Source organism: Ktedonobacter sp. SOSP1-52 (genome assembly GCF_016587395.1).
In genome coordinates this window covers 1-57538 of sequence record NZ_BNJH01000004.1, presented here as the reverse complement: position 1 = coordinate 57538, position 57538 = coordinate 1, and the positions used below count along the sequence as shown (strand labels likewise).

The 57538-nt window shown below is 54.7% G+C and carries 46 protein-coding genes, 1 tRNA gene and 2 pseudogenes (1 of these 49 cut by a window edge); 25 read left to right on the top strand and 24 right to left on the bottom strand.

All coding sequences use genetic code 11. The features are described 5' to 3' along the window. Nucleotides 1-990: the 3' end of an ABC transporter substrate-binding protein gene (locus JMJ16_RS35420; RefSeq protein ID WP_201389354.1), read on the top strand. Its footprint begins 1767 nt before the window's first position; 990 of the gene's 2757 nt are visible here — the last part of the coding sequence; the start codon falls outside the window, past its left edge; its stop codon occupies nt 988-990. Nucleotides 991-1216: 226 nt separating this feature from the next. Then, nucleotides 1217-4003, top strand: coding sequence for an ABC transporter substrate-binding protein (locus JMJ16_RS35415; RefSeq protein WP_201389353.1), 2787 nt, complete (start codon nt 1217-1219; stop codon nt 4001-4003). Between the two features lie 82 nt (nt 4004-4085). On the opposite strand, the gene JMJ16_RS35410 is transcribed toward JMJ16_RS35415, so the two are convergent. From JMJ16_RS35410 to JMJ16_RS35385, 6 genes are all read right to left on the bottom strand, one after another. Continuing rightward, nucleotides 4086-4358, bottom strand: coding sequence for a DUF167 domain-containing protein (locus JMJ16_RS35410; RefSeq protein ID WP_201389352.1), 273 nt, complete (start codon nt 4356-4358; stop codon nt 4086-4088). 26 nt (nt 4359-4384) lie between these two features. Next, nucleotides 4385-4657, bottom strand: a complete 273-nt coding sequence (locus JMJ16_RS35405) for a YggT family protein (RefSeq protein ID WP_007907793.1) — start codon at nt 4655-4657, stop codon at nt 4385-4387. Between the two features lie 7 nt (nt 4658-4664). Beyond that, a complete protein-coding gene (locus tag JMJ16_RS35400) occupies nt 4665-5159 on the bottom strand; it encodes a DUF6391 domain-containing protein (RefSeq protein ID WP_007907791.1) in 495 nt (164 codons plus the stop codon). Nucleotides 5160-5171: 12 nt separating this feature from the next. After that, the gene (locus tag JMJ16_RS35395) at nt 5172-5912 is read right to left on the bottom strand and encodes a YggS family pyridoxal phosphate-dependent enzyme (RefSeq protein ID WP_201389350.1); all 741 of its coding nucleotides are present in this window, start codon (nt 5910-5912) and stop codon (nt 5172-5174) included. A gap of 140 nt (nt 5913-6052) precedes the next feature. Further along, nucleotides 6053-6958: a peptidoglycan editing factor PgeF gene (gene pgeF / locus JMJ16_RS35390; RefSeq protein WP_201389348.1), complete on the bottom strand. Its 906-nt coding sequence runs from the start codon at nt 6956-6958 to the stop codon at nt 6053-6055. A 254-nt stretch (nt 6959-7212) separates the two neighbouring features. Beyond that, entirely contained in the window at nt 7213-8628 is a 1416-nt protein-coding gene (locus JMJ16_RS35385) for an LCP family protein (RefSeq protein ID WP_201389346.1), read from the bottom strand. A gap of 234 nt (nt 8629-8862) precedes the next feature. Here JMJ16_RS35385 and JMJ16_RS35380 point away from each other — a divergent pair, with 234 nt between their 5' ends. The 3 genes from JMJ16_RS35380 (at nt 8863) to JMJ16_RS35370 (ending at nt 11927) form a co-directional block, all read left to right on the top strand. Beyond that, nucleotides 8863-10050 carry a Xaa-Pro peptidase family protein gene (locus JMJ16_RS35380; RefSeq protein ID WP_201389344.1) on the top strand — a complete coding sequence of 396 codons (1188 nt, stop codon included), beginning with the start codon at nt 8863-8865 and terminating at the stop codon, nt 10048-10050. A 264-nt stretch (nt 10051-10314) separates the two neighbouring features. Continuing rightward, a complete protein-coding gene (locus JMJ16_RS35375; RefSeq protein ID WP_201389342.1) occupies nt 10315-11472 on the top strand; it encodes a hypothetical protein in 1158 nt (385 codons plus the stop codon). Then, a complete protein-coding gene (locus JMJ16_RS35370) occupies nt 11469-11927 on the top strand; it encodes a hypothetical protein (RefSeq protein WP_201389340.1) in 459 nt (152 codons plus the stop codon). Before JMJ16_RS35375 ends, JMJ16_RS35370 begins: the two co-directional genes overlap by 4 nt. Nucleotides 11928-12003: 76 nt before the next feature. On the opposite strand, the gene hisS is transcribed toward JMJ16_RS35370, so the two are convergent. Next, nucleotides 12004-13320: a histidine--tRNA ligase gene (gene hisS, locus JMJ16_RS35365; RefSeq protein WP_201389338.1), complete on the bottom strand. Its 1317-nt coding sequence runs from the start codon at nt 13318-13320 to the stop codon at nt 12004-12006. 193 nt (nt 13321-13513) lie between these two features. Then, complete coding sequence (locus JMJ16_RS35360; protein ID WP_201389336.1) at nt 13514-14785, bottom strand: mannosyltransferase family protein; 1272 nt, start codon at nt 14783-14785, stop codon at nt 13514-13516. Nucleotides 14786-15217: 432 nt separating this feature from the next. Between JMJ16_RS35360 and JMJ16_RS35355 the strand changes: the two genes are divergently transcribed. The 3 genes from JMJ16_RS35355 (at nt 15218) to JMJ16_RS35345 (ending at nt 18206) form a co-directional block, all read left to right on the top strand. Continuing rightward, on the top strand, nt 15218-16882 hold the full coding sequence (locus JMJ16_RS35355; protein WP_201389334.1) for a glycosyltransferase family 39 protein: 1665 nt from the start codon (nt 15218-15220) through the stop codon (nt 16880-16882). 68 nt (nt 16883-16950) lie between these two features. Next, nucleotides 16951-17709, top strand: coding sequence for a glycosyltransferase family 2 protein (locus tag JMJ16_RS35350; protein ID WP_201389333.1), 759 nt, complete (start codon nt 16951-16953; stop codon nt 17707-17709). 113 nt (nt 17710-17822) lie between these two features. Next, a complete protein-coding gene (locus JMJ16_RS35345; RefSeq protein ID WP_201389331.1) occupies nt 17823-18206 on the top strand; it encodes a hypothetical protein in 384 nt (127 codons plus the stop codon). Between the two features lie 72 nt (nt 18207-18278). Here the strand turns inward: JMJ16_RS35345 and gyrA are convergent, their stop codons facing one another. Continuing rightward, complete coding sequence (gene gyrA, locus JMJ16_RS35340; protein ID WP_201389329.1) at nt 18279-20837, bottom strand: DNA gyrase subunit A; 2559 nt, start codon at nt 20835-20837, stop codon at nt 18279-18281. A 388-nt stretch (nt 20838-21225) separates the two neighbouring features. Here gyrA and JMJ16_RS35335 point away from each other — a divergent pair, with 388 nt between their 5' ends. Beyond that, complete coding sequence (locus JMJ16_RS35335; RefSeq protein ID WP_201389327.1) at nt 21226-21801, top strand: CvpA family protein; 576 nt, start codon at nt 21226-21228, stop codon at nt 21799-21801. Nucleotides 21802-22032: 231 nt separating this feature from the next. Further along, the gene (locus JMJ16_RS35330; RefSeq protein ID WP_201389325.1) at nt 22033-23661 is read left to right on the top strand and encodes a PH domain-containing protein; all 1629 of its coding nucleotides are present in this window, start codon (nt 22033-22035) and stop codon (nt 23659-23661) included. 55 nt (nt 23662-23716) lie between these two features. On the opposite strand, the gene rlmD is transcribed toward JMJ16_RS35330, so the two are convergent. The 6 genes from rlmD to JMJ16_RS35300 all read right to left on the bottom strand — a co-directional run bounded on the left by rlmD (nt 23717) and on the right by JMJ16_RS35300 (nt 30918). Continuing rightward, nucleotides 23717-25090 (bottom strand): 23S rRNA (uracil(1939)-C(5))-methyltransferase RlmD, encoded by a 1374-nt coding sequence (gene rlmD, locus JMJ16_RS35325; protein ID WP_201389315.1) that lies wholly within the window; start codon nt 25088-25090, stop codon nt 23717-23719. Between the two features lie 430 nt (nt 25091-25520). Then, nucleotides 25521-26522 carry a polymer-forming cytoskeletal protein gene (locus JMJ16_RS35320; protein ID WP_201389313.1) on the bottom strand — a complete coding sequence of 334 codons (1002 nt, stop codon included), beginning with the start codon at nt 26520-26522 and terminating at the stop codon, nt 25521-25523. Between the two features lie 61 nt (nt 26523-26583). Continuing rightward, a complete protein-coding gene (locus JMJ16_RS35315) occupies nt 26584-27144 on the bottom strand; it encodes a hypothetical protein (protein ID WP_201389311.1) in 561 nt (186 codons plus the stop codon). After that, nucleotides 27125-27889 carry a sigma-70 family RNA polymerase sigma factor gene (locus JMJ16_RS35310; RefSeq protein WP_201389309.1) on the bottom strand — a complete coding sequence of 255 codons (765 nt, stop codon included), beginning with the start codon at nt 27887-27889 and terminating at the stop codon, nt 27125-27127. The genes JMJ16_RS35315 and JMJ16_RS35310 overlap by 20 nt, the downstream gene beginning before the upstream one ends. 489 nt (nt 27890-28378) lie before the next feature. Further along, the gene (locus JMJ16_RS35305) at nt 28379-29896 is read right to left on the bottom strand and encodes a hypothetical protein (protein ID WP_201389307.1); all 1518 of its coding nucleotides are present in this window, start codon (nt 29894-29896) and stop codon (nt 28379-28381) included. Nucleotides 29897-29982: 86 nt separating this feature from the next. Next, complete coding sequence (locus tag JMJ16_RS35300) at nt 29983-30918, bottom strand: EamA family transporter (protein ID WP_201389305.1); 936 nt, start codon at nt 30916-30918, stop codon at nt 29983-29985. Between the two features lie 1042 nt (nt 30919-31960). Between JMJ16_RS35300 and JMJ16_RS57485 the strand changes: the two are divergent. From JMJ16_RS57485 to JMJ16_RS35290, 3 genes and pseudogenes are all read left to right on the top strand, one after another. Then, nucleotides 31961-32065, top strand: a pseudogene (locus JMJ16_RS57485) (oxidoreductase); the annotation flags it as partial. 123 nt (nt 32066-32188) lie between these two features. After that, on the top strand, nt 32189-32626 hold the full coding sequence (locus tag JMJ16_RS35295; RefSeq protein ID WP_201389303.1) for a DUF1269 domain-containing protein: 438 nt from the start codon (nt 32189-32191) through the stop codon (nt 32624-32626). 481 nt (nt 32627-33107) lie between these two features. Then, nucleotides 33108-33440 (top strand): hypothetical protein, encoded by a 333-nt coding sequence (locus JMJ16_RS35290; protein ID WP_201389301.1) that lies wholly within the window; start codon nt 33108-33110, stop codon nt 33438-33440. A 5-nt stretch (nt 33441-33445) separates the two neighbouring features. Here the strand turns inward: JMJ16_RS35290 and JMJ16_RS35285 are convergent. Then, nucleotides 33446-33528 (bottom strand) — tRNA-Leu (locus tag JMJ16_RS35285). 225 nt (nt 33529-33753) lie between these two features. Here JMJ16_RS35285 and mnmG point away from each other — a divergent pair. From mnmG to JMJ16_RS35270, 3 genes and pseudogenes are all read left to right on the top strand, one after another. Further along, nucleotides 33754-35813, top strand: a pseudogene (gene mnmG, locus JMJ16_RS57480) (tRNA uridine-5-carboxymethylaminomethyl(34) synthesis enzyme MnmG). A gap of 333 nt (nt 35814-36146) precedes the next feature. Further along, nucleotides 36147-36830: a response regulator transcription factor gene (locus tag JMJ16_RS35275; protein ID WP_040442483.1), complete on the top strand. Its 684-nt coding sequence runs from the start codon at nt 36147-36149 to the stop codon at nt 36828-36830. A gap of 122 nt (nt 36831-36952) precedes the next feature. Next, on the top strand, nt 36953-38164 hold the full coding sequence (locus JMJ16_RS35270; RefSeq protein WP_201389299.1) for a HAMP domain-containing sensor histidine kinase: 1212 nt from the start codon (nt 36953-36955) through the stop codon (nt 38162-38164). Between the two features lie 9 nt (nt 38165-38173). Here JMJ16_RS35270 and nfi read toward each other — a convergent pair whose 3' ends face one another. The 3 genes from nfi to JMJ16_RS35255 all read right to left on the bottom strand — a co-directional run bounded on the left by nfi (nt 38174) and on the right by JMJ16_RS35255 (nt 40492). After that, nucleotides 38174-38881: a deoxyribonuclease V gene (nfi, locus tag JMJ16_RS35265; protein ID WP_201389298.1), complete on the bottom strand. Its 708-nt coding sequence runs from the start codon at nt 38879-38881 to the stop codon at nt 38174-38176. 36 nt (nt 38882-38917) lie between these two features. Then, nucleotides 38918-39676 (bottom strand): bifunctional 2-polyprenyl-6-hydroxyphenol methylase/3-demethylubiquinol 3-O-methyltransferase UbiG, encoded by a 759-nt coding sequence (locus JMJ16_RS35260; protein WP_201389296.1) that lies wholly within the window; start codon nt 39674-39676, stop codon nt 38918-38920. A 141-nt stretch (nt 39677-39817) separates the two neighbouring features. Continuing rightward, a complete protein-coding gene (locus JMJ16_RS35255) occupies nt 39818-40492 on the bottom strand; it encodes a nuclear transport factor 2 family protein (RefSeq protein WP_201389294.1) in 675 nt (224 codons plus the stop codon). Between the two features lie 351 nt (nt 40493-40843). Between JMJ16_RS35255 and JMJ16_RS35250 the strand changes: the two genes are divergently transcribed. After that, complete coding sequence (locus tag JMJ16_RS35250) at nt 40844-41845, top strand: alcohol dehydrogenase catalytic domain-containing protein (protein WP_201389292.1); 1002 nt, start codon at nt 40844-40846, stop codon at nt 41843-41845. 95 nt (nt 41846-41940) lie between these two features. On the opposite strand, the gene JMJ16_RS35245 is transcribed toward JMJ16_RS35250, so the two are convergent. Beyond that, complete coding sequence (locus tag JMJ16_RS35245) at nt 41941-42723, bottom strand: SDR family NAD(P)-dependent oxidoreductase (protein ID WP_201389290.1); 783 nt, start codon at nt 42721-42723, stop codon at nt 41941-41943. Between the two features lie 736 nt (nt 42724-43459). On the opposite strand from JMJ16_RS35245, the gene JMJ16_RS35240 reads away from it, so the two are divergent. Together JMJ16_RS35240 and JMJ16_RS35235 are read left to right on the top strand one after the other, a co-directional pair. Then, nucleotides 43460-45112 (top strand): sodium:solute symporter family protein, encoded by a 1653-nt coding sequence (locus JMJ16_RS35240; protein WP_201389288.1) that lies wholly within the window; start codon nt 43460-43462, stop codon nt 45110-45112. 22 nt (nt 45113-45134) lie between these two features. Then, the gene (locus JMJ16_RS35235) at nt 45135-45389 is read left to right on the top strand and encodes a hypothetical protein (protein WP_201389285.1); all 255 of its coding nucleotides are present in this window, start codon (nt 45135-45137) and stop codon (nt 45387-45389) included. 65 nt (nt 45390-45454) lie between these two features. Here the strand turns inward: JMJ16_RS35235 and ppdK are convergent, their stop codons facing one another. Both ppdK and JMJ16_RS35225 read right to left on the bottom strand, forming a co-directional pair. Then, nucleotides 45455-48235, bottom strand: coding sequence for a pyruvate, phosphate dikinase (gene ppdK, locus JMJ16_RS35230; RefSeq protein WP_201390806.1), 2781 nt, complete (start codon nt 48233-48235; stop codon nt 45455-45457). Nucleotides 48236-48439: 204 nt separating this feature from the next. Then, the gene (locus JMJ16_RS35225) at nt 48440-49024 is read right to left on the bottom strand and encodes a HEPN domain-containing protein (RefSeq protein WP_201380683.1); all 585 of its coding nucleotides are present in this window, start codon (nt 49022-49024) and stop codon (nt 48440-48442) included. A 373-nt stretch (nt 49025-49397) separates the two neighbouring features. On the opposite strand from JMJ16_RS35225, the gene JMJ16_RS35220 reads away from it, so the two are divergent. Further along, entirely contained in the window at nt 49398-50075 is a 678-nt protein-coding gene (locus JMJ16_RS35220; protein ID WP_201389283.1) for a hypothetical protein, read from the top strand. Between the two features lie 54 nt (nt 50076-50129). Here the strand turns inward: JMJ16_RS35220 and JMJ16_RS35215 are convergent, their stop codons facing one another. Continuing rightward, the gene (locus JMJ16_RS35215) at nt 50130-50669 is read right to left on the bottom strand and encodes a DNA-3-methyladenine glycosylase I (RefSeq protein WP_201389281.1); all 540 of its coding nucleotides are present in this window, start codon (nt 50667-50669) and stop codon (nt 50130-50132) included. 318 nt (nt 50670-50987) lie between these two features. Between JMJ16_RS35215 and JMJ16_RS35210 the strand changes: the two genes are divergently transcribed. From JMJ16_RS35210 to JMJ16_RS35190, 5 genes are all read left to right on the top strand, one after another. Beyond that, complete coding sequence (locus tag JMJ16_RS35210) at nt 50988-51644, top strand: hypothetical protein (RefSeq protein WP_201389278.1); 657 nt, start codon at nt 50988-50990, stop codon at nt 51642-51644. Between the two features lie 201 nt (nt 51645-51845). Next, entirely contained in the window at nt 51846-52547 is a 702-nt protein-coding gene (locus JMJ16_RS35205; RefSeq protein WP_201389276.1) for an RNA polymerase sigma factor, read from the top strand. Beyond that, complete coding sequence (locus tag JMJ16_RS35200) at nt 52544-53527, top strand: zf-HC2 domain-containing protein (RefSeq protein WP_201389273.1); 984 nt, start codon at nt 52544-52546, stop codon at nt 53525-53527. The genes JMJ16_RS35205 and JMJ16_RS35200 overlap by 4 nt, the downstream gene beginning before the upstream one ends. A 101-nt stretch (nt 53528-53628) precedes the next feature. Next, entirely contained in the window at nt 53629-54450 is an 822-nt protein-coding gene (locus tag JMJ16_RS35195; protein ID WP_201389271.1) for an alpha/beta fold hydrolase, read from the top strand. Between the two features lie 143 nt (nt 54451-54593). Beyond that, on the top strand, nt 54594-55778 hold the full coding sequence (locus JMJ16_RS35190) for an acetyl-CoA C-acetyltransferase (protein WP_201389269.1): 1185 nt from the start codon (nt 54594-54596) through the stop codon (nt 55776-55778). 63 nt (nt 55779-55841) lie between these two features. On the opposite strand, the gene JMJ16_RS35185 is transcribed toward JMJ16_RS35190, so the two are convergent. Then, nucleotides 55842-57101 (bottom strand): MFS transporter, encoded by a 1260-nt coding sequence (locus JMJ16_RS35185; RefSeq protein ID WP_201389267.1) that lies wholly within the window; start codon nt 57099-57101, stop codon nt 55842-55844. Nucleotides 57102-57538: the final 437 nt, after the last annotated feature.

The following is a 57538-nucleotide window of genomic DNA, read 5'->3' as shown; positions in this document are numbered from 1 at the left end:
AATCAGGTAATCGAGCGTATCAAGAACATCGTGGCAAGCGACAAGACGGTGGTTGGAGTCATGGGCTGGCCCTTTAGCTCGCGCGCGGTCGGCGGTGCGCAGCTATTGGGTGAGGCGCATATCCCTCTCCTCTCACCGACGGCAACCAGTGACCAGCTCACCGGGATCTCGCCCTATTTCTTTCGCGTTGCCCCGACGAACAAGGCGGAGGCTATCGCGGGTGCAAGGTATGTAGCGAACACGCTGCACGCGAAGAGCGTGGCGGTGTTTGTAGATGTGGCTGAATCCTATAGTCAGAGCCTGGCACAAGACTTTGAGCGCCAGTGGCAAAGTGATGGCAATAAACTTGCTACCGAGGCACGGTATACTACTGGCGACGGAGCATCGATCATAAAGGCTTTGCCAGGGGTGCTGGCGACACATCCCGATGTGATCTACTTCGCGGGACACTCGGCTGATGTGAACGTTCTCCTGCTGAATCTGCCTGCGGGAAATATCCAGGTTATGGGTGGCGATGCGCTCTATGAGCTTAATGGCTATACCTCTAGCGCGCGTGCTGGCTTTAACCGGCTGCGCTTTACCGCGCTGGCCTACCCGGATGAGTGGTCGGTGCTTGGCAAGGGAGATCAGGCCCCAGGCTTCTTCGCGGCTTATAGCGCGACGTATAATCCCAGCCGCAATCCCCCACCGTCAGTCTATGGGTATACACGTCCAACCAGCGATGTTATGCTCTCATATGATGCGATGACGGCGCTGCTGAAGGGGGCGGAGAATATCTTGAAGACGGGCAAGACGCAGATCACGCCAGCTGACCTGAAGAATGGCCTGGCCCAGATCAGTGGCTCTCATGCCTTTCAAGGCGTAAGTGGACAGATCAGCTTTGGCCCTAGCGGTGATCCGGTGGATAAGGCCGTTGTGATTTTGCATGTTTCAAATGATGGTTATATTCAGATGGAGAGTGGAGTCGAGGGGCGTTTCTCTCTTCAATAGGAGAGAGGAGCCTCTCTGCCCTTAAGCAGTGATAAGGCCTCTTCATTTGACGCTGAGGGCAAGTTTGCGTGTATTATGTATATATTATCGTTCCAGGTCGTGGTGATGCGGAGGAGAAGATATTTCAAGATTGTATTCAAGCAAGATCATCACAGGACGTTCTTATTACAGCTCGCGGGAGCAGTAAATGCCCCGCGTTCATTTGCAAAGTGGTAGGCAGAATTCCATGAAATGTCCTTTTTGTGGTACGGATAATGTTCCCGGCGAAAGTTTTTGTAGCAATTGTGGCGGCTACCTCGACTCCTCCGCACCCAGTTCTGTGAGTAGTGGAGGGATGTCGAACACCGCGACGATTGTCAGTACTGCCCCTACGACAGGTGGCGGTCTGGCAAGCTCTGGTTCCCTCATCCCCAACGCGAGGCTCCAGAATGGCCGCTATGTCGTCGAGCAGGTTCTGGGGAGTGGTGGTATGGGGACCGCTGTCCTGGCGAAAGATATACGCGTCTCTAATAAGCGTGTCGTCATCAAAGAGCTGGTCTCCGATAGTAAAGACCCGGTGCAATTCCAGGAAGATGTACGCAACTTTGAGCGTGAAGTAGATACCCTGGCCAATCTCGACCATCCATTGATCCCCACCGTGACAGATAGCTTTCAGGAGGGGACGCGCTACTTCATGGTTCAGGAGTATGCGCCTGGCGAGAATCTAGAGACGCATATCGACCGACTGGGCAAGGCCATACCTGAACGCGAGGTTCTGACCTATGCCGTGCAGGTGTTGGATATTCTGGATTACCTGGGGCAGCAGACGCCGCCAATTGTGCATCGCGATATCAAGCCCGCCAATATCATTATTGGCAGCAAGGATAAGCGCGCCCACCTGGTGGACTTTGGTATTGCGCGCGCCGACGCGGCGAAAAACGCGAAAAAACAAACCGCGGCCCTGGGAACGCCGGGATATGCTCCACCTGAGCAGTATCAGGGGAAAGCCGATGCGCGCTCAGACCTCTATGCCCTGGCGGCGACCATGCACCATCTCTTAACGAACCGCGATCCGCGCAATTATGGCCCCTTTAGCTATCCGCTTGCGCGGTCGGTCAACCCGCAGGTCTCGCCCGAGACGGAGCAGTTGCTAACAAAGGCCTTGATAATTGATCCGTCCAAGCGTTTTCAGAGCGCTGCCGAGATGCGCCAGCACATTGAGCAAATCTTGCGCGACCGCTTTAACATGACGCCTGACACGAGCATGTATATGTTCTCGACGTCGGGTTCGATGACCATGCCCGCGGTGAGCACGACGCCCGCGCCTGCAACACCTCCGCCACCTCCTGTCCAAAATCGTGGACAGCAGCAGGGGGCGCAGCCTACGTTTCCACCGCCCAGGGCGGTGCCTCCTCCTCCACGGCGTCGCTCTGGAAGTGGCTTGGGGCGTGGGATGGCTATCCTGGTTGGAGTGGTGGTCTTGATTCTGCTGGTCATCTTTATCACGCCCTTTCTCTTTAAAGGGAGTTCACCCAACACGTCAACGAATAGCCCCGCAGCTTCGCCAGTCGCGACACAGCCTGCTAATATCCAGTCCAATGGCATCGGTGTGCAGCAAATTAACAACGAACTTATCGGCTTAAGCGATGGCACGGTGGCCTTCGATACCAACCGACCCGATGGTAATTTGAAAGTAGAGGCCGCCCAGAAACTGAAGAGTGGGGACTCATCGACGGCCCAGTCATTGCTGCATTCGGCACTGGCTCAGGACACCAATGATGCCGAGGCCTTGATCTACCTGGAGAACCAGCACGTTGTAACCTCGGGCGCGCCCTATGTGACGCTCGTGATTGGCGCGACCCTGACGGGGCAGAATAAAGATGCCGTCCAGGCTGGTCGTGACGCCTTGCAGGGCGCGTATGTGGCACAGAAGGAGTTTAACGCCAATAATGGCGCGAAACTCAATGGGACGTTGGTGCGCGTGTTGATCGCCAACGCAGGCTCCTCCTCAACGAATGTCGCTCAGGCGGCCAGGCAAATTGTGCAATTCTCGCAAACGGATAAGACCCTGATCGGGGTCATGGGATGGCCCTACAGCGGTTACGCTCAGAACGCGATTGGCGTCTTGAGCACAGCAAAAATTCCCATGCTCTCGTCCACCGCTTCGAGCAATGACCTGACGGGGGCATCGCCCTACTTCTTCCGCGTCGCTCCACCCGATAGTGTGCAGGGACAGGTGGGAGCGCAGTATGCGCTGAATAAGTTGCAGGCGAAGAATGTGGCGGTCTTCGAGGACCAGGGCGATGCCTATAGCCGTAGTCTCGCCGATGCCTTCACACAAGCATACCAGAAGCTCAATGGCAACGTGATGGGTCCCTATCAGTATACCAAAGGCGACCAGGCATCAGTGACCTCGCAACTCCAGAAACTAGCCAATGAGTCGACGGTACCTGATGTGATCTACTTCTCAGGCTACTCAGGCGACGTGGCCTTGCTGATGAACCAGATCGCGGCTAATAGTAAATTTGCCAATACCAAGATCCTGGGTGGAGATGCCCTCTATAACCTGGGAGGATACTCCAGTAGCAGTCGCGCTGGCTTTAACCGCCTGCGTTTTACGGCCTTTGCCTATCCCGATGAGTGGGATGTGCTAGGCTATGGTGGACAGAAGCCAGGCTTCTTTAACGAGTATGGCGCTGATTTCGACCCAAATCAACAGCATAAGGGATCGCCCTACGGCTTTACACGCCCATCGTATAACGTTATGCTGGGCTATGATGCGACGCTCGCATTGATCAAGGCGGCAGGGAATGTAGTAAGTACGGGTAAGAAAACCTTCTCTGGCGATGATATACGCCAGGCATTGCTCAACATCAATGATGGCAACGCTGTCCAGGGCGTGAGCGGACAAGTTTCACTGGGCCAGGATGGTAACCCGGTCGACAAGGTGGTGCTGATCCTCTATGTCGATGAGCAAGGCTATATCCACATGGAAAACCAGCCTGGGGCGGGCAAGTTCCTGGCAAATTCATAGTAGAGCCTCTATAAAAAAGTAGCGTTACGCGGTACGGGCATTCGTCCGTACCGCGTAACGCTACTTTTTTATTTAAGTGAGCTTATCGCTTTTTCTGCAAAGAGGCTGAGAGGCGTTGGATGATCTCTGCCTGCTCCAGGCCTTCAATCTCAACAATCTTTTGCCGCCCGGTTGCTCCGCGTATAAGCGTGATGGCGCGTTTGGGCAGCGATAGTGTCTCTGCAAGCAGTGCGATCAAGGCGGCATTGGCTGCCCCATCCACCGGGGGAGCGGTGAGACGCGCCTTGATCGCTCCCTCTTCCCATTCAAGTGTATTTCTGTTGCTGCGGGGAATAACCCGAACTGGCACCTGCATAGAGTGGACCTTCCCGACCGTCGCGCTTACCAGTTGGGGGGAAGCGCCTGTAGCAACAGGATTTGGATGATATAGAGCAAGAACCAGGCCAGGATGAACGAGATGTCGAACATCCCAATAGGTTTGACATAGCGGCGAATAGGCACAATAAAGGGATCGGTCACCTTGACGAAGAAGCGGATGAAGGCGTTGCGCTCATCGAGGCCGAACCACGAGGCGACAGCGCGTATCAGCATCGAGAGGAGCAGAAAGCCGATGCCATATTGGACGATGATGTTAAGAATGGGAAAAGGTAACATATACTATTTACTCCTGAACTGTACGAACATCGATCAGCGTGAAGCCCATTACCTGGCGACGAGTAATGCTTGTCACACGCACACCCTGTAACTCGGGTAGCGTTGTGAAGTGGCGTTGGACATATTCACCAACCGGACGGGCGGCGGCCCAGCCAGCAAGTGAGGAGACCGCGGCGGTTGCCAGGCGCGTGCGGCGTTCGCTGGCGGCCATACCAAGCAGGGTTCCCAGGGTGACCAGCGAGATGCCTACAGAGAGATTGGTTCCGCAATTGGGATGGATTGCTAACTCTTTCTCGCCCGCTTGCAGGCGATGCAGGGCCTCATCAGCCGCGCGGCGAAGCTCTCCAAGGTCGACATCACCAAAGACGATGAAGCCATTAGGATTGGAATGGGCGGCCACGTTTAGCTCAGGAATGCGCTGGCTCAGGATGGTAATAGTCGCATGCTCAAGGGCATGATTCTGGCGTGTACGACGACTAAACAATATACTCTCAAAGTTCACTGCGAGCCTCCTTTACGTGTATGCTCGGGCGCCAAAGATTGCCCGCCCAATGCGAACAATGGTGGCTCCTTCCTCTATTGCGATGACATAGTCATTGGTCATGCCCATAGAGAGTTCAGTACAGGTTGGACCCAGAATCTCGTCGCGCAGATGATCGCGTGCCTCGCGTAAGGCGCGGAAGAAGGGGCGAACCTCTTCTAGGTCCTCGACCTGTGGCGCGACTGTCATCAGGCCACGTACCTCCAGGTGCGGCAAGGTTGCGACCTGGCGCGCCAGGTCAGGGATATCAGTGAGCGTGACTCCGGTCTTGCTCGCCTCACTCGCCACGTTGACCTCTAGCAAGATCGGCAGACGACCCGCTTTACGTGGTGTTGCCTCCTCTGCCAGCAGGCGGTCAAGCGCCCTGGCGAGATGCAGGCTATCTACACTCTGTACAATATCAAATGTACTCACGACTTTGCGCGCTTTATTCGTTTGCAGGTGTCCAATCATATGCCAGACCAGGTCTGCTGGATGAAAGACTTCTATTTTGCTTAGGGCCTCCTGCACACGATTCTCGCCAAAATGCCTTATACCTAGATTATATGCTATCTGTATCATTTCTAGAGGCTTCGTTTTGGAGACCGCCACCAGGGTAACCTCTGAGGGCTCGCGCTGAGCGGTGTGTGCCGCTTCCGCGATCCTTTCACGCACATGCTTGATGTTGGCGCTCATCTCTGCTATTTGTTGATCGGATGCTTGATGCTCTATCACGATGACCGCTTTCAGCCTTTCCTCTTGAAATGTCTAGTGTATATATGTCAATTACGTTTGAGTTGTACCCCTGGTTCTATCAGAAAGATTTTTCTTGCGTAAGGTGTCAGCAATACGCGCTCGCCCGCATTGCTGACACCTTACTCTCCTTGAAGCGCGATGAAGACCGCGAAGCGCCCCGTTTTCCCCTGCTCCTTGCGGTGTGAGAAAAAGCGCTCAGCATGGCAACTGGTACAGAGGTTTGTCGCCTCAATATGCTCCTCAAGCAGGCCAGCCAGGAGTAACTGGCGGCGGTGCGTCTCTTGCAAATCGAGACGCAGGCTCTCGCGACCCTGTATATCGATTGTGCTAAAGGTCGCTGACTCGCGGACAAGCTCACGATATTGGGGAGCTGTAGGTGCAACGTCGAATAGTTCGCGACCCATAAAAATTGCGCGTACCTGTTCAGAGACCTCGTAGCAGCATGCGCCAATCGTGGGTCCGATACCCGCGAGGATGTCTTCTGGCTGGCAGCTAAAGCGCTCGCGCATCGCCTCAATCGTCGCGGGTCCGATTCCTCGTGCTGTGCCGCGCCAGCCCCCGTGCGCGATGCCAGTGACCTGTTTGACGGGATCATAGAAGACAAGAGGTGTGCAGTCCGCGAACGACATGGCCAGGCCAACACCTTGTTCATGGGTAATGATGCCATCGCCCTTGCGAATCGTCTCAGGCGCCCAGCCTGGTTGATAGTAGGAGATCTGGCCCCAGTCGGTACGCCAGGGGTCCTGGTAGGTAAACGTATGAATATCTGCTTCGTGGACCTGCCAGAGCGTCACACAGGGCCGGCCCTCCATATTCATTGCTTGCAAGACTAGTTGGCGATTCTGGATAACGCTCTCTACAGAGTCGCGTAGTATGCTGAGAACTGGTGTGGAGGTGTTGAGTCCGGTAAAGGGGGCCTCACTTACGCCGCCCGCGCGCGTAAAAACTCCATGGATTAGATTGGGATAGGGGGTAAAAAGTTCAAATTGCAGGTAGTGTAGGTCGCCAAACTGCTGCTCAATCAAGGCTCTATCCTTTATGCTCTAACAAGAGAAGGGCTGGTCTGTTCCTCGCTATATGTGTGGCGCGCTTCTCTTATTTCATATTCGGTCTCTGCTTTATGCTTCTTCATTCTAGCACATCCATCGGGTGTCTCAATCTTTCGCGCCTGCGGCGCTTATGAGTTAAGTCAGTGAAGGACGGGCGCGGGCATTCGCCCGTCCTTCACTGACTTAACTGGTGAGTGCTAGAAGCGTTGTAGGGTCCAAGCTGGCTTGGACTATGGTCCATCAGGAGGTTGGGAGGGCTGTGTGGGGAGAGGCATGATGGTTGACGTTGCGTCAGACTCGGAGGGACCTGTCGGCAGAGGCGTGATGGTTGATGTTGCGTCAGGCTCGGAGGGGCTTGGTGGCGGAGGTGGGTATTCGGTGTCAGGATTGCGATCCTGGACGTTACAGCTATGGGCACTGGTATCCAGCGCAAAGACGCGATTGAGGAGTGGCTGGAGCGCCGCGCATTCTGGGAGTATCACCGCCTGTGTGGTATCAGTTGTGGCGTCATAGACCTCTTGTGCTATGCCATAGTCTTGCTCATTCTGCCCTGGCCCAAGCGTGATATGCTCAATCGTGTGTGTATCGAGGGTGCGCGCGAAATTGGCCAGGTCGAGTAGTTCGCTTGTGTCCAGGTCAGTATAGGTGTCGCCCTGCATATCATTGAGAAGGCTGGAGAAATGTGTAATGACATTGGTCAGGGTCAACTTCTGGCGTAATGCCTCAAGCACCTGCTGCTGGCGTTGATTGCGGCCAAAATCTCCAACCAGGTCGCCATGCCGTGAGCGTACATACTTGAGCGCCTCGGCTCCCGAGAGATGTTGTGGCCCGGGTGGCAGGTAGAGGCGAGTGTAATTGTAAGCATTGTTGTCGGCCTTGTCTGAATCGGCCTGCTGTCTGGTGTCATCGGGATAGGCATCATCCACAATGGGGTGACGCACCTCGATATCGATTCCTCCCATGGTATTGATGAGTTTAGCAAAGCCATCTAGACCGATCCAGGCGTAGCGATCAATTTTGATACCATAGTCTTCCGCAAGCGTTTTCTCTGTCAGAAGGACACCATCTTCGAAGCGATTGGCATGCTGTGTACCCAGGTAGAAGGCCTGGTCAAGCTTATACATCCCATTGGCTTCAGGAACCCAGACCCAGGAGTCACGTGGGAGTGAGAGCATCGTAACATGATTGTGTATGGGATCCACACGTACGACTATTACAACTTGCGTTAGTACCTGGGGGAAAGTGTATTTGGCATCATTATCGCTCCCCAGGAGGAGAAAGTTCCAGGCATGGCCCTCAATACTCGTCGCCTTGTTGACGGGACGGAGAAATTTTGCCAGCTGAGTCTGTAACGGGTTGCTAAGCTGAAAATAGCCAGCCACGCTGATGAGTACAGCAAGCAGAAAGAAGGTTAAAAAGACATATGAGCCGATATGGGGCTTTTTATATCGTCTGGAGACTTGCTTTTGTGGAGGCGTAAGCTCAAAATTAAACGCTGAAGGGTGTTTGAACTGGTGAGGCTGTGTTTGCCTACTGATAGCTTGTATATGAGGCTGTGTTTGCCTACTGAGTGCTTGTATATGAGGCCGTGGTGTCTGCTGTAGTTGTGAGCTGAATTGCATATGATCCGAAGGATACTGCTTCATAAACACTTCTCAGTTCTAGCTTAGAGTAATACGGCCCGAGGGTAGCCCTGGCTCGACAAACGCCTATGTCATCAGGTATTTTTTACGCCCATCCAGCCGCAACGCACTGTACGCGAAGAAGCGGAACAGCTCTGGCGTCATGGACGCTTCTTGACGAAAACTTGCCCATATTTATAGTATAGTGAAGGGGAGTATTGATATTCTCCGGGGTACTACGAGGAGGAATGTTGAGATATGGATTTAGCACAGATACAACAGGCATTACATGCAGAAGGATTGGCGGGGTGGCTCTTTTATGATTTTCGCGGCTCCAATCCGATTGCCTATAAGGTGCTCTCGCTCTCCACTCGCGAGTTCTACTCGCGACGCTGGTTCTATTTTATTCCTGCGCAGGGCGAACCCACGGCCTGCGTCAGCTCTGTGGAGTCGCATGTGCTGCGCTCACTGCCGGGAAAGCGGCTTGTGTTTCGGACCTGGCAGGAGCTAGAGATGCACCTGGGAGCACTTCTGCCAAAGGGAGGGCGTATCGCGATGGAGTATTCCCCGCGCAACGCCATCCCTTACATCTCGCGTGTCGATGCTGGAACGATTGAACTGGTGCGCGCCTGCGGCGTCGAGGTGGTCAGTTCGGCGGACCTGGCGCAGTACTTTGTGGCGCGCCTGACGGAGGCGCAGGTGCGTGGACATCGCGAGGCGGGTCGCCGCCTGATCGCCGCCAAAGATCAGCTCCTCGCCGAGTTGGGTCAGGATCTACGCGCCGGTCGCGAGTTGCATGAGTATGGGGTGCAGCAGCGCTTTGTCGCCTTGATGCGTTCCATGGGCATCCAGTTCAGTGGTGGTTATCCCATCGTCGCCGTGAATGGCAATGCCAGCAATCCGCATTATGCGCCAGGTGAAGAGCACAGCAGCCCTATCCGCCGTGGTGACCTGCTCTTGCTGGACTTCTGGGGCACGCTAGAGGGCGAAGAGGATGCTGTCTTTGGTGATTACACCTGGATGGCCTTTGCTGGGAGCGAGGACGAGATTCCCCAGAAGCAGCGCGAGGTCTTTGAGGTCGTGCGCCAGGCACGTGACTCCGCCATAGCCTTTATTCGTGAGCGCCTGGTAGCGGGGACGCGTGTCGAGGGGCGCGAGGTCGACGATGTTGCGCGCAACGTCATCGCGAAGGCAGGCTATGGTGACTACTTTGTGCATCGCACTGGCCACAGCATTACTACCATGGACCATGGCGATGGCGCCAACAACGACAACTTCGAGAGCATGGACTCACGTGCCCTGCTCGCCGGCACCTGCTGCTCCATTGAGCCCGGAATCTACCTCCCCGAGTTCGGCGTCAGAAGCGAGGTCGATCTCCTCATTCACGAACACGATGTCGAAGTAACCGGCGTGCCCGCGCAGGAGCGCCTGACCCCCCTTTTGTAGTCGATGGAGAAAGCGTATAGGGGCGAACTGGCATTGCCAGTTCGCCCCTATACGCTTTCTCCATCGACTATTGAGATTACAACCCTCCTTACATTGGGGCGTATAAGATAGTGATGACCGCAATGCAATAATCATTGATCCCGTTCGACAAGAATGTTTGCGTATAGAGCGAGATGTATTGCTATAACTGGTCGTGGATAAGCTCAGAAGCAGCTACAACGATCCTCTACAATGTGAGCACAGCCAGACTGGAGGCTTCGACCCATGGGCGACGAATATCGCGAAAACGACAACTATAACTACGATCCGCATACCCACGAACAAAAGGATGGGTTTCAGGGATCTTCCGATGATTTAGATAAGCGCATTGAGGATATCAAGCGCCTGGTGGTGCAGGGGGCAAACGAGGCTCAGCAGCGTATCAAGCGCGTTGTTGACCGGGCCGGTGGCTACTGGCAGCAGTCACAGACGGCACCTATGCCTCATCAACCCTCAAGCGTTGAAGAGCACCGCATTCGTCAACTTGCTAATATGTGGAGCAACCAGAACTGGCGCGTCGCGCGCGAACTGGGCACCTATATGGAGGTGCGTTCCCTGCGCATCGACGAGGTCTGGGAAGTCACGCTGGAGACGCGCTGGGAGACCCGCACCATGGAGATTATCAACGAGCCATATCAGGGACGCAACGTTGGTATGCCGCGGCCCTTGCTGCCAGTCTGGGACTACCAGTTGGCAGATGTGGTGGGCTTAAAAGCCCCGCTGACACGCACACGCTTGAACGATCTCGACGAGGTGGTCTCCTGTACCAACTGCAATAGTACAGGGCATGTGCTCTGCTCGAACTGTAATGGGCGCGGCTGGATCGTCTGTCCCGAGTGTAAGGGCCGTACCAAGAAGCGTTGCACAACCTGCCGTGGGCGCGGTTATATCTCTGATGTCGCACCTGGCGGCGAGAAAAAGCCCTTCTTCCAGCGCCAGGCCGATACGCTGATGCGTTCAGTTAGTGGCAAGTTCTCCGATGCGCTGGACGGAATTCGCCAGCAGGGGTACCTGTTCCTAATCCCATGGATACCGATCCCGCGAGCAAAGGTCCTGTTATCCCCTGTCCCGATTGCGTCAAAGGCGAAATGCCCTGCACCTGTGGCAATGGCAAGCGGGTCTGTGATGTCTGTGAAGGCGCGCGCATGGCACTCTGCAACAATTGCGCGGGCACAGGGAAACTGGTACGCCATCGTGAGATTGTGCGTAGCTTTGACCTGCGTACGCAAGCGCGTATCGTGGGCGAGAGTGTTATTCCCTCGCAATATCTGGAGAAATCGCATGGCGACCTGGTATATAGTGCCGAAATCACGGAGCCGCTTTACGCCGATGCTCCTCCTGACGAGGTACCAAACGACGTGTGGCGCTCTGCGGTGGAGATGATCAACGCGGAGCAGCGCCAGGATAAGCCGGGTATCGATCCCCAGACGCAGTCGCGCCCCACGCTCCAGGTCGTGGAACTGGTGCGCATCCCCTACACCGTCGTGGACTATCACTATGCCGACCAGGATTATACGCTGTATATCTACGACAACGAAGGAAGCGAGAAGTTTTACGCCGACTCCTATCCTGTACGCTGGGATCGCATAGATCGCCTCTTTAAGGCCATCTCCAACGATCTGCTGACGCCAGCCCCGGGCACAACTCCTGGTGCGCCAGGCACATCCACATCCTCCGAGGAGAGCAATCGTGGCTATAAAGCCGAGCGCACAACCGGGGGCTACCGGGTGCCCATTGAGTTCTCGCCCTACGAGCCCGAAGAGGAAGAGGGCGAGAAAAAGCCCGAGAAGCCCGATGACAACCAGGGTTTTAACGGCAACGACTATCGCTATCGCTAAGCGGAGGTAGATAGAGAGAAAGAATGCGTGGTAAAGGCCGTGCGGCCTTTACCACGCATTCTTTCTCTCTTCTCAATTACACCGTCGCGTGCTCGCGCTGCTGGAAGTAGGCTTCAAGCTCCTCCAAGCGGACCTGTGTCTGTTTGCTGTCGATATCCTCGCCCTCGGCGCGCATATCTTTGATGGTGATGACGCCATTCGCCAGTTCGTCGGCGATAATGAGGATGGCGTACTCGGCCTGTGAGTTGTTGGCCTGCTTCATCTGGGCCTTGCGGCTGCGGTCGCCGTAGCTCATCTCGGTACGTAGGCCAGCCTTACGCAGGCGCGCTGTGACGTGGACCGCCGCGTCCTTGAGCTCTTCTGTGCGGTCGAAGTAGACGACGAAGACCTGGGCTTTCTTCTCGGCAGGTAACTCAACACCCTGGCGTTTCATCTCCAGGATGATGCGCTCAATGCCCGCTCCAAAGCCGATGCCAGGCACATGGGCGCCCCCTAGCAGCTCGGCCAGGCCATCGTAGCGCCCACCACCATTGATGGAGAGCTTGCTATCAAACTCCGAGATAAACTCAAACACGGTATGGCTATAGTAGTCCAGGCCGCGTACCAGGAGGGGATTGATCTCGTAGGGGACCCCATAAGCATCCAGGTAGCGGCGCACGGCGGCGAAATGCTGCTGCGCACTCTCGCTCAGGTGATCAATCGTCTTGGGCGCGTTGGCGATTTTGGCCTGGTCCTGCGGCTCTTTACAGTCAAGCAGGCGCAGTGGGTTCTTCTCAAAGCGCACCTTGCAGTCCGTGCAACACGTATCGAGCAGGGGGCGATAATACTCTCTGAGCTTCTCGATGTACTGGGGGCGGGCCTCTTGATCACCAATACTATTGAGCTGGACGTTGATTTGTCTGAGCCCCAGGCGAGTATAGAACTGGTAGAGCAAGGCGATCATCTCTGCATCCAGAACGGGATCATTCTCGCCGAGTGCCTCGCAGCCAAACTGGTGGTGCTCGCGGTAGCGCCCTGCCTGTGGCCGGTCGCGGCGGAACATCGGCTCGCTTAGATAGTAGAGCTTGACTGGCTGGGGTAGTCGCGACATACCATGCTCCAGGTAGGCGCGCACAACACCAGCCGTGCCCTCCGGGCGCAACGAGAGGTTCTGGCTGCGGCCCTCTTTGTCGGCGCGGTCGTCAAAGCTATACATCTCTTTTGAGACGATATCAGAGCTCTCGCCAGAGGTGCGCCGGAAGAGCGAAGTCTCCTCCAATAGCGGGGTCTCGATGCGGCGATAGCCAAATAGCTCTGCTATCTCCTGGGCGACCGTCTCTACATACTGCCAGTAAGGTTGCTCGTCTGGCAAGACATCTCTAAATCCTTGTAAGGCTCGAAATTGTTCTGACATAATGGCTCCTGCTCCTCCACATACAAACGATTGGGGCTATTATAGCAAATTCCACCGTGAAAGGCACCTGCTTTGCAGGAAAAGGGAAAGTGGGGAGTGCAGAGGGGCGTCAGCCCCTCTGCACTCCCCACTTTCCCCTCCCGCCGCAGGCGCGATGTATCCCTTTCAAACGAAATTGAACAGAGCACTAGGATTATGTGATCCAGCGGCCTGTGACAAACTGGGTGAGGAGGAGGAAGAGCAGGCAGCCTGAAATAAGCAGGTAGTGTAAGTGAAAGGCACGGCTCTGTCCGATGTTCGCCAGGATAATGAAAGCCGGGAAATCCATGAGCAGGTAGCGCGGAAAGGACTGGAGGGGGAAATCGCCAACGACTGGAAGCAGCTGGATGAAGAGGAAGAGGGCTATGCCAAAGAGGAGATAGCTAGTATGGCGCCTGGAGAAGCGCCAGGGGCCAACCAGGCCAAGCAGTAGAGCTCCAAGCACGAAAAGATTGCAGCTTAGATCGAGTACATTGCGTAATCCCTGGAAGCTGAGGAGGCCGGGCCCGGTTTGTATGGCCTGAAAGGCACGTAGGGTCGCGAACCAGGGGAGCTCAGGAAGACGTGTCCACACGCGTGCTTGCACGTGTGAGAAGGCCAGCCAGTCGCCGAATTTATGGTAGCAATAGAATGCATAGAGTCCGGGTCCAAGCACAAACAGGCCTGCACTCAAGCCATCCGGCCGAAGTCTTCGTGGTCTGAAACGAGAGTGCTGGAGATACTCATAACAGAAAGGGAGCAGAAGGAGGATGCCAGCCGAGCGTGTCAGGCTGGCTGCAAAGCCAAAGAGGCCAGCCCACCACCAGTGCTTCTTGCGCATGGCATAGAAGCTGAGCAAGGCCAGACAGAGAAAGAGGGACTCGGTATAGACCGTGCCGAAGAAGAAGGCCGTGGGGAAGAGCGAGAGATAGAGAACGCTCCGTCGTGCCAGTCCAGGGGTAGATGCGAATACAAAATCCTCCTGCACGAGGCGATAGAATACCATCAGCAGCACGAACCAGGCGAGGTGCGCGATGACCGTGCCCGCGAGGTAGGGCGAGGGAATAATGGGTCGTGTCAATCGGATCAAGAGGGGATAGAGTGGAAAGAAGGCCGAATGCTCGATCTGACTATAGCCCTGGATCGCAATGTGTTCATAGTACAGACTGTCCCAATGCTCCCAGGAGTGAGCCAGTACTGGCCATGATGCTGCTCGCCAGGAGAAGTCTGTCAGGGTATATAGGAGGCTATAGCATGTGCCGACAAAAAACGCGACATGCAGGGCCAGGTAGAGCGGGACAACTTCGCGCGCAGCCTGGTACCATGCGAGCAGGTGCCCGGCCTTCTGCTCTGAACAAAACGGGCCTCTATAGCTACGTGGAGCGTGGGGAGTACTCGTCTCACTGCACCCCATTCCCTTGTGTCGGCTAAAGCGGATAAGCCTCATAGATCGCCTTTCCCCGCTTCTACTTGTGGGTTAACCTGACGTACAAGGTGTTTGGCAAATTCGTTGGTAGGTGTATGGTGCGGGTTGACAGCCGCAGGCCGTCAACCCGCACCATACACCTACCAGTGCGAGCGCCGCAGGCGCGAGGTTTCAAAACCATAACTTGTACATGGGCGTTGTTAGGTTAAAAGATATATAGCCCCTGTGGGAAATGTAGCAAGAAGGTAAAATGGTGTGTTTGTATATGTTGCTGAAAGGATCTGGGATATAGCTAAATACGTATAGTTAATAGACAGCGAGCATGGAGAAATTCTATATTAAAAAGTGTGAATTTGTCTATGGTTTTAAGCACAACATATTATATCCACAGGCGTGTACAGTTGGCCTTTCTTATAAGAGAAATAAGTTCTAGCTAGAAGACGGCGGTGTGATGTGTCGCAAAAATTTAAATCTCCATTTGTCGTACGGGATGGTCTCGACTCCGATGATTCCTCCGGCGCCATCTCTTTGCGAGAGGCCAGGCGTTCGGCTTATAGCCTGCCTTCAATCTGGCTATCCGGTTGCTTATTGTTTATCGCTGCCTTAACATTTAACCTCTATCGTATCGGTACGCCCAGCGTCTGGTTTGATGAGGCCTTCTCGGTTGAGTTGGCGGGCCAGCCATTGCCTCTCCTGTGGCGCCTGGTATCGACCCAGGAGCCAAATATGGGACTTTATCATCTCTTCTTGCATGGATGGTTATCTGTAGCCAACGCGGCGGGGTTTCTTCAGACAGAGGCGGTGGTGCGCCTCCCTTCCGCGATCTTTGCCGCCCTGGGCACGGTTGTAGTCTTTCTGTTGGGACGTCGGGTGCGTAGCAATAGCGCAGGTATTGTTGCGGCGGCTCTATACCTGTTGAATGATTGGCAACTGGTGTATGCACAACAGGCACGTGCCTATAGCTTGCAGGTCTTACTGCTCTGCCTCTCCTGGTATGCCTTGCTCAGCATCCTGGCACGACCACGAGCGACGAAGTGGTATTGGATCATCTACGTTAGCACGAGCGTCCTGGCCATTTATACACACCTGTTTAGCGTGGTCATTCTGGGCACTCAGGTGCTAGCGCTGGCGGTGGTATGGCTCTTTCCCGGACTTTTTGCTACAGGTGAAGCGCGTAAACACCTGCGTTCTCACATTCAGGTCTTTCTGGGATGTTTTGCCCTGGTACTTCTCTTGAGCCTGCCCATGCTCTTGTTGAGCCGAACTGCTGATAAGACCGGCTGGTTGCCGCAGGCACGTCTGAGCGACCTCCTCTACTTTTGGCATTCTGTCAGTGGCAACAGCAAGTATTATCTACTGGCTATGTTAGCGATGCTGACGATTGCGGTAGGCCTGGTGTTCTGGAGTCGTCTCGTTGCTGGGCGCGGGCAGCGTGTGGAAGAGGTAGAGTCTCATGTCTATTACCAGACATTATGGGGTTGGCTGCTCCTGTGCTGGTTGCTGGTGCCGATTGTGAGTACTTATCTCATTTCGCAGGGTTCGATCCGTCTCTTCTCGGCACGTTACCTGATTGTTGTAGTGCCTGCTCTGACTCTTGTGCTGGCTTACGTGATCGGAAACATACGCTGGCGCCTTCCACGCTTTGGCCTGGCGCTGGTGCTATTGGCTCTAGCAGTTATGGTCGTGCCCTTCTATTATCGCAGCGCACAGGTAGAGGATTGGAATAGCGCAACCGCCTGGGTGCAGGAGCATTTTCAAGACGGTGATGGCATGATCTGCTATGATAATAGTGTCCAGCAAGGGTGCCAGGTCGCTGTGGAGTACTACCTTCACGCGTATCCCGGGCCTGCCCATTTTGAGGCGGGGGCGCCTGGTGAGTTCTCCTGGGAGAATATGGGGCCAGCGCGCACCGCGGGACCCGATGAAGCTGTGGACCCAATGGCCTTGCAGACCTTCGCCTCCAGACATCAGCGCCTTATCTTTATTGTGGGACGCCTACCAGATGATGCCGCCGCCAACAAAACTAGCATAGCTTTGAACTGGTTACAGAGTCACTACCATCTTGAGTCGTCCTTTCAGAAGCGTACAGTACAGGTCTATCTCTATACAGTTCGGTAGGAGTTGTGACGGCCCATGGCCGTCGGCATGATAAGATAATACTATTGAAGTGAAAGGATTGGCTGGTGATGCAGGAGAGCCCGGCCACTGGCAAGGTAGGCGTGAAGGTCAGAACAAACTATAGCCTCTCGGTGGTTATGCCTGCGCATAATGAAGAGGTCGCGATTACAGAGACCGTGAGGCAGGTACTCGACGCCGTTACAGAGTGGGTAGAGGATTTTGAGGTGATCGTTGTCAATGACGGGAGCGTGGATCGGACGCGCGCGCTCCTGGAGGCGATGGCTGCCCAGGAGCCCCGGCTACGGATTATAAACCACGAAGTCAACCAGGGATATGGAGCAGCCCTGGTCAGCGGTTTTGAGGCAGCAAGCAGAGACCTGGTCTTCTTTATGGATTCCGATGGCCAGTTTGATATTTATGACCTGGCTCGCTTCTTCCCTTTGATTGAGGAGTATGATGCTGTCCTGGGCTATCGCCTGGATCGCCAGGATACCTGGATGCGCAAGCTGAATGCCTGGGGTTGGAAGATGCTGGTCTCATTCGTCTTCAAGCTGGAGGTGCGGGATGTCGATTGCGCCTTCAAGCTATACCGGGCGCGTTTCTTTCGTGAGCAGCGCCTGGAGACGCGCGGGGCAATGATCAACACCGAGATCCTCTATAAGTTTAAGCGCGCAGGCTATACCTATACCCAGGTGGGTGTACACCACCTCTCACGGCGCGGAGGCAAGGCTACCGGCGCCAAACCGAGTGTAATTGTGCGGGCCTTCCGTGAACTCTTTACCTATGCCCGTAAATGGCGCCAGGAAGAGCAACTGGCCAGGCTGTAGGGGCCATGCTGGCATGGCCTTTTCCCGCTCTCCCATACACCTTATCCAGGCTTGTTCCTGTGTGGTAGGATACGAGGAAGAAGGTTTTATCCCTCATAGTCCAGGAGCCAGTGATGTCTGTTTCATTTGCCGAACAATATGCGAGCCTGTTGAAAGATGTCTTTCGCGAGCAGGCGCAGCAACAACTTGCGCAGGGCGCGGATGCGCTGACATGTGCCGATATGTATGCCGAGCAGGGCAAGCCCGATTTTACCCTGGCCTTTTTGCTTGCATTCGATGCCGAAGACGAGGTCAAACGCGAGATTTTGGCACGCTCATATGAGATGCGGGCCGACCTCTCGGAGGAGCAGGCCAGGAAGTTTTCCGAGGAGTTTCACCGCTCTTTCCCCTTGATCGCCCAGGAGGCGCAGAAAGATCGATCCTCCGCCCAGAAGATCCGCCAGGGGCAGAAATTGCGCCGGAGCCCGCACCTCAAAGCGCTGCGTATGAACCCGTAGCGTCGAGCCACCCAAAGAGAAAGCCGGTGCACTTGCAAGTGCACCGGCTTTCTCTTTGGGCTTCTCAGATGTCTAGGCGTTCTCGCCCTCGTCTGAGGTCTCCTCGTCCTCCTCGATTGCGTCGAGGGCTACCTCTTCAACCTCAGTTATGGCTGTAGCCTCACCCTCGACCACTTCGGACTCGGCCTTTTCCTCGTCATCGGTCTTCTTGCCGTTAGCGACAGCGACGGCGACGACCTTATCATCTTCGGCGAGGTTCATCAGAGTGACGCCCTGAGTGGCGCGACCTGCCTGGCGGACCAGGCTCACATCGGTACGGATAACCACGCCGCTGGCCGAGATGAGCATCAGGTCGTTATCCTCTTCGGTGACCATGCGAGCCGAGGCAACCTTGCCGGTCTTCTCAGTGACCTTGGAGGTCAGCACACCGCTACCACCACGATTGTAGGCGGGATACTCATCGATGGGGGTGCGCTTGCCATAGCCATGTTCGGTGACGACCAGCAGCTCGCCTCCAGGAATGACCGCGTTTAGGGAGACAACGGTATCGTCGTCTGCCAGGCGGATGCCGCGTACGCCGCCACTAGTGCGCGAGGCAGAGCGGAGTTGGTCAACGCCAAAGCGAATGGCGTGGCCATGTGAAGTGATCAGCAAGACGTCTGCCTCGGGGCCAACGAGCTTGGCGCCGATCAGCTCATCGTCATCCTCCAGGTTCATGGCGATCAGACCTGAGCGGCGGACGACCTCGAAATCACTCATCGCAGTCTTCTTGACCTCGCCTTTCTTGGTGGCGACGACCAGGAAGTCATGGGTGTGTCCCTTGGGAACGTAGACAATGGCGGTGACGCGCTCACGCTGTTCAATCGAGATCAAATTGATCAAGTGCTCGCCACGAGCCGTGCGACTGGTGTCGGGCAGCTCATAGACGCGTAACTGGAAGACGCGACCGCGATCCGTGAAGAAGAGCAGGCTATCATGCGTATGTGGAACGAGCAGGTGGCGAACCGTATCGTCCTCGCGTGTCGCCATGCCGGTGACGCCTCGTCCACCGCGACGCTGCGCGCGATAGGTTCCAGAAGGCAGGCGTTTGATATAGCCCTTCTCGGTCAGGGTTACCACGACCTCTTCGTTGGGAATCAGGTCCTCGTCCTTGAAGTCGCGGACCTCGCTCTCCTCGATTTCTGTGCGGCGAGCATCGCCAAACTTCTCTTTGAGTTCCTTGAGGTCCGCCATGATGATGCCGCGGATCTCGTTGATATCGCTCAGGAGCTTGTGGTAGTAGTCGATATGCTGCAAGACATCCCTGAGCTCATCCTCTACCTTCTGGCGCTGTAAGGCGGCCAGGCTGGCGAGGCGCATATCCAGCACCGCGCGTGCTTGTTCGTTTGAGAAGCCGAAGGTTTGTTGCAGTTCTTCGGCCAGGCCAGCCGTCTCGCGTCGTGAGCCGCGAATAATATTGATAACCTCGTCCAGGTTATCCATGGCGATCTTCAAGCCCTCTAAGATGTGCTTGCGTGCCTCGGCCTTGCGCAGCTCAAACTGGGTGCGCCTGGTGATGACCTGCTCGCGATGGGTAATGTAGTGCTGCAAAAACTTCTTGAGCGTCAGGGTTTGCGGCTGCGAGTCGACCAGGGCCAGCATGTTTGTGTTAAAAGAGCTCTGCATGGCCGTATATTTAAAGAGGGAGTTGAGAATGCTGCGTGGATTGGCGTCGCGCTTGAGTTCGACAACCATGCGCATACCCTGGCGATCCGACTCGTCGCGCACCTCAGAGATACCCTCAATTCTTTTATCGCGAGCCAGTTCAGCGATCTTCTTGACCAGGTCGGCCTTATTGACCTGGTAGGGAAGCTCGGTGGTGATAATGCTGGCGCGTCCGCGCTCGTTCTCTTCGATATGGGTGCGCGCACGGATCACGATGCGACCTCGACCGTTGGCATAGGTATTGCGGATGCCTTCGCGTCCCTGAATGAGACCACCGGTTGGGAAGTCGGGGCCGCGTACGATACGCGCCAGGTCTTCGGTCGTGGCTTCTGGATTCTCAATCAGATGGATAATGCCATCACAGATCTCGTGGAGGTTATGAGGCGGAATATTGGTGGCCATACCCACCGCGATGCCCGTTGTACCATTGAGCAGCAGGTTGGGCAGGCGAGCTGGAAACACCACCGGCTCCTTGGCCTGGTTATCGTAGTTTGGGACGAAATCGACGGTATCCTTATCGATATCGCGCAGAAGCTCATCGGCGATGGCTGCCATTTTAGCTTCGGTATAGCGCATGGCGGCGGGTGGATCGTCGTCTTGCGAGCCAAAGTTGCCCTGACCCAGGACGAGAGGATAGCGCATCGACCAGGGCTGAGCCATACGCACCAGAGCTTCATAAACAGAGGCATCGCCATGAGGGTGGTAGCTTTTGAGCACCTCGCCCACGGTACCAGCGCATTTGCGATACGTTTTGTTGGATTGTAGCCCCATCTGCTCCATGGCATAGAGAATGCGCCGATGCACGGGTTTTAAACCATCGCGTACATCGGGGAGCGCGCGGCTTACAATGACACTCATCGAGTAGTCGAGATAGGCTCCCGTCATCTGCTCGACGATGTTGACTGTTTTGATATTGCCTAGTTGCATAAAACATCCTCACCCAGAAAAAATCAAGACATAGCCAGATGGCGATATCGGAATGAAGTGCTGGTGTATAACGACTGTGTATCAGTTGCAGTTCTTACAGGTTTAGGAGGGGATTTAGAAAATTTGATCCTGCCTACGTTTATAGTATAGCACATTTGGGGCATAGTAACGAGTTTTTGCCCTTAGGTAATGGTACGTTATTAAGTTGGATTCATGTAGGCTTTTGGAAACAAATTTGGTATATTATGCCCTATGTTTTAGAGATATCGTGTGGTATGATTTAATGCAAGAACGGAAATTGCGGGAGAGTCATATCACCTGTAGTCACAAAGAGGGCGAGTAGTGTTGCGTCCATTAACACTGATGCCATAGGGGAGTGACGAACATTATGTCTTTGCCATTTACAGAAACGCAATGCTTCTATGTAGCAATTCTGGCATTTATCGTCATCGGGTTTCAACGCGGCTGGAAGAGGGAACTGGTCTCGCTTGTGTTTGTGCTCCTGGCCATTTTCCTGGTGCGCCCCGATAGCGGAAAATCGTTTAGCGATTTTCTGAATCGCCTTCCATCCGTCTTTGGATTTCTCGTAACAGGAAACACCACAGGAACCCCTACGACTCCGACGACGAACTTTCTCTTAGGCCCCTGGGGGGCTATTATATTGTTTGCCGCGGTCGTGGGACTTGGCTACTTCATTGGGAATAAGGCATTCCCAAGGCCAGGCGCGCCAGCGGAGCGCTTTATTGGCGTTATTCCGGGGATTGTCTCGGGAGCCTTTATTATGGCCTTCCTCAGCAGTCTGATCCCTAAAAGCGCCAATGGGCAATCGTTTCTCACGGTTGCCGTCCAGACACCTGATCCTGGCAATTTTGTGCCTATTCTCTTCCTCATCGCCATAGTCGCGGTCATTGTGGCTCTGATCGCTTCGCGAACCAAGAAGGCTGGTGGGGGAGCCAAAAAATAGCAGGCGTTTACGCTGCCGTACCGTACTTATCGGTTCCGCTTCATGGGCCGCCTTTTAAGATCTTATTCCGAAACCCAACGTCACTGACGTGACTAGCGCTTCCCCATTCGGGGACCACCTAACCCCATTCGGGGGCAAGCGGTGGCACGGCAAGCGCGCTCAGGGTTTTCGGATCAGAAGTAACTCGCGTTTGTGGCACGTTGCTCGGAGATGGATGCAATGAGGTGAAGAATGGCTGAAAAAATCAGGGAGAAGGCCGCTAGCGCCACAAAGCAGGATCCCTGGGCTTCTGGACGCCAGCGTTTTAACTTGCAACAATTTCGGCGCAAAGGCCGAAAAAACAAATGGACCTTTTCTGGGCAGCAGCCCGATGAAGAGGTCCGTTTGGTTGTGCGCCGTCACTGGTGGTTTCTGATCCAGCCGGGCGCGCCAGTCATTGGCCTGGCCCTCCTGCTGTTGCTCTTGCTCTGGGCCTCGACGGTCCTTCCAGGGGATACCACTCTCTGGTGGACGATCAATGGCCTGCTCTTCCTCTGCTTGTTGGGAGTGGGAGGTTGGTTTGCCTATCGTCACCTGGTCACCTGGTGGTATGAGACCTATATCATTACCAACAAGCGCATTATCAATGCGCGTGGCCTCTTGCAGCCTACACGCCAGCAGACGCCGCTTGAAAAGGTAGAGCAGGTAGGTACAGGCGTCGACTCGATGCTGGGCCTTTTCCTCGGCTTTGGCACGGTTCATGTCTACCTGGCGGGTGGCGACCTGGTCATGAAGGAGGTTCCCAACCCCAAGAAGGTGCGTGACGCCATCCAGGGGATCACGGACGAGATCAAGGCCAAGAAGAAACCTGAGCCCCCGATTCCGCAGGTGGAAGATCCGGCCCTGGCCAATGTGCTCAAAGAGCTGGCCAAAGGGAAGCCAGTCCCCGAGCTACAGAACGCGGATGCCGACCTGCCGCCGCTGCGAGGTGAGGAGGGGCGCTTCCAGGGTCCCAGGCGCACCTTTGGTGGTATTTTGCGCATCCCGACGGATGTGCGTTATACCTCCGGCGAGTATACCGTCAAGTATGTGCAGCGTTCGCGCTATGTGCTCTGGCGCAATGAGATCATTCCCGCGGCCTCGCTGCTGGTTGTGCTGCCGCTGACCTTGCTGATGCCCTCGTTTAATCTGGTGACCGGGCCATTTCTGGGCTACTGGCTCTTCTTTATGGGCCTGGTGGTTCTGGGCTTGCTGGTCTCGATGGGCCTCATCTACATGAATTATGTTGATGACGTCTATATCCTGACCAATAAGCGTATTATTGATATTAATCGTTACTTCGTCTTCTTCTTCGAGCAGCGTATCGAGACCGAATACAAAAGCATTCGCGATGTCAAGGTCATGGTGCCCAATCTCCTTGAGCGCTTCCTGGATATTGGAAATGTCTACATTGAGACGCCGGGCAATAGTCCAAACATCATTCTGGAGTCGGTCGACCATCCCTTTGTGTTGCAGGACGAGATCTCAGCTATTCGTGGACACAAAGAGAAGGTGGATAAGGCCAAAAAGGAGAATGAAGACAAGAAGAATATGGAGCGCTGGTTCGGTACCATCCTCAAAACAATTGAGGATACGACCAGGAATCGTGGTGCGCCTGACTTGCGGCATAAAGACCTGCTGACCGCGATGGAATATGCCCATGAGTATGGGCTGGAGGTCTCGGTCTGGGGTGAGGCTGAGCCTACCAGCGCGATGCCGCCGGGCTATGTCTTGCATCAGAGTCCGCCGCCAGGAACCATCATGGAGGCCGGCAGTTGTATCGAGGTTGTCTTGAGCACGAGTCTGCGTACTCCTCTTGCCAACCAGGTCCAGTCCTATTAGCCATAAAGAAAGAGCTAGCCCCGGTTCAAGACCGGGGCTAGCTCTTTCTTTTACTCTACGCTCTGCGAGTGTTGAGGGGATCTATGCGGGCTAGAAGTGCCACGCACTCGATATGATACGTCTGGGGGAACATATCGACAGGCTGGGCCGAGACCAGGCGATAGCGTCCACCTGTGCAGAGTGTCGCGATATCGCGTGCCAGCGTGCTGGGATCGCAGGAGACGTAGCAGATGGCGCGTGGGGCCATCGTCTGGAGGGCCTGCAAGGCCTTGGGATGACAGCCGGTGCGTGGTGGATCGACCAGGGCCAGGTCGATACGCTCACGGCGATAATGGAGCTGATTGAGCACACGCTCAAGCGTTCCCTCTAACGAGGTAATATTGTTCTGATTATTGAGCGTAGAACTGGCGCGGGCGTCCATAACCGCGCTGGGTTGGGATTCCACCGCCAGCACGCGTGCGGCACGTGTAGCCAGGAAGGTGGAGAAGAGTCCAACACCGCTATAGCCATCGAGGACGACCTCGCTACGCTGTGGTTCGAGCATGGCCAGGGCGCGCTCAACGAGAACCGCGGTCTGCGTCAGGTTTACCTGGAAGAAGGAGTCCGCTGAGACACGGAAGTGCCGGCCTAATACCACATCATTAAGATATTCCTGGCCCACAAACACACGCCCATAGCGTCCACCCACGCGCTCAATGATCACGCCAACCATGGCGGGCGAGATGGCCATAAGCTCTTGCGCGAACTGCTGGGGATCCTCAATCATCGAGCCTGGGCGAGCATGCACTGTGAGCAGTGTAGGCACGGCCTTGATGGTGTTAATGAGGCCTGGATTCCCGCTGCTCGCCTTGCCGATGGCGCCACGGATAGTAAAGCCCTGGATCATCTCCCCGCGTGTATCGCCAAAATAATCAATAATTTTCGCGCGTACCAGTTGATAGATATGGTCGAGTGCCGGGTGCAGCAGAGGGCAGGTTGGTAGATCTTGAACTTCGTGGCTGTCCGTAAATTTCTGCCCGATCTCACCGCGTGGTCCAATGGTGAAGAGAGCTATATTGCGATAGTGCCAGGGAGGGAGCGTGGGTGGCATTCCGATGGTGGGATGGACCAGGGCATCAGGCTGTTTCCCAATACGCACCAGGAGCTGGCGTACAATATGGGCCTTCCAGGTGAGTTGAGCCGGGTATGCAATATGCTGCCATTGGCAGCCGCAGTCGGTCATGAGTGGATAGGCTGGTTCGACGCGCTCGGGCGCAGGGCGGATGATTTCAAGCAACTGCGCTCGGGCATGTCCCCTGCGTTCCTCAACAATCTCGACGCGCACCCTTTCGCCTGGAATACCTCCAGGAACGAAGAGGACGCGCCCTTCATAGCGGCCTACGGCGTCGCCTCCGTAAGCAAGATCGGTCAATTCAACATCAATACTCATGTTCACCTCGGCGGTCACCTGGCGACAGTTTTGTCGCTGATGTCCGTCCCATCCTTCCAGCGTGATTTTCAGTGTAATTTCTAATGGTGCTCAATCTATTACTACGTAACCCCAGGGGAAGAGTCTCGCAAAACGAAAAGGACTCGCGGCTGAGCAGATATACTGTAACATACTCGCGAAACAAGGGCTAGTCTTGCACCTGGTCCGACTTTGCATGTAATTGTATCAATATAGTACTGATCGGAGAATCCTTTTCTCAACCTCTTCCTCATATTGTGAGTAATCTCTTCCTTCCGCCACTGCATAGATAACTACTTCTCCGAAAACCCTGAGCGCGAAGCGCTAGACACGTCAGTGGCGCTGCGCCCCCGAATGGGGGTTGGGTTTCGGAATAAGATCTAAGTATTTATAACTTGAAAAGCTCAGGGCATTAGAGCGGTAGGGGGTGTTTAGGTTGACTATAGAGCCGAGTGCCAAAGCGGCTTAACAGGACCGCACCCAGGCCAAGTAGCCCGGAGAAGAGCGAGACCAACCAGCCAATATAGGGGATTGACCCGGCCAGGGTCAGAACCGTGATACCCACTACGACCTGTACCAGACGTATGTTATAACGATGCTGTGGCGCAAACTTATGGAAGAGCATCGCTCCGATATGCCAGCCAATAGCTACAGTGCCAAGAGCCCAGGCGGTCAGAAGCCCAACAAAGATAATAATCGCCAACGGTATAGAGACGATAAGGGCAATCAAGACCGCGAGAACGGCCGGGGCCAGGAGTACACTTAGTAATCCCAGGACCAGGCTACGACGCGTTTTGGTTGTCGCCGTCGTGCGCACCAGCATCACATGTTCTGGCAATAATACTGTGAGTAATACACTTAATACGAGCCATGTCAAGAGGGACCAGAAGCGTATATCGGGTCCCAGGTCGCTAATAACGAGGAGTCCCACACTTTTGGTGCATTCAAGGACAGAACCATGTAACTGGGATTGAGGGCCGGAGAACCAGTGCCCACCGCAGAGACGGATATCCCCGTTAACACGAGCATCGCTTTGCATGGTGACGTTGCTGCCATAGGTCGTGACCTGTCCATCCACATGGCCATTGATAATAAGGTCACTGCCAAAGGCCACCACATCACCCCGTACAAGGCCCTGAATGATGATTTTTCCGCCAAACGCGGTTATATTGCTGCAAATCACCTCCCCACTATTCACGACCACGATAGAGCCAAAGAACGCTTTATGATAGGCTCCGGTACATGAGGGGGGGGGAGAAGATGGCTGCGGTTGATGTTCGGCCGCGAGCGCGCGGTCAGACTCACTGTGCCAGGCTATCAGGCCACCCGCGAAGAGAAGGAGCAGGAGGAGGTAGTGGCGTGCGATGGAAACAAGGCGTGCAAAAACAGGGTTGCCTACAATATTGTGCTTCATACAGGAACTCGCACTCTCTTGATCATGCTCTTACGCGGCAGAAGATCATACTATTGATTGCTCAGGCTTCACGCGGGGGGCGCATTAAATGGAACCACATCCCCAGCATGACAACGACCGCGAGTGAGACGCCAGTGAGTAACCAGCTATTATGGGTGGTCAGATTGACGCCTTCCTGGATATACTGCACCAGGATGACCAGGACCTCTATAATACCACTCAAGGCAGACAACATGGGCGCAGCGAAGTCTGACTGAATGAGTAAGATCGCGAAGAGGAGCAGTGGCACACAGCTCAAAGCGAAAAACGTGAGGGCTGCCAGAACTGTGCCAAAGGGGCGTATACGCGAAATGCGCGAGCGCTGCTGCTGGCGGATATCTTCAAGCTGCTGGCTGACGCGAGCGCGCTGATGAATCGCCTGCATGATCTGATCAGTAGAGACGCTGGCAAAAGCGAGCTGTGGCTCGGAGGCGTGAACTGCTTGTGCACGCTCAAGTTCCTGCTCGAAAGCGCGGCACCCCTGGCACTCGGCGAGGTGTCGTTTGAGTTCGCGTATTCTGGCTGGTTCTAGCTTGCCGTTGCGCTGAGCCTCCAGCCCTGCTCTAGCCTCGCTGCAACGCATCGGGTGAAACCTCCTCCTGCGTAACTTGCTTCTTGAGATGGCGGCCCAACAACTCACGAGCGCGGTGCAGGCGAGCCTTCACGAGCGCGGGCGTTAGCTTGAGTGCTTGCGCGATCTCTTCGTAGGAGAAGTCGTACCAGTAGCGCAGCACAATCACCGCGCGATACTTGCTAGGGAGCACCTGGAGATAACTCTGGATCTCATCATGCTGTTCACCCTGTATCGCCGACTGCTCAGGACCAACATTCGCGTCCACGATCCACTCCAGGAAAGGCACATCCTCTAGGGGAAGAGCCAGGAAGCGGCGGCGGCGCAGTTGGTCAATCGCCAGGTGTGAGGCGATGGAAAGCAGCCACGTGCTAAACTTGTGCGCGGGCTTATAGGTTGCCAGCTGAGTGTAGGCGCGGACAAAGGTCTCCTGGGTGATATCCTCGGCCTCTGTCGTGTTGCCAAGCATACGATAGGCCAGGTTCTGGACCGCGTCCTTATAGCGCTCAACCAGGGAAGCAAAGATGTTCTGATCGCCCTGGAGAACAAGCGAGACAATCTGCAAGTCGCTCAGCGTCTCCGTCTGAGGCGACGCCCAGGCCTGGCTTGCGCTAGTCTGGCTGCTACCAGCGACGCTCTGTGCGCCTGCTGGATTAAGTGTTCCGGTTTTATGTGTTCTATGTGAAGTTGTTTTGGGTGCCGCGACTGAACCGATATTTCCCAACACGTGGGAAGCGTTCACCGTCGAATCTAACATTGGTCACCGCCCACTACTTGCGTTCTAAACAATACAATCAACAGGTAAGGCTACGAAATAAGCATTGCCACTTTAAACTCTACGAGCGATGTCTAAAAAAGTTGTAATCTTGTAATCTTGTAATCTTTTAAGCGCAGTGTAACATGACTGAGCCATCGTGACAAGTAGGAACCACTATCATGACATACTATGACGCATTATTTTATGAAATTTCCTTCATTTCAAGAGAGTTTCGCCTGCTCGTATTGTGCTTACACTTCTATATTTCGGCAAACACTTTTTCATTTTATGGCTCAGGTATCCTCGGCAGGCATCCTCGAAGTATAGCCTCGCTATATAGGTAAACGCAAAAACTTCGTTTCATCAAATGAAAACAGTAGGCTGAGGGCAGTTTATTTCACAAGTTTACCACTCGATATGGGCAGGCAAAGTCAGGGTGTGGTGGGAGGCTAGCAAAGCCAGCCTCCCACCACACCCTGACTTTACCATTTAGATTGATTGCGAAGGATTTCTCATTGGTGATATCTCCCAGGATGGAGTTTTCGCTGGTAGATCCTGGGATGGAAGAGGGGCGCTCGTAGGTAATTGCGATTTGGGGGCGCCTATCGCGTGAACTATCGGCGCAACCTCTGGCATGTTCGCGCATGACGGCGGCAACTTGAAGCCTTGACCCGCTCGATAGCGTGCGATGGCCTCACTCAGGTCGATAAGCGCGTTATGCAAGAGGTCCAGGCGCCTCTTTGCCATGCCCAGGTTTGTCAGGCGGTCGGCCAGGAGATTCAAACTGCTGGCGAGGCTCCAAAGCACGCCGTGCTGTAATTGTGCGCGGGCGCGTAGATTCCCATTTGCCAGGCTCGTTTGAACCGCTTTGAGGTGGGCTATGCCCTCTTCGAGTTCCTTGTTGCGTTCCGCGATGTGGTGGGCCTGCTCTTCAATTTGTTGCAAGGAAGCGGCCTGCAAATGTGAGAGACGCTCATTCTCGTGAATGGTTAGAATCTGACGCACCAGCACCAGGCAGATGACAACAATGGTCGCGAGCATAAGCACAAAGCGAATGTGTGCTTGAGCCGGGTCGGAAGAATTCACATTGAGGATCAGCACTATGAACAGGATGAAGATAAGGATATAGGGGAGTAACTGAACCGGGCGAAAGCCCATGTATGTAACGCGATTTTGTCGCCGTGCCTCCAGCGCTTCCTGTGCTGTTCGGGGGAGATTACAGCGCAGGTAGGCGGCTAAGCCAATCGTGAGCATGCCCAGAGGCCAGCCCAGGTCAACCCATGTGCCATCGACATAGGTTCCCGCGTTTTGCTGCAGGTTAAAGATAAAGTCCGATGTCGCGAACAGGCAGAGACCCAGCCCAAGAGCAAACAGGCTAAACCTGCGTGCCGTTGCCTGGTAGACCTGGCTGTGCCCGCGCATCAGTAAGAAGATCACGCAACTGAGAAGGGAGACATCAGCGGCTGGATAATACAGGCTGATGAACTTCGCCAGGCTTGTCGTGGCTGGTGATTGCGCGATGGCTCCGAGCAGAAGGTACCAGCTAATAGCGAGCAATGCGCCCATAGCAATAAGGCTATCCAGCGCGACCAGTGTTCGCTCTAACCTGCCCTTAGCATTTGGTTGCAGCACGAGACCGATAAAGCAGAGTGCTGGAAAGAACATATAGCCCGCGTCAGCCAGCGATGGGAAAGGGGGATCGCCGATAGCGGAATAGTAGCGCCAGAAGCTTTCTCCCAGCCCCCACATGGCCTGTCCGAGGCAGACGAGTATCCAGCCTGCCTTCTCATATCCTATCCAGGCTTCGGAGCGCTCGACAGAGATATTGAGGGCGCTTTTGCGGATAGAGAAGAATGTCAGACAACTTCCTATGATTGCTCCCAGTAAAGGGGTGAACTTGTACAGGCTGACCCCTGGGGAAGCGTTTTCGCCAATATGTAAAAGGATGATGAGCGCTATAATCAGTTCCAGTCCGATGATAGCCGTGACTGTCCTACGTAACGACATCGCTATTTGTCTCCTTGTTCATCGCAAACTGTGTGTGATACCTGGGGCTGTGTGCGTATGCATCAAAGGCAAAGACCCTGACATACTCATATGTGGATGACTGTAAGTACGGTGAGGCCACACATAACTATCCCAATGCCGAGCTTTTGATTGGCCATCAACCGCTCACCCAGGACCAGAACTCCAAATAAGACGGAAATTAAAGAGTAATTAGAGGAGATAGCGGCAATCATGCCAGGTTTAATGGTTTGGGCCGCTATGCCAAAGGTAACGATCGCCAGGCATTCCAGGATGCCAGCTCCTATGGCGAATAGGATGCCGACAGGTTTATGGAAAAGCGTGTTCACGCTCATAAAAAGGGTTCTGCCCTCTTTGCTGAATGAGTAGCGCACGAGTAAGAGTATCGTGAGCGTGAATGAACTAAAGACAAAGGTGAGGAATACGGGTGTGAACCAGCCGTGAAGCGGCGAGGAGGCTCCGATGCTAATATCCACCAGTCCAAAGGCGATGGGCGTGATGCAGGCCCAGCGAACGCCCTTCCCGGCGAGTAGCGCTTCGGGCTTTTTCTTGAGGAGCAAATGTATGTTCCGTATGTTGATCGAGGCAAGGAACACCCCAATGATGATGGCCCCAATGGCGAATCCATCAAATAAGGTAATATGCTCTTGCAGGAAGAGCGTCGAAAGAAGCAAGGTAAAGACCGCACTGGTAGAAGAGAGCGGACTTGTGATCGCGATTGGGCCAAGCTCTAGAGAGCGGTACAAAGCAAGGTAGCCTATGACGGTGAGTACGCCTGTGCCCGCGCCGATGAGAAGGTCCGATGCTGAGATGGCAAAGGTATGAGATGGGTAATGCCAGAAGAGAATAGCCAGGGTAACAATCAAGGTAAGCAAGCCGCTAAAATGAGAAATAATGGTGGTGGTAAAAGTGGTTAAACGTCTCGTGGACAGCGTTGCGATGGAATCCGCTATGCCCCATAGAAGAGCGACCCCTCCTCCAAGCGCAATTCCTATAAGCTGCATATTATATTTTCTCCTTTTACTGCATCTGTTCTCTCTAAGGCTTGCTGTAGATGAGCCTTTATACTGGCGTAATGACAAATTGAGAATAGACGCTTCGCTGCAAATCCGGCCCACACGTGGCATTGTTGAGAAGTGAAGGAATAAAGTCTTCCACGACTAATAAGGCGTTTTAATTTCAATGTTTTCATTCATATGTGTGGTATAAACGGGAAAAGCCATATTTAGCACCAGGTATATCTTCAGCCATGAAAGCTCCAGTTAAGACGGGAAATGCTAGCATCGAACTCTCCCCTCACCATGCTCTTACTTCCTGGCAAACTTGTCTAGTGATACTATTCATTTATCTGTAGTAGATATCCCTAATCTTGCGTTGAAATTGAACGGCACGTATATGTCATAGCTGCTATATAGCAAAAAATATGTACTAATATGTACCTATTTTATAGAAACGTATTGATTAGTTAAAAATAACATATAGTTTGACAAAAAATTCTAAGTAATGTTGTGCTTTTAAAGCCAACTATGCATGAAGATAATACGTTGTTGCTCACGCCTGTAAATTAAGGCTTGTTGAATCTGCGCACTTTCCACCTGTTCAATAGGGATAGAGATCTACTGAAGGATTATCGCGGTGCCGAGGCCAGGCGGGAGCACACAAACTACTCTCCCATTGGGGATTTGAACCTGCCGAGTAAAAGGAAAAGGAGCAAAAGAACAGCAAGAACAAGGACAAATAGCGAGCTTAGCCAAGTAATCGATTTTACTAGGACAGGAGATTGGTATGTCTCCTGGCCTAGAACCGCTTTTCTGACCCCGGGGATTTCCTTACTGTATACGCTTTTGCCATTGTTCATGCTTCTGTGCCTCGTCTTCGTAGCGAAAAGCCAGCTCAATGTAAAGATCTTCACCGCTCTGTTTGAGATGGATCTGTATAGTGACAGAAAGCAGGAGGCTCTTGCTATCAAGTACGACGAGACATGCTCGAAGTGTCGGAGGAGTACAGCGCGCATATTCGCAAAAAAAACAGCGAAAAATGATAAACAACGTGAAAGGGCTGCTTTTCACGGTTCAGAAGGCGCTGCCGCTGATGCTAGATAGTGCATCGATAATTATAGATGCATCCATCGTTGCCAGCAAAGGGTTGCCAGAAAAGAAGTAACCTACCAAAACGACGCTGGTTTGCTCAACTATCATGGCAACGTTTAGCCAGAAGGTGAAGGACCAATGGAAGAAACGATGAAGAAAATTTTCTCTGTGGAGGAGCAAAGAAATGGCTGAGAGTAGGTTGATTGCGCTGGTGTTTGACGGTGAGCAGGAAGCGGAACAGCTGTGGCTGCGGACTCAAGAATTAAAGAGAAGCGGTCTCATTCCACCTGGGGATGCAGCGATAGTTATCATCCGGCTGGATGGCCAGGTCATCGTGCAACAAGTGATAGATCCCACAGATGGAGACGCTTTTAACGCCCAAACATGGGAATATGTCATCAAAACGCTGCTCTCTGGGTGGGGTAAGGGCATTGATGATTGGTTTGTCCAGCAGGTGAAGCAACACCTTCTTCCAGGGACATCCGCTCTCTTTCTCTTGGTAGATCCGTCCAAGGCTCAAGATGTCGTTCACGCTTTAAGAGGTTACCCAGGTAAGCGCTTCTACAGTGCGCTGTCAACAGAAGATAAGGCAAGGATTAGAGCGGCTTCCGGGCAGGCATAGTCGTCGATGAGCAAAGCAAGGCTGACAATCACCGAGTGCTGGGGTTGGCCTCATGATGAGGCACGTCTCCTCAGGTGGCGGAGCACTGTCAGGGTGCGGTGCTGCAATCGCGTACAGAGGTCACTGGTTCGAGTCAAGTCGCGGGGTTTTCACTTTTTTCCATACTTTGTCTCTACACCCAGTACGCTGCTCGCAGTAAGGGTTAAGTATCCATGTTTCACTGAACTCGTGTCCTGTGATGCCCTGCGTCACCGAGCGACAGGCTACACCACAGCTTGTCAGTGTTCCGCAGATGACACAGGGAAGTTCTTTATCAAATGTAAGTTCAACACAGATCTCATCCATATCTTTCCCTTTCTTTCTTTTAGGATATGAACCAGGGAAAGGTGATCCTACTTGGAAACCCTGAAAGGAATATATCACACACATATTTAGCGACAGACGCAACCATTGATGGTGGAAGAGAAGGAGGGGGGAGCCTATGGGTGAGATTGTAGGGATCGAGACGCACCAGGGGTGGCATGAGCCGACGCTAGAGGAAAAGACACTCATAGCAGAACAGTATGGACTCGATGCGCTGTACTACTGCAAGGACCCGTGGGCGTTGCGTCATCGCTGGGTAAACAAGCATACAGGAGAGATGCAACGGGCAAGGTGTAACCGTTGGGAGTGTCAGCACTGTGGGCCAAGGAAGGTGGTGCTCTGGCGTCAACTGGTCAGGCAAGCAGAACCAACGCTTTTCTTGACGTTAACCAAGGCAGGGAAAACCGTAGCAGAGGCGCGTCGAGCGCTTACCACTCAAGCTGCTCTGTGAGAGGGTAGGGCGAGAGGGACTCGAACCCTCACGGCCTCTCAGCCTGGGGATTTTAAGTCCCCTGCGTCTACCATTTCGCCATCGCCCCGTGTGTGCCACGATAATAGCACGTTCAGCGGCTTTCGTCAATCATTTTTGACGGTTGGGTCGATATTTTATTCCGCCTGATTGTTGAAACAGTCATTAGCGCTGAAAACGTGAAAAATCCTAGCTGGCGTGTCAAATATTGACGCTGGTGAACGACTGGGGCATAATATGAGCCGTGTTGGAGTGAAGAAACATTCATAGAGAAGAAGCGACCAGGTACGGAAATATGACTAACAGTGGAGAGAGCTTGCACACATCCTCTGAGCCGCGTGTGCACGGCTATTATGATGTTATCATTGTGGGCGCGGGACACGCGGGCTGCGAGTCCGCGCTGGCCAGCGCACGCATGGGACTCAAGACCCTATTGCTCACGATGAATCTGGATAGCGTGGCCTTGATGCCCTGTAACCCTTCTATGGGTGGACCGGCCAAGGGACACCTGATCAAGGAGATTGATGCCCTTGGCGGCGAGATCGGGCGCAATACCGACCGCACCTTTATCCAGATGCGCCTGCTGAATACCAGTAAGGGGCCAGCGGTTCAGGCCTTGCGCGCGCAGTGTGATAAGCAGGCCTACCGTCTGGCGATGAAGTTTGTGCTGGAGAGCCAACCAAATCTCGATCTACGGCAGGCGACGATCTTGCGCTTGCTGAGCACGCAACGCGAGGATGGGCGGCATGTGATGCATGGCGTGGTGACCAGCAACGGTTGGGAGTATCATGCGCGCTCAGTGGTGATGACGACCGGAACATTTATTAATGGTCGTCTGGTGGTTGGCGAGAAGACGCAGCCAGGCGGGCGCGCTGGAGAAGGTCCGGCGCTAGGTATCTCCGATTCGCTGCGTGCACTGGGCCTGGAGATGCGGCGTTTTAAGACGGGTACGCCCCCGCGTATCGATGCACGCACAATAGATTTTAGTAAGACGGAGCGCCAGCCAGGAAGTACTGTCCCTCTCTATTTTTCGCAGGATACAGAGGCGCGCGAGGATATCCAGGTACCCGGTGGGAAGCCAAACTCGGTCTACCCTGTGCTGGAGGAGGACCTACGCGGCTGGCGTCCGCAGTTGCCCTGCTACCTGGTGCGAACAACTGAGCGCACCCATCAGATTATTCGTGATAACCTGCATCGCTCCCCCCTCTATACCGGTATCATCGAAGGTGTTGGGCCGCGCTACTGCCCCTCGATTGAGGATAAGATTGTGCGCTTTGCCGACAAGGTCTCGCACCAAATCTTTCTGGAGCCGGAGGGCTGGCGTACGGGCGAGGTCTATGTCCAGGGCATGAATACCAGCCTCCCGAGGATGTGCAGCTGGAGATGTTGCGCAGCATTCCCGCGCTGGCGAAGGCGGAGATCATGCGGGTTGGCTATGCCGTCGAGTATGACTATGTCTTGCCCACACAGCTCTTCCCTACGATGGAGACCAAGCCCGTGGCGGGCCTCTTCCTGGCGGGCCAGATCAACGGTACCTCTGGCTATGAGGAGGCCGCGGCTCAGGGCATCATGGCGGGCATTAATGCCGCGCTCTATGCGCGTGGCGAGGATGGCTTTGTGCTGGGGCGGCATGAAGCCTACATCGGTGTCTTGATCGACGACCTGGTGACGCGTCCCATGAGCGAGCCCTATCGTCTGCACACCTCGCGGGCCGAGCACCGACTCTTGCTACGTCCTGAGAGCGCTGATCTGCGCCTGGGCGATCATGCATATCGCCTGGGCATGATTGGAGACGAGCGCTATGAGCAGGTAGTGCGCAAGCGAGAGGCCATCCAGAGTACCCTGGAGGTGTTGGAGGGCGTGAGCTTTACCTCCTCAAGGGTTACAGAGCAGCACGCCGAGACGCTGGGAATTGCCCCGTTGGGCCAGAAGATGTCCGCCAAAGAGCTATTACGGCGTCCAACAGTGAAGTACTTCCAGGTCGCTCAACTCTCGCAACGTATGGTTGAAGAGCACGCAAATATGGATGGCGCGGAGTCTGCGTCCAGGATTTTTATGGAACTGACCGACCTGCCGGAGGATACTGCTGAAGAGGTTGAGCTCCAGGTCAAGTATGAGAACTATGTGCGCAAGCAGGAGCAATTGGTGCGCCGCACCTCGCGCCTGGAAGAGATGCGTATTCCGGAGAACCTGGATTACCGCGATGTGCAGCACCTGCGTACGGAGGCGCGCCAGAAGCTGCTTAAGACGCAGCCAAGGACGGTTGGGCAGGCCTCGCGTGTAGAGGGCGTAACCCCCGCGGATATAGCCATTTTGATGGTGTATATCCAGAAAGTACGGGCTTTAAGGCTGTAATCTTGACATAAACCTATAGTACTGTGTACCATACACAGGCATAGGGGTTATAAAATACTAGTAAGAAGAAAAAGCAGTAACATTAAACATTCTCCTCGAGTGGTGGTACTGCTTTTTTTCAGCAACCATGTTGGGGAGAGATCGCTGATGGAAGGGAGTAGCGACGTTATACCCACGCTCATAAGCGCAGACTACCCAATGGTTAACCTGGTTCACATGGGGTAAATGGCAATTACGTGATAGGTAATTGCCTATATGTTAGATGGACATTGGGAAGTGCCCACAGCCCACAGCAGTGTGCACGGCAACCTGAAAGACAGGAGAGGGAAGACTGTGTACATTCTCGTCGTAGATGACGACCGCTTTGCCAATACGCTGGTGCAATTTGTACTGAGCAAAGAGGGATACGAGGTAGAAACGGCGGATAACCCTCGCGGGGCCTTGCAAATGATTCAGAAGCGAGAACCGGACCTCTTGATTCTGGACGTCACGATGCCGTATATCAATGGTTTTGAGTTTTCCGCCAAGCTAAAGGCGGAAGGCTATGAGATCCCCCTTATTTTTATGACGGCCCAGGACACAATTGAGGCGAAGCTCCAGGGGTTCAACATTGGCGCGGATGATTACATCTGCAAACCTTACAATCACCAGGAACTGGTCGCGCGTGTACAGGCCGTTTTGCGCCGGATCAAAAAGAGTGGCAAAACGGGCAACCAGAGTATCCGTGGCGGGCAGATAGAGCTCTTCCCGGCCGAGCTGAAAGTCGCCGTAACGGGGAAGCAGCCCGTTACCCTGACTCCCACCGAGATGCATGTTTTGCGTGTTTTGATGCATAGCGCGGGCCAGGTGGTGAATAGAGATCAATTATTGGCTGAGGTCTGGAACGATAACGAGAACAACAGCAATATCGTCGATGTCTACATCCGTCGCTTGCGCGTCAAGCTGGAGGACGATCCAGACAAGCCGCTCTACATTCTCTCGGTGCGCGGCGTTGGCTATAAGTTTGTAGGCAAGTAGACAAGTAGGCAAGTAAAGATGTAGGGATGTGCTCATTTCTTTCGCGTTCGAGTGAAGGGGAGCTGGCTTAAACAAGAACGTGAAGACATTTGGAAATGTAGGGGGTCAGGGTGCGGAAAGATATGTCACAAGAAGGGTCAGGAACAGGTCGAGAAGAGGAGACATATGACCTGACGGTCGTGTCGCCTCGCCGGGGGCGCCGCAAGCGTGAAGAGACGGTGCCGTTGGAGCGTGAGTTGGTGCTTACGTCTTTTATGACGCATAGTCCGGACGCGCTACTAGTTCTGGATAAAGACTTTCACCTGCGCGACAGCAATCCAGCGGCCAGGGAGATGTTGCGCTTACCTGGAGGCAAGCCGGGGACGCTGTGGAAATGTCGCGAAATGTTACGCTGCAAGAACCTGAACCGTATGGAGCTGTGTGGAACTTCGAGCTGTCCCCTGACGCGGGTCCTGCAACAGGATGAGTCGCTACAGAACGAAGAACTGCTAGTCGGGGCAAAGGAGGAGATTTTTTGCGAGGTCTCCACCAGTGTGACGCCTATTCATATAGCTGAACAGCCGTACGCAGTTTTGGCTCTGCGGGACCTCTCGGCCCTCAAGGTGGCGAACCAGGTACGCTCGAATTTTGTCTCAATGGTCTCACATGAGTTGCGCACACCCTTAAACTCGGTCCACGGCTTTATTGAGCTTCTCTGGCAGGGGCATATGGGCGAATTGAATGATGAGCAGCGCCTCTACCTGGGATACGCTCAAGAGGGGGTGCAGCAGCTTATCTCAATCGTCGAAGACATTTTGTTTATGACACGCTCGGACCTAGGACAGTTTGAAACTAAGCAGCAAGGCGTACAGTTGCTAGAGCTGGTTCGCCTGGTGACGCGGAGTTTGCAGCCGCAGGCGCTGAAGGCGGGGGTTGCGCTAGTCCTGGAGATTGCGCCCGAGGCACCCCTCTTGTATGTTGATCCACAGCGTATCAAGCAAGTCTTAAATAACCTGATCTCCAATGCCATTAAATATACGCCACCCGGTGGCTCGGTGACTATTACGGCCAGCGTGCATGATGCACACTTTCAGATGATCAGTGTCACCGATACCGGCTATGGTATTCAGGTTGAGGATCGCCCACATATTTTTGAGCGCTTCTACCAATCCAACCATAGCCAGCAATCAAAAATGGGTGGGTATGGCCTGGGTCTCTCAATCGCCAGGTTGATTGTGGAGCAGCATGGTGGCACCATCAGCTTTGATACAGTGGTGGGCAAAGGTTCGTCTTTCTACTTCACACTGCCCATCCTGGAAGGGGCAAAGCGCCAGAAGGCCACGAGCCGAGAGTAGCCCGGTGTGTTATGACCACAGGGTAGGTTGCTCAGACGCTTCTGGCTCGATCCAGGTTTTGTCTTTGGAGAGCTTATCGGCCTGGCGCGTTGGCTCCGGCAGACGGTAGCCTTTACTACAGGCCAGAACGTAGCGGATGCTGGTCTCCAGGCTAATGAGGTGCCCTGGCGAGATAATCATGGGGTTAACACGTGTGCGCGTGCGCACCATGGCACCAATGACCTCTTTTTTGTAAATGAGAGGAACCCAGGAGCCAGCCTCTTCGCCGAGAGCCTCTTTATCGTAGTGTCCAACCAGCAGCGACTTGGCGCAGCCGATGGTGGGGATATTGAGCCAGAGACCCAGGTGCGCGCCAATGCCGATGCGCCTGGGGTGAGCGATACCCTGACCATCTACCATGACCAGGTCGGGTTTCTGGCGTAGTTTGCGTATGGCGCCCAGGACGCTAGGTGCCTCGCGAAACGAGAGGAGACCCGGCACATAGGGCATTTGTATCGGCTCCTCGTAGATGTGCCGCTCCACAATCTCCAGGTCGGGGAAGGAGAGGAGCACCACGGCCGCCTGAGCCATATTATGCTCTTCGTGGATGGCCATATCGACTCCCGCGATGTAGCGTACCTCGCCTACCTGATCCTCCAGAATAATATGCTGTGCCAGTTCATGTTGCAGGGCGATTGCCGCCTCCGGGCTCAGATTCCATGGGTGCGGTATCTGCATATGCCTTTCCCTTCTCTGCGTTGTGAATACTATGTGTTATCGGGCCTCGGCGATACAAATCAGGCGTGGACTCTCTAGCTGGTAGGGCGCCAGGTCATAGTCGCCATAGGTATCCTTTACCTGAAAGCCTGCCTGCTCCAAAAGGAGTTCAATCTCTCCACGTTCGAAGAGGTAATGATGTGTCGTGACGACCGTACGTTGAATGGGTCCGCCTTGGTGATGCTGATCATAAAAGTGTGTTAGCTCCAGCAGGTGGCGATCATGCGAGGCGGCCGGGCTGACAAAGTGGGAGAGCCAGGTTTGGTCATCGGATTGCCAGGTTCCCTGATGTAGCATTTGCCCGCTCATACCCTCCATATAGCGCAGGTCGCCGTTGCTAATATCCAGGATGAAAGTGCCACCGACCGAGAGATGGGCACGAATGGCGGCCAGGGCCTGTTTCTGCTGGACGCGTGATGTAATGTGTGCAAAGGAGCCAAGCGCGATAAAGGCTAGGCGATATTTCTGCTCCAGGCGCAGAGTGCAGACATCTTGCTGTACCAGGGTACAGTGTTTGCTGAGGCCAGCGTCATCTAATGCCTGGCGTGCGAGGTCCAACATTTGCGCTGAGGTATCGACGCCCGTAACCTCGTAGCCATCTTCTGCCAGGGGAAGCAGGACGCGGCCACTGCCGCAGGCCAGCTCCAGAATCTTGCCGCCGCAGAGTTCAGCGAAGTTGCGATACATATCGAAATCTTCGCTGAACTGGGCGTGTTCGGCATCATAAAAAGGCGCGATCAGGTCATAGTTATTCATTGTGTGAAAACCCTTGTACTTCTTCTCCGAAAACCTTGAGCGCGCCTGCCCCCGAATGGGGGAAGCGCTAGACACGCCAGTGACGCGCGCCCCCGAATGGTCGTTGGATTTCGGAATAAGATCTTAGGGCGGGGAGAGATGCTAGATGCCATCGGCCTCCACAATCTTCCAACTGCCATTTATCTTATTGAGCGTGAGGTGAACAACGTACACTTTGTTGGTACGTGTGACCGTTACCGCAATTTTCGCGACGGTATTGTTCAATGATACCAGACGAGGGCTGCTACTTTCAATGCTTCCAAGTTGTTGATCAGCGGTTCGCGCATCACTTGTAAAGGTCTCTTCGTCTGAAATCTGAGTTGTGCTCCCATCATCGTGTGTGATAGAGAAGCTCGCATCTGGCGATACATAGGTATAGGCCTTAGTATAGTCCATTGTCTGCAATGATTGATAGTAGAGGGTGACCCTGGCTGGCGCCTGTACCGTGTCAGACTGGACCAGGTTGACGCCCAGGTAGCCAATGACGCCACAGATACCACATCCCAGGAGGGTCACACCTCCCAGCACACCCAGCGTAATCCAGAGCCAGAGGAGAGAGGACTTCTTACGTGGTGGCGGCATAACCGGGTAGGGATAGGGTGGCATGCCTGGAGCAGGGAATGGACCCGCCGGTGGTGGGTAGGGATAGCCCTGGTAGGCAGGTAGTGGGGCCTGATACTGCCCAGAGGGAATATGTGACGGCGTGGCTTGCGCAGGCGTTGTAAGTGGTAGAGGTATATCAGTGGACAGGGTTGGCTCACTGGGATCAAAGGACATATGAGTACTCCCTTTTTTTATAGTGGGATGCTATTCTGTTACAGCTCAATTGAAAAGGAAAAGAGGGGAGTGCAGGAGGCGTCAGCCCCCCTACGTCCCTTTGAAAAGGCAAAGAGGGAAGTGTAGAGAGACGTCAGCCCCCCTACGTCCCTTTGAAAAGGCAAAGAGGGGAGTGCAGAGGGGCGTCAGCCCCTCTGCGTTCTTTTTCCCCCCGCCGCAGGCGGTATGAATCCCTTTCAAACGAAGCGGAAATGAAATATATTCTATAGAAGTGCATGTATGTAGGGACAGTATAATCAGGAACAGTGGAATTTACAAGCTTCAAACAAACTGGCAGGAGGAAAGGATCACATGCGCGCGTTAGTGTATGGAGCGCGAGGCCTAGCCTTAGAACATAACTACCCACAGCCGCAGCCTGGAGAGGGCGAGGCGCTGATCCGGGTTGTGCAGGCGGGCATTTGCAATACAGACCTGGAGATTACGCGAGGGTATAAAGGCTTTGAGGGAGTGCTGGGGCATGAGTTTGTTGGGGTGGTCGAGACGATCCAGGGGCTTGGTACACGCCCGCAATATAGCCATCTGCTGGGTCAGCGCGTAGTTGGTGAGATCAATATTCCCTGCCGCGGCGCGCAATGCTGGTATTGTTGCCAGGAAATGTATTCCCACTGCCCTCGACGAGCGGCGCTCGGTATTGTGGGCCGGGATGGCGCCTTTGCCGACTATCTCACCCTGCCCGTTGAGAATCTGCACCTGGTACCCGACGAGATCAGCGACGAGGAGGCTGCCTTTGTGGAGCCGCTCGCGGCCAATTTTGAGATGCTGGAGCAAGTGCATATCACGCCCGGTATGCGCATGCTGGTACTTGGCGATGGCAAGATGGGGCAATTGGCGGGCCAGGTCCTGGCTCTGAGCGGGGGCGAGGTCTGGATGGCAGGAAAACACGAGGAGAAACTGGCCCTTGCGCGCAAGCGAGGCATCGTGACGCTTACAGTAGCCGAGGCTGAACGCCTGGTGCAGGAGGGCGAGCGCCTCGATCTGCTGGTGGAGTGTACTGGCTCGGAACGAGGCCTGGACATGGCTTTACGCCTGGTGCGGCCACGAGGAACCATTGTACTCAAGAGTACTGTCGCGGAGAAAGGCGCTCTGGATCTCTCCCGTATCGTCGTTAACGAGATACGCGTGCAGGGATCACGCTGTGGACCCTTCGAGCCAGCCCTGCGAGCCTTGCGCCAGAAGCGCATAGAGGTTTTGCCCCTTATCAGTGCGCGTTACACCTTAGAGAACGCTGAAGAGGCCTTTCGCCAGGCTGAGCAGAAAGGTATGCTCAAGGTTCTGGTAGAGATCCCCCTCTAAAAAGAGATAGATATTCATTTTGCACGCAATCAAGTGCAAAATGAATATCTATCTCTTTTCTCTGAGTTCTACAGGTGCGAGCAATCGAGCAAAAATTAGCCGCGTAGGAGCGACGAGGCACCATCGATCCAGATCTCGGTGCCGCTGATATGGCTGGAGACATCTGAGGCCAGGAAGAGCGCCAGTTGCGCCACCTGCTCTGAACTGGCGGACTCCCCATCGGCCAGGGGCGTTGAGCCTTCTGGGAACTCGGCAGGAATTTTTATCTTTTCGACATCGCGCTGTTGCGTATTCGCGTTGATTTCGGTGTCGACCGCTCCCGGGCAGATCACATTGACGCGTATTTTGCTGCGACCCAGCTCAACCGCTAGCATCTTGGTCATGGCAACCTGGGCTGCCTTGGTACTGGAGTAGGCCGTGGCGCCAGTATTGCTGAAGATGCGCGTTCCATTGACCGAGGCAGTTACGATGATCGAGCCACCCTGCTTTTTCAAAGAGGGGACTGCGCTCTTAATCGTCAGGAAGGTGCCCGTCAGGTTGGTATTAATTGTCTTCATCCACTCGTTAACGGAGATCTCTTCAATGGGCGCCCAGACACCATTGATGCCCGCGTTGGCGAACACAATATCCAGTCGGCCCCAGCGCTCAATAAGCTGCTGTACGGCGCGCTGCATGTCCTGCTCCTGCGCCACATCGGCGGTAATGGCGATGGCTTCATGCCCCTGGGCTGTAATCTCCTTAACAGTCTGCTCGATCTCGTCGCTGGTATGACTGAGCACGCCAACTCTGGCCCCCTGTTGGGCGAAGAGCACCGCAGTGGCCTTGCCGATGCCAGAACCCGCTCCAGTTACTAATGCGACTTTCCCTGAGAGTGTCACTGTTATCTCCTCCTCTATGCGATAGAATCTTCACAAGATGCACGCTAAGCACACGCTCCCGGTTTCAATCAGAGCCAAACCGCAAACTGGTAGAGCACCAACCAGCCAGCAAACTGGTAGAGGGCCAACCAGCCAGCAAACTGGTAGAGGGCCAACCAGCCAGCAAACTGGTAGAGCACCAACCAGTACGCTTACTGAGTCAGTGGTGTGACGCGTCATGGCAGCCTCTGGCTGCCATGACGCGTCACACCACCTCTACCAGCGAGCGCCGCAGGCGCGAGAAGTAAAGGAATAGGATATATTGCCTACAAAAATTATGTATTAGATCGACCCTTGACCGATCAACTTTAAACTTGAATGCCTGAACTTGTACACCTTTGGGGCATGTGAAACGTGTTTTACCTAAGGCGTTGAAGTCTTGCTAGTAGAGCTTTGATTTGCTATATCTTTCTTAGCAAGAAAGCTTTAAATGTGTATCGATAAATAGGAATTAAAAGGTCGCGACTTTTTGTTGAGTTTTTACCCGATGGTTGGTATGTGGTTGAGGAGGAGTTCCGCGCACCTGTCTCGTGCGGCATGTATTTGAAACTGGGGGAAGCGTTGTTAGGGGGGCCACCGACATGCCACTGGATTCTACACGCTGGCTCTGATAAGAGAGACGCCACGAGGGTGCCTCTATGCTTTGTCATGCCATGAAGCGATCCGCGGTCTCCTCTACGCTCAAAGGAGATATATTATGTTGACCCTTGCATCCACGCAAGTGAATGTGCCAACAGCGAATCTCGGCTGGGTAGATTACCTGATTATTGGTATTTACTTCTGCGTGACGCTGGGCATTGGTTTCGCGCTGCGAAGGCGCATGCGCTCTTCCGAGGACTTTTTTCTTTCTGGTCGTTCGCTTCCTAGCTGGGTAACGGGCCTGGCCTTTGTGGGCGCGAACCTGGGCGCGCTCGAAATCCTAGGCATGGGCGCCAATGCCGCGCAGTATGGCTTTATGCAGGCTCACTTCTACTGGATTGGCGCTATCCCAGCCATGCTGTTTGTGGCCATCTTTATGATGCCATTCTACTATGGCAGTAAGACACACTCGGTTCCAGGCTTCCTCAAGCTGCGCTTTAACGAAGCCACCCGTGGCTTCAACGCCATTTCTTTTGGCGTGCTGACGATCCTGACTTCTGGAATTAATATGTATGCCGCCGCGCTGGTGTTTAACGTCCTGTTTGGCCTGGACCTCAACATCTGCATCTGGATTTCTGCGGCCTTTATCATGGCCTATATCCTCCTTGGCGGTCTCTCGTCCTCCATTTATAACGAGACCCTGCAATTCTTCCTGATCGTCCTGGGCCTTTTGCCGCTCACCCTGATTGGTCTGAACCATGTAGGCGGTTGGGCGGGCCTCCAGGCAAAGGTGAATAATCCCGCCTTCTTCCACCTATGGCAGGGGACGGCCGGGAACAACAACCCCTTTGGTGTCAACTTCATTGGCATCGTGCTGGGCCTGGGTTTTGTCCTGAGCTTTGGCTACTGGTGTACCGACTTCCTGGTCGTGCAGCGCGCGCTGGCGGCTGAGGACGAGGCGGCTGCCGAACGCACGCCCTTGATCGCGGCCTTCCCCAAGCTCTTCTTCCCCTTTATCGCTATCGTTCCTGGACTGGTCATTTTCTCGCTGATGCCGCACCTGGGCCAGGGTGGCGGCTTCCAGAACTCCTATAACATGGCAATCCCATACGCGATGGTGCAGTTCTTCCCCAGTGGCCTGCTGGGCCTTGGGCTAACGGCATTGCTGGCATCTTTTATGTCTGGTATGGCCGGTAATGTGACCGCATTCAATACCGTCTGGACGTATGACATCTATCGCTCATATATCAAGAAGGACGCGCCTGATAGCCACTATCTGTGGATGGGCCGCATTATTACCGTCGTTGGTATTGTGCTGAGCGTCGGCACAGCTTACCTGGCGGCAAGCTTCAACAGTATCATGGACTATGTCCAGGCGCTCTTCTCCATCTTTAATGCGCCGCTGCTGGCGACGTTCCTGCTGGGTATGTTCTGGCGCCGCACGACTGGTTGGGGTGGTTTTGTTGGCCTGGTGGTGGGAACGGCGGCTTCGATTAGCCTCTGGCTCATGGGACAGTACCATATGATCTCTATGGGGAGCAGCCAGGGGTCGAGCATGTGGCGCGCTCTGATCGCCTGGTCGGTTTGTTTCGTGGTGACCATCGTTGTCTCGCTTGTTACCAAGCCGAAACCCGCTAGTGAGCTGAAGGGCCTGGTCTACAGTATGACGCCGAAGCGTGAGGTTGTGGAGACGGTCTGGTATAAGAAACCTCTGGTACTGGCTGGTATCGCCCTGGCGATCTTCGCGGTCTTAAACATCATCTTCTTCTAGCCAGCGAAAGGACGCAATGATTATGAGTCAACAAGATGTGCGTAACATGGAAAAGTCGGGTGAGACACATCGGCTCTCTATCGCCTTAACCATTGGCGCGACCATTGGTGTTATCGGGCTGGTGCTCCTCCTCTATGGAGCATTCGGCACGGGTGCCGAGTATAACCGCAGCGATGGCTTCAATATTAACCTGTGGTGGGGGCTGGTAATGCTCATCGTAGGCGCAGTCATGGCAGGAGGCAGCTTCCTGTCAAACCGCCGCAAGAGTAAGTCTTGAACAAAAAAGGGAAAGTGCAGAGGGGCTGACGCCTCTCTGCACTTTCCCTTTTTTGTTCAAGACTATTATTTATCGCGCTCGGACTGGTGCAACGCGGCCTGCGCGGCGGCCAGGCGTGCGACGGGAACGCGGAAGGGAGAGCAACTCACGTAGTCGAGGCCGACTTCGTGGCAGAAGGCGATGCTTTCAGGATCACCACCATGCTCACCGCAGATGCCCAGCTCAATATCCTTGTTGGTGTGGCGCCCCTTGGCTACGGCCATGGCGACCAGCTGGCCCACGCCCTCACGATCAAGGGTCTGGAAGGGATTGGTAGGCAGAATCTTAACCTTGTCCTTCTGACCGGGAACATCCAGGCCATCGACATACTTGAGCAAGAACTTGCCCTCGGCGTCGTCACGGCTGTAGCCGAAGGTGGTCTGTGTCAGGTCGTTGGTGCCGAAGCTAAAGAAGTCGGAGACCGGTGCGATCTGATCGGCGGTCACGGCGGCGCGTGGAACCTCGATCATGGTGCCAAATTTGTACGCGATGGCGCCACCAGATTCGCGCGCAATCTCCGCGGCGACACCCTCCAACTGCCTCCGGACCTCGCGTAGCTCATTGACGTGGCCGACCAGTGGGATCATAATCTTCGGCTGGAGCTTCTTGCCCTCGCGCGCTAGCTCGGCTGCGGCCTCCAGAATGGCGCGCGTCTGCATGATGTTGATCTCAGGGAAGAGCAGGCCGAGGCGACAGCCACGTAAGCCCAGCATGGGATTCATCTCACGCATAGAGCCGACGGCTTCGAGCATGGCCTTCTTCTCTTGCAGCTCCGCCTCGTGTCCGCCCTGGGTCTCCAGGCGAGTGACCTCGACCAGGAGCTCTTCATAGGAGGGTAGGAACTCGTGCAGCGGTGGATCGATCAGGCGAATAACGACCGGGTAGCCCTCGCCCGTTGTGGGGCTGACCATGGCTGAGAAGATGCCCTTAAAGTCGCTGCGCTGGAAGGGTAGCAACTGATCGAGCGCGGCCTGGCGCTCCTGGGGGCTGCGTGCGAGAATCATCTTCTGCACGATGGGGAGGCGCTCCTGCTCCATAAACATATGCTCGGTGCGGCAGAGGCCAATGCCCTCGGCTCCAAAGGCGACGGCGCGCTGTGCATCACGTGGGTAGTCGGCATTCGCCCAGACGCCAAGTCTGCGTACCTTGTCGGCCCAGCCCAGCAGCGTCTGTAAATCTCCCTCCCTGGCGAAATCGGAATCAACGGTCTGAATACGACCCTGGAAGACCTCGCCCGTCGCGCCATCAATCGAGATGTCGTCGCCCTCGCGAATAACACTATTAGAGTTGTTGACGCGGAAGAGACGCTCGCTATCACTGACGCGGATGCCTTCACAGCCAGCGACACAGGGGAGACCCAGCCCGCGTGCCACAACGGCGGCGTGGCTGGTCGCACCACCACGTGCGGTGAGAATACCCTTGGCAACGAGCATGCCATGGACGTCATCGGGGCTGGTTTCCGGGCGCACCAGTACGACGGATACCCCGGCTTTGCCCAGCTCCTCGGCGCGATCCGCGTCGAAGACAGCTTTACCGTAGGCCGCACCCGGCGAGGCGTTCAGGCCCTTTGCGAGCAGACGACCCTCCGCCGTGGCCTTTCGCTTCTCCGCCTCATCAAAGCGGGGCAGGAGCAGTTGGTAGACATGCGCTGGCTCAACGCGTTGCAGGGCCTCTTCAGGCGTGATCAAGCCCTCGCGCACCATATCCACGGCGACCTTGATCGCGGCCCTGGCGTTGCGCTTGGCTGAGCGTGTCTGCAACATGTAGAGCTGACCATGCTCGACCGTAAACTCCAGGTCCTGCATATCGCGGTAATGCGCCTCCAGGCGTTTGGCGATCTCCAGGAATTGGCGATAGACTTCGGGCAGATCTTCGTGCAGGCGGCTGATTTTTGATGGTGTACGAATACCGGCGACCACATCCTCACCTTGGGCATTAAGCAAATACTCGCCAAACATCTCGTGCTCGCCGTTTGAGGGGTTGCGGGTAAAGGCCACGCCTGTGCCGCTATCACTGCCCATATTGCCGAAGACCATACTCTGGACATTGACGGCAGTTCCCAGATTGTGCGGAATTTTGTTGAAATTGCGGTAGTCGATGGCGCGTTTATTGTTCCAGGAGGCGAAAACGGCCTCGATTGCCTTGCGCAACTGTTCATAGACGTCTGTGGGGAAGGGCTGTCCCGAGGCTCGCTCCGCGACCTGCTTAAATTCGACGACCAGCTCTTTAAGGGCCTGAGCGGGAATCTCGGCATCCGTCTTTGCGCCCGTGCGCTGCTTGTAGGTCTCCAGGATGTGTTCAAAGTCCTGGGGATTAGTATTCAACACGATCTTGCTGAACATCTGAATGAAGCGACGATAGGCGTCATAGGCGAAGCGCTCGTCCTGTGTTAGGGCGATGAGGCCCTGTACGGTTTCGTCATTGATACCCAGGTTCAGCACAGTATCCATCATACCGGGCATAGAGAACTTCGCGCCTGAGCGTACCGAGACCAGGAGTGGATTCTCCCGACCCCCAAACTGTTTGCCAGTCTGGGCTTCGACAATTTGCAGCGCGGCGAGGGCCTGGTCCCACATACCAGCGGGGAACTGTTTCTGTTCCTCGTAGTAGGCATTGCAGACCTCGGTTGTGATTGTAAAGCCGGGAGGAACAGGCAGACCAGCATTAGTCATCTCGGCCACGCCAGCACCCTTACCACCAAGGAGGGCACGCATGGAGGCGTTGCCCTCGCTAAAGAGATAGACCCATTTCCGTGGAGACTGTTTGACAGCCTCCTCCAATTGTGTGTGTGTGATCTGTTGCGTCATGAAGATGTGTCCTCCACTTGTGCTTGTGGACCCTGGCATGGCCTGTCTCCTGTCACTTACTTCTGATCCGAAAACCCTGAGCGCGAAGCGCTAGACACGTCAGTGGCGTTGGGTTTCGGAATAAGATCATCGACAGGTCAAGAATAAGGCGTACCTTTTCCTGTGTGCCAGAACCCTGGTCGCGCTACAAATCGCGACCAATGACTACGTTGTCAAAACAATATTACGTGCCCAGCGTAGGACTGTGCGAGCGCTCTTGATATAGCTACTCGCTTCATCGGCACTGATGACCTCATCGGCCTCTTCAGGAGGGGTGTCGGCGTAAAACGCCTCGGGATGGAACGGCGAGAGCCGGGCCATCTCCTCTTGAATCGAGTCCGGTGCTCCAACCTGTGCGCCCAGTGCGCGCAAGTCATGATTATATGGAGAACGGCGGCCAATATTGAGCAAGCTTACAGCTTGCGCAGCCTTTTCCGCCACCTGGTTGCAGTAATCGGCGCAGGCAAAATGACGGCCCAGGCCAATTTCAAGTGTGGCTGTAGTCATATCCTGTGCGGCCTCCGCGAAAAGCCCTAATGCACCCTGAACATCATGGTCCGGGTATACCTCCCTGTCCTCCTCATCCTCCTCACCTCCGAAGGGCGCAGGCGATGCCGCCTCTGCATGAACAAATGGTTGCTGGGTCTGATCTTGTGACTCTACTCCACCCAGGAGGAGAGCTTCTAGATCGCTTTCAGTGGAGTCATGATCGCTGTATCGATGGTTAGGCATTTCATGCATGTTAGACATGGTAAGTGTTCCTTCTACAGGGTGCCAAAACATAGGCACGTTTTACGAGGTGTTGTATAGCATTGATTATTAAGTTATGCTATCCCGAACATAGTATTCCTAATCAAGCTAATCTGTCAATGGCTGTAGGAGCATCTTTCGATATGTTTAACGAGTATCAGTTCAGCTAATACTTGTTTGTCATATTGATGTATGTGTATGTATATGAAGAAAATTTTTTGTATTGACGGATGTAATGAAATAAATTGCCAGAAAAGCGGAAAGCTGCATAATGGTGTATCAGGCTGTTGGCGACAGGAGCGTTTTGCTCTTCACATACGTGTATCTATGTATGTTGATATAAAAATGGTTACGCGTGAAAGTGAAGGTGCAAATGAATATAGATAACTCAATGTCTGGTATGGCACAGCCGATCGTGATTGGTGTCTTTGAGAAGCGGGAAAAGGCCGAGGAGGCATTGGAGGATTTGCGCCGGGCGGGCTTTACGGATCAGCAAATAGGCTTTCTCTATCGTCATCTTGATACTGAGGAGAGCGAGAAAAAAATCTCGACCGAGTCCGCGATTGGGGCCGCGGCAGGTGCCATCGGTGGTGGTGCTTTAAGCAGTTTCCTGACGGCTGCAGCGATCTCAGCCATCCCAGGTGTGGGACCCGCCATCGCGGGTGGAATCATCTTTGCCGCGCTGGGAGGGGCCGCCCTGGGAGCTATGGCGGGTGGCTTTGTGGGCATGCTGATTGGTATGGGAGTACCCGAAGACGAGGCACATTACTACCAGGGAGAACTGGAGCATGGCCGCACCATTGTCACCGTGAAGAGCAATGAGCGCTATGACGAGGCGCGGCAGGTGCTGAAGCAGCACGGCGCTTATGACGCGACCGAGCGCATGGCGCAATTGCAGCCGGGTGATACGCAAGCTCAGTCCTCGCTCCCGGCGGCAAGTTTCCACGATGAAGACACAGTCGAGCGTGGAACGCCTGAGTACAATCAGAATGTGCCACTTGAAGAGGCCGATACCATCAAAGTCGAGAACTACCGCCCACCAGTGCGCTAACAATAACAGAGTAGCCGCGTACGCCAGGAGCGAGCCCGCTCCTGGCGTACGCGGCTACTGCTGATACCAGGGGGGATTGAGAGTCAGGATCTGGTGGTAGATGGGGCAACTGTCCTGGTGCGCGCCCGGCAGATAGCCTGTGCTCATGAGAAATTCATTGACGATCTCACCACCTGTAAAAACAAAGTTCTTTTTGAAGAGTTTGACCCACTGCTCCTTATTTAGAGGATGATGAAGCGTGAGCCAGTTCGCGAAGGAGCCATGCTGCTCGCGCAGGACGACGAGGCGGCGCGCATTCTCAATCACAGCGCGCACCTTCAATCGATTGCGAATAATGCCTGCATCACTGAGGAGCCGCTCTTCCTCCTGAGGCCCATAGCTCGCAACTCGATCAAGATCAAAACCTTCAAAGGCGCGCTGAAAGCTCTCCTTCTTCTTTAAAATAGTCTGCCAGGAGAGACCTGCCTGGTTGATCTCCAGGGCCAGGCGCTCGAAGAGGGCGGCGTCGGTGGCGAGGGGAAAACCATACTCATGATCATGGTATGCCTGGTGCAGCGGATGCTCGCGGGCAAAATCGCAATAGCTCTGAGCCATAGGTTCGTGTGTCCTCTTTTCTCTCGACCAAAGGTCCTTCATTGAGAAGTGCCTATCTGTTTATTAAGCAATATGCTCGTTTGTAGCGTAAATACTTCTGCTTTCTCTGTCAAGACAGGACTAAATGCCTGATAGCGAGTAGGTAAAAAGTCATCATTTCCTGTGCCTGGCGCTCTGCTGCGTTGGAATAGAGTGAAAGCGCATAGACGCCGATGGTTGACGTTGATAGTGGAGAGGGTGCGTAATGTAGGGTCTATGCTTGTATGGACTTAGATAGAATCAGATATCTGTATTTGGGACGACGAAGGAGCTGCAAGCATGTTAGCAAGTATTCGTGATCTTGCGATCATGGGTGTTATTTTCTTATTATTTTTGATCGTCGCAATTATTGCCCTGGTGCGCTGGTCAAAACGGATCAAGTACATCCGAACGTGCGAATTATTGGACCTTGAGCACGAGCTTGAGAAGATGCAGCGTGAGGTGCCGAATTACGCAGCGGCTCTGGTAATCGTTGATGTGGCTGTAGGAATTATCTTTCGCTCGAAGATCTCCCTGCTCCTCCTGGAGGGTATAGGTGTCGTCAATATCGTCTATTTGATTGTATTGCTTGTAGGCGTCGTAGGGTGGAGAATGATGGCGAGGCGTTGGCAGAAGATCCAGGAGCAGTTGCCGATCCAGGAGATTCGTGCGCAGATGTCGATGCAGGCGCAGGTAGGCGAGCAGGGCATGGGGCTTCAGCAGCCCTGGCAGGCTCTTCCTGCTCCTATGCAGTGGCCAAATGGCCAGATGGATGGCTCGCAGGGCCAGTGGCAAAACGAGGTGGCCCCTGAGGAGCAAAACCAGTGGCCAACGGGCGGACAGATGGCGATGCCGCAGGGCCAGTGGCAAGGCCAACAGGAGTTCGACCAGCAAAACCAGTGGCAGGCTACTCCCATGCCCTCCTGGCAGCAGAATGGCTCTGGCCAGAACTGGTAAAAACTCAAGTCCCCAGATAGAAAAAGCCGCGCTCTTCGTCGAAGAGCGCGGCTTTTTCTATCTGGGGACTGGGTTTCTCTGCTCAGCCGTAAAAGTAGCCACCCTCCACCGTGAGTATGGATAGGTAATATCAATTCGATCCTGTGAAGCAAACCTCCTGGGGCTTCACAAATCCCTGGAAAAAAAGGAGTAAATAGCGGTATGTTTCCATCGATGGTGGTTCCTGCTATACTACAGGTGCGCCCTGAGCTATGTCTGGAAGAGACTGAGCAACGAGAGAAAGTAGCAGCCAGCATGCCTGTGGAAAAATCCGCGGATCGACCAGGAGATAGAGCGTTTAGCGATGAACTGGCCCTGGAAAAGCTCTATGAACAGTTCCGACGCCCCATACATTCCTATGTCTATCGCCTGCTTGGAAATATGGAAGACGCCGATGATATAACACAAGAGGTATTTATACGCGCGTGCAGTGCCTGGGATGGACTCTATGAGCGTGATCATTTGTCGTCCTGGCTGTATCGGATCGCGACCAATTTATGTGTTGATCAACTGCGTCGACGCAAACGTATCTCCTGGTGGCCCCTTTCACGCCGCTCGCGCCAGGGCGAAAATGACGAGGACGTGAGCGATGACGCCTCCCTCCTTTTAGCCGATAGTGGTGGTATCCCAGAGATCGCTGAACGTGAGCATATCCGCCTGACCCTGGCCAACATGCCTGAAGAGTATGCGGCGGCGCTTGTGTTACATGCTGCGCAAGGGGTCCCCTACCAGGAGATCGCAGCTATTATGGAGATCTCACCCAATGCCGCCGCTACGCGCATTTCCCGAGCCAAAAAGATGTTTATGGAACAGTACAAGCGATTGAATAAGAGTAATGCGAGTATGCAGGAGCGGCGAAAATGAATGACATTTTTCTCCCTCCCCTTCCTGCGGGACATGAAGCCGATTCCCGGGCCTGCGAGATTGTCCACCTTTACCTGGCTGTGTGGGATGATCTGACGCCAGAGCAGCGACGAAGCGTCGCCTTGCATGTGCGTGGGTGCGAGTCGTGTACACAGGAGATGCGCCAGGTTCAGCAGGCGACACGCCTGGTCGCCGACCTCCCTTCTTCACAGCCCTCCGAGCGTGTTGATGCCGCGGTTCGGGCCGCGATAGCCGCGCGCGCACAGGAGCGCAGCAAAACGAGTGACGAGTCGCGCCCGGTAGCCTTTCCAGAGAGACGCCGTGCGCACGCGAGAGCACGCTGGCACCCTGCAATGCTGGTGGCGGCCGCGCTGATGGCTCTGGGAGTGTTACTGGTTTCTTATCTCTTCTTTCTACGCTCCGCGCAGGAGTTTCAAATTCCATCTCAGGTAAGCTGGAACGGCTATGTGCTCTACCATATCCAGACTCAGCAGACAAGTGATGGTGCATCCTATCAGGTCAAGACCTACCATGATTTCACCAATAATATGTTCCATGTCGAGACGGTCATGGATGATAAACTGGATGTCGTAGCGGTAGGCAACGCTCAGCATGGAGTCCTGGGCAAAGATATGATGAATCACGTGGTGCAATGGGATGCTGCCAACTGGGTCGATAGCGACTCTATGTTTGACCTGCAAAAACTACGGGCGGATATGGCGGCGGGGCGCGCCAGCTACATCGGCAAGGGAACCTTCCAGGGACGAGAGGTCTACCAGATTCGCTACCAGAATGGCGATATTCTCCTGCTGGATATACATTATATGCCCGTCAATGTGCTGGAGCAGAAGCCTTCATCCAGCGAGAAGCCGATGTATGATACCCTTGAAGTGCTCACGCTGCAGCAGGTCCCTGAGAGTCTCTGGGACATGCAGGTACCCCCTGGCTTTAAGATGGGCGAGTTACCGCAGAAGCCTTAGATTTGCCCGATACACGAGTGCGACACGGACCGATTGCATGTACACAAAGAAGCGCAAAAGGTGATATGATGAGAACATCAAACTTTGAGGGGAGAAGATTCATGTCAATCTGGTCCGAAGGCGATATGCAGCTCGATGATGTTCGTATTCATTATTACCGTACGGGCGCTGGAGAGAAACCGCCGCTGGTGTTGTTGCACGGTTTCAGCGATAATGGGCTGTGCTGGAGCGAGGTGGTGCGGGAATGGGCGAGCGACTTTGATATCATTCTGCCCGATGCACGCGGGCATGGGCTCTCCAGCGGCTCGGCGAGCGGGAACTATCGGCAGCGGGCCATGGCGGAGGATGTGGTAGCGCTCATCCAGGCGTTGAACCTGGGCTCGGTGCGGCTGGGCGGGCATTCGATGGGGGGCGGCGTGGCAGCAGTGGTGGCCAGCGAGTGGCCTGAACTGGTGCGGGCGGTCGCGCTGGAGGATGCTGCGCTGTTTATACCACGCGAGCAGCCGACAAGTTCACAGGAGGAGGGACAGAGACGCCATGGCTGGTTGTTTGAGGTGCGGACGCAGAGTCTGGAGGAACGCAAGGCCGCCTGTCAGAAGAATACCGGCTGGTCGGAGGTCACAGTAGAGCCGTGGGCTATCTCGAAAGACCAGCTCAATATGGCCATCCTGTCCGCTGGCCCTGCGCCCGTCATCGGCGAGCGTTCGCCTATGGAGGTCCTGACCACCATTCGCTGCCCCCTGCTGCTGGTGACAGGCGACCCCACTCGCGGTGCCATGATCACGCCGGAGCAGGCCGCACAGATCCTGACCGCACAGCCCCGCGCCCGCGAGCTGCATATTCCCAATACAGGGCACTGTATCCGCTATGATCAGCCACGGGCGTATGCGGAGAGCGTGGGGGAATGGCTACGGAATGTATGATCCGTCATGGGCTGCGGGTTAGCCGAATGACGCAGCAGGCCCCTACAGATTTGCCCCTTCTCGGTCATAAAAGATAGAATAAGATAGAAGTTTGCTAAACCCCAAGGCCACATCGGCGTGGCCTTAGAATGAGGAGAACTCGCATGACCGAAGAACATATTCCGGTAATCGTAGGCGCGGCAAGGACGCCGACAGGCAAGTTCCTTGGTAGTCTCGCCAGTTTTACAGCTCCCCAGTTGGGAGCTATCGCTATAAAAGAAGCCGTAAAGCGCGCAGGCATCGACCCCAGCAACCTGGATGAGGTCATCATGGGCAATGTCGTAAGCGCGGGCATTGGGCAGGCGCCGGGCCGCCAGGCCGCCATCCACGCGGGCCTTCCCGATGATATTCCAGCTTTCACAATCAACAAAGTCTGTGGCTCGGGCCTCAAAGCCGTCATGCTGGCGGCGCAGGCCATTCGCGCGGGCGATGGCCAGGCCTATATCGCGGGCGGCATGGAGAGCATGAGCAATGCCCCCTATCTCTTGCCCAAAGCGCGTACTGGCTACCGTATGGGTGATGGCAAAATCATTGACTCGGTGGTCCGTGATGGCCTCTGGTGCGCCTTTGAAGATATCCATATGGGCAATGAGGCAGAGATCATCGCCGAGAAGTTTAGCGTCACGCGCGAGGAGCAGGATCAACTGGCGCTGCGCAGCCACCAGCGCGCGGCGGCAGCCACAGCCGAGGGCCGCTTTAAAGAGGAGATCGTGCCAGTTGAGGTGCGCCAGAAGAAGGGTTCTTTGCTGGTGGAAAACGACGAGCCTATTCGCAGCGACACCTCACGAGAGGCGCTGGCGCGTCTCTCGCCAGCTTTTCTAGAGGATGGTACGGTGACAGCGGGCAATGCCCCTGGTCTAAGCGATGGAGCCTCGGCGACGGTCGTTGTTGGCCAGGCCTTTGCGCAGGCGCAAGGTCTGCCTGTCCTGGCCCGAATTACGGGCTATGCCTCGGCGGCCATCATACCACGCTATATCTTTGCGGCCCCCACGCGTGCCGTTCGTCGCCTGCTGGAGCGCACTGGCATGCAGTTGAGCGACTTCGACCTGATCGAGGTCAACGAGGCCTTTGCGGCCCAGGCGCTTGCCAATGGCAAAGAGCTAGATTGGGATTGGGAGCGCGTGAATGTCAATGGTGGCGCCATTGCCCTTGGCCACCCCATCGGCTCCAGTGGCTCACGTGTCTTGATTACCCTGATCCATGAGTTGAAGCGCCGAGGTGGCGGTCGCGGTCTGGCAACGCTCTGCCTGGGTGGCGGCGGCGCGGTCGCGCTCTCTGTCGAGGTGTAGTTTTTTTATGAAGTAGCGTAAATAAATGTGGTGCAGGCTTTGCCTGCACCACATTTATTTACGCTACTTCATTTTCACATGCCATTGGCGTAGGCGTACCAGGAAGACTGTCCCCAGCCCTCCCAGGAGCAGTGCGAGCACAGTCCAGCCATAGACTACGCTGTACGAGGAGTGAGTGATACCCAGCCCAAATAGCGGGAAGAGCACGATCATAGCCAGGCTAAAGAGTCCCGTTTGAAACGAGAGGACAGTGGCGCGCTGAGCCTCGGGACAACGCTGGTTGATATAGGTGCTGAGTGCGGGATAGAGCACGGCAGTCGCGGCCTGAAAGAAGATCAGGAAGCCCAGTAAGCTTGGGAGCATCTGTGGCTGCATCATTAAAAGCAGGCCTGCTGCCTGGGTGAGGACAGCCAGGGGCAGCAGCCAGCGTTCTGGAATCTTACGCATCATCACGGGCACCATGGCCGTAAAGAGAAACTGGCTAAGATTGCTTAGAGCAATGATAAAACCGACCGCACTCAAGGCGAAGCCCAGGCCATGTAACTGAAGCTGAACGTAGAAGTAGATCGTGGTACCACAACTCTCGGTCAGCCCTGAGATCAGGATCAACCCCAGAATCGCAGGTGTGTTCCAGACGATGCGCAGGCCAGCACCCAGATGCGCCAGGATATTGATGCGCTCCTCCGGCTGGCGCTCTTCAATACCCTCTGGCAGCAGACAGAGAGGCAGGATGGAGACCAGGCAGATAAGCGCGCGACAGATGAATGGCAGAGTCTGCATGATGCTGCCAAGATAGCCCCCAAGTGTGGTACCCACCATCTCACTTACCAGGCTGACCATCAGTGTCCAGCTCATGAGCTTACTATAGAGCTGCGATTGGCGCTGCGCATCGGCATAGCCAGTCAGCGTCCAGAGCAGCGCGTCATTGGCCCCGCCCAGGAAGGCGAAAGAGATGCCCGAGAGCGCGAATGCCAGGAGCATAAATGGTGCCGTGGGATGGAGATAGAGCAAACTATCAAGCGCGCTAATCAGACAATAGAGAATCAGGCTTTTGCGGCGTCCCAGCAAGTCCGCGAAGATCCCGGTTGGCACCTCTGCGACGAACTTGGCAATATGAAAGACCATCTCAAACAAGCCGATCACAAAGGGGCTATATCCCTGCGCCGCCAGGTAGATCATCCAGATGGCGCTGGTCAGAAGCACACGCGAAGACGCGGTATAGCCAAAGAATGCGGCCAGCCAGCGCCGCCAGGGACGCGGCTCAAGCACACTGGTAGCTAAAGTGTTTTCCTCCGCTGAGGATTCCATAACAGAGTCATTCATGGATTCTGGATACTCCCTCTCATGAGAAGTAGGTAAAGCGTACGATAGTGAGCGCTTCTGTTGGAAGCAAGTTGAGAGAGTACCTGGCGTGGATGGCTACACGGGCAAGGGCAGCACATAGCCCACACGCGATGTCCCATGGAAGGGTGGAAAAAGGGCTAAGAAACAGAGGACGAAAAAGTAGCCATGCCAAAGGCAGCAGAATCTACCGCAGAACAGAGATGTCCTGAGAGTGGAGGCTCGGCGCTACTTCTCGCCGCATAAGCGCTACGCCAGGCTTATGCGGCCACCACATGGCCGAGGATTGATGGAATGAGGTGATGATGGGCCAGTCGCCCGGCGCTGGCGCGCGCGGTGACCTGGCGCATATGCTGTCTCGTCATATACTTGAGAATAACATGCCTCCATGCAGACGTCAAGAGGGTTTCGACACTCGG

What these genes read in the sequence shown, in the direction of transcription:
- JMJ16_RS35415 (WP_201389353.1), top strand. Translation starts at nt 1,217, where the DNA reads ATGAAATGTCCTTTTTGTGGTACGGATAATGTTCCCGGCGAAAGTTTT.
- JMJ16_RS35410 (WP_201389352.1), bottom strand. Translation starts at nt 4,358, where the DNA reads ATGCAGGTGCCAGTTCGGGTTATTCCCCGCAGCAACAGAAATACACTT.
- JMJ16_RS35405 (WP_007907793.1), bottom strand. Translation starts at nt 4,657, where the DNA reads ATGTTACCTTTTCCCATTCTTAACATCATCGTCCAATATGGCATCGGC.
- JMJ16_RS35385 (WP_201389346.1), bottom strand. Translation starts at nt 8,628, where the DNA reads ATGAAGCAGTATCCTTCGGATCATATGCAATTCAGCTCACAACTACAG.
- JMJ16_RS35380 (WP_201389344.1), top strand. Translation starts at nt 8,863, where the DNA reads ATGGATTTAGCACAGATACAACAGGCATTACATGCAGAAGGATTGGCG.
- JMJ16_RS35375 (WP_201389342.1), top strand. Translation starts at nt 10,315, where the DNA reads ATGGGCGACGAATATCGCGAAAACGACAACTATAACTACGATCCGCAT.
- JMJ16_RS35370 (WP_201389340.1), top strand. Translation starts at nt 11,469, where the DNA reads ATGATCAACGCGGAGCAGCGCCAGGATAAGCCGGGTATCGATCCCCAG.
- hisS (WP_201389338.1), bottom strand. Translation starts at nt 13,320, where the DNA reads ATGTCAGAACAATTTCGAGCCTTACAAGGATTTAGAGATGTCTTGCCA.
- JMJ16_RS35360 (WP_201389336.1), bottom strand. Translation starts at nt 14,785, where the DNA reads ATGAGGCTTATCCGCTTTAGCCGACACAAGGGAATGGGGTGCAGTGAG.
- JMJ16_RS35350 (WP_201389333.1), top strand. Translation starts at nt 16,951, where the DNA reads ATGCAGGAGAGCCCGGCCACTGGCAAGGTAGGCGTGAAGGTCAGAACA.
- JMJ16_RS35345 (WP_201389331.1), top strand. Translation starts at nt 17,823, where the DNA reads ATGTCTGTTTCATTTGCCGAACAATATGCGAGCCTGTTGAAAGATGTC.
- gyrA (WP_201389329.1), bottom strand. Translation starts at nt 20,837, where the DNA reads ATGCAACTAGGCAATATCAAAACAGTCAACATCGTCGAGCAGATGACG.
- JMJ16_RS35335 (WP_201389327.1), top strand. Translation starts at nt 21,226, where the DNA reads ATGTCTTTGCCATTTACAGAAACGCAATGCTTCTATGTAGCAATTCTG.
- JMJ16_RS35330 (WP_201389325.1), top strand. Translation starts at nt 22,033, where the DNA reads ATGGCTGAAAAAATCAGGGAGAAGGCCGCTAGCGCCACAAAGCAGGAT.
- rlmD (WP_201389315.1), bottom strand. Translation starts at nt 25,090, where the DNA reads ATGAGTATTGATGTTGAATTGACCGATCTTGCTTACGGAGGCGACGCC.
- JMJ16_RS35320 (WP_201389313.1), bottom strand. Translation starts at nt 26,522, where the DNA reads ATGAAGCACAATATTGTAGGCAACCCTGTTTTTGCACGCCTTGTTTCC.
- JMJ16_RS35315 (WP_201389311.1), bottom strand. Translation starts at nt 27,144, where the DNA reads ATGCGTTGCAGCGAGGCTAGAGCAGGGCTGGAGGCTCAGCGCAACGGC.
- JMJ16_RS35310 (WP_201389309.1), bottom strand. Translation starts at nt 27,889, where the DNA reads ATGTTAGATTCGACGGTGAACGCTTCCCACGTGTTGGGAAATATCGGT.
- JMJ16_RS35305 (WP_201389307.1), bottom strand. Translation starts at nt 29,896, where the DNA reads ATGTCGTTACGTAGGACAGTCACGGCTATCATCGGACTGGAACTGATT.
- JMJ16_RS35300 (WP_201389305.1), bottom strand. Translation starts at nt 30,918, where the DNA reads ATGCAGCTTATAGGAATTGCGCTTGGAGGAGGGGTCGCTCTTCTATGG.
- JMJ16_RS35295 (WP_201389303.1), top strand. Translation starts at nt 32,189, where the DNA reads ATGGCTGAGAGTAGGTTGATTGCGCTGGTGTTTGACGGTGAGCAGGAA.
- JMJ16_RS35290 (WP_201389301.1), top strand. Translation starts at nt 33,108, where the DNA reads ATGGGTGAGATTGTAGGGATCGAGACGCACCAGGGGTGGCATGAGCCG.
- JMJ16_RS35270 (WP_201389299.1), top strand. Translation starts at nt 36,953, where the DNA reads ATGTCACAAGAAGGGTCAGGAACAGGTCGAGAAGAGGAGACATATGAC.
- nfi (WP_201389298.1), bottom strand. Translation starts at nt 38,881, where the DNA reads ATGCAGATACCGCACCCATGGAATCTGAGCCCGGAGGCGGCAATCGCC.
- JMJ16_RS35260 (WP_201389296.1), bottom strand. Translation starts at nt 39,676, where the DNA reads ATGAATAACTATGACCTGATCGCGCCTTTTTATGATGCCGAACACGCC.
- JMJ16_RS35255 (WP_201389294.1), bottom strand. Translation starts at nt 40,492, where the DNA reads ATGTCCTTTGATCCCAGTGAGCCAACCCTGTCCACTGATATACCTCTA.
- JMJ16_RS35250 (WP_201389292.1), top strand. Translation starts at nt 40,844, where the DNA reads ATGCGCGCGTTAGTGTATGGAGCGCGAGGCCTAGCCTTAGAACATAAC.
- JMJ16_RS35240 (WP_201389288.1), top strand. Translation starts at nt 43,460, where the DNA reads ATGTTGACCCTTGCATCCACGCAAGTGAATGTGCCAACAGCGAATCTC.
- JMJ16_RS35235 (WP_201389285.1), top strand. Translation starts at nt 45,135, where the DNA reads ATGAGTCAACAAGATGTGCGTAACATGGAAAAGTCGGGTGAGACACAT.
- ppdK (WP_201390806.1), bottom strand. Translation starts at nt 48,235, where the DNA reads ATGACGCAACAGATCACACACACACAATTGGAGGAGGCTGTCAAACAG.
- JMJ16_RS35225 (WP_201380683.1), bottom strand. Translation starts at nt 49,024, where the DNA reads ATGTCTAACATGCATGAAATGCCTAACCATCGATACAGCGATCATGAC.
- JMJ16_RS35220 (WP_201389283.1), top strand. Translation starts at nt 49,398, where the DNA reads ATGAATATAGATAACTCAATGTCTGGTATGGCACAGCCGATCGTGATT.
- JMJ16_RS35215 (WP_201389281.1), bottom strand. Translation starts at nt 50,669, where the DNA reads ATGGCTCAGAGCTATTGCGATTTTGCCCGCGAGCATCCGCTGCACCAG.
- JMJ16_RS35210 (WP_201389278.1), top strand. Translation starts at nt 50,988, where the DNA reads ATGTTAGCAAGTATTCGTGATCTTGCGATCATGGGTGTTATTTTCTTA.
- JMJ16_RS35205 (WP_201389276.1), top strand. Translation starts at nt 51,846, where the DNA reads ATGTTTCCATCGATGGTGGTTCCTGCTATACTACAGGTGCGCCCTGAG.
- JMJ16_RS35200 (WP_201389273.1), top strand. Translation starts at nt 52,544, where the DNA reads ATGAATGACATTTTTCTCCCTCCCCTTCCTGCGGGACATGAAGCCGAT.
- JMJ16_RS35195 (WP_201389271.1), top strand. Translation starts at nt 53,629, where the DNA reads ATGTCAATCTGGTCCGAAGGCGATATGCAGCTCGATGATGTTCGTATT.
- JMJ16_RS35190 (WP_201389269.1), top strand. Translation starts at nt 54,594, where the DNA reads ATGACCGAAGAACATATTCCGGTAATCGTAGGCGCGGCAAGGACGCCG.
- JMJ16_RS35185 (WP_201389267.1), bottom strand. Translation starts at nt 57,101, where the DNA reads ATGAATGACTCTGTTATGGAATCCTCAGCGGAGGAAAACACTTTAGCT.